This window comes from Spirosoma endophyticum (genome assembly GCF_900112365.1).
Taxonomy (GTDB): domain Bacteria; phylum Bacteroidota; class Bacteroidia; order Cytophagales; family Spirosomataceae; genus Spirosoma; species Spirosoma endophyticum.
In genome coordinates this window covers 979,938-1,037,608 of record NZ_FOLQ01000001.1, presented here as the reverse complement: position 1 = coordinate 1,037,608, position 57,671 = coordinate 979,938, and the positions used below count along the sequence as shown (strand labels likewise).

Sequence of the window (57,671 nt, the reverse complement as noted above, 5' to 3'; positions counted from 1 at the left end):
GAATGTTGCCATACTCACGTAGCAAGTCTTTAGTACGTAGCAGGTCGTCGTTGGTTGCATGAGGGTCCAGAATGATGGGGATTACCTCATCGGTGTTGTTCATTTTCACACCCGACGCCAGCAAAAAAGTCAGGGCTTTCAGCACCCGCGAGCCGGTTCCGCCAATGGCGAAGACAAATAATTTAGCCATGAATTTTAGTCAATAGTCAATAGTCGTTAGTCAACAGTCGGTAGTCGATAGTATGCGTCAGCCACTCTTGACTAACGACTATCGACTACTGACTTATTTTGATGGCCAAAGCATGGGCCGGTGTTTTGCGTTTTTACTGAAGTTCTTCATAATCATCGAGATGATAAAGAAAATTAAGGCCGTTAACAGCGCCATCTCGAAAGCATAACTCAAAAACACGCTGATGCCCTGATCGAAAAGTGTGCCTTGATTGGTGTCGGCTTCATCGCGCAGAATGTCCTGATTAGCTTTCTGGTAGCAGGTTACCAGCGTAATGATAAACAGCAATAGCGAACTGACGGCGGTCATCAACAGCCAATGGCTCATCCCGCTGAAACTCACTTTGTTGAATGGCCAGATGTAGAAAGCAACGGCTACCACAAAGGCAATGCCGATGGCCGTCCAAGTCATGGGTGACAGCAGTTCTTCCTGATACAGATCTTCGAGCAGGCTGCCGTTGACAAACAGATTGTAAAAATTATAAAGCGACTCTTCCATGTTTTAATGAGTGAAGGGGTGAAAGAGCGAAAGAGTGAAAGAGTGAAAGAAAACTTGCGTCGGCTTTTCGCTGGATCGCCAGCCGCACTTTCGCTCATTCATTCTTTCACTCTTTAAATCTCTTTCGCTCATTGTAGATTAATAATCAACGTGAAATATTCGGTTTGGTTATTAGGATTGTACGCTCGTTCGACGCCCTGCAACAAATTTTGCAACCCAAATGTCGAGTTGGTGTCAGGTGAGGCATCGTTGGTGGTGTTGGTATTGGCAATCCAGCGGGGCGGAAATTGACGACGTAACCGGATGGTGGCCGTCCGTTCGCCACGGGCCGGCTTGGGCGTGCTGAGCAGAAGTTTGTGTGTGGTGCCGTTCGCTCCAGAATAGGTCTGTACCGACGAAACTTTAAAATTGTCTTTTCCTTCCACTACGTATTGACTGGCGTCGGTCAGCAAACTTGCCGGTAAGCGAAGCGCCGACAAGTCGACCGCCACGGGAATGGTTAGGCTTTTGTCCGTAACATCGGCCTCTACGTTATCGAGCGTATGAATGGCTTTGGCATGACTGCGAACCTCTTCATTGGAGCGTTTGAACCGTCCTTTTTTTGCCGGGTCATTCACCAGTATCGAATAGAATGGAGTTGTCGTTTTGTCGTCGCGGCCAAAGAACCACGAATCAGCATAGCCCGGCAACTGGTCGAAACGACGGATGGTCTGGTAGGTCTGGTCCTGATACAGTTTCTGCATCGTTTCGTTCCGTCCGATCAGGCAGAGGTAGTACGGACGCTCGCCCGCGTATTTTTTCTTGGCGTTGTTCCAACTGTAATACGTGCCAGCGAAGTCAGATTTTAGCTTTACAACCAGCATCGAGTGCGTACTGGCGTACGGATTGAACACCGTCGTGAGTAGGGAACTGGCTGCGTCGAGCGTTTTCTGGGCACTCATACCGGCCAGACTGGGGTCGGAGTAAATCAGATCGGATACCAACACACTCACATCGTCACCGGATGTGTTACGTAGTATTTCGCTGAAAATTCCCTCGAAGTTCGTACTGGTCGTCTTTCCTTTGGTTTTGGCGACGGTAAAAATATCTTTCTCCTTAAAAAACTGAGACAGCGACAGACCCAGGTCATTGACTTCGGTATTCACCACAAATAATTTACCCTGACCGGGATTGATCCCGTCGAACTCCGTCAACACGTCGTTGAGCGTCCGTTTGAAGGCACCGTTGCCACTGGGCGCGTCGTAAGGAAACATACTGGCACTGGCCTCCAGATAGAGCTTTAGCCGAAGTGGTTTCGCCGAAGCCACCGTGCCCGATAAAGAGACGGTGGGCGTTTTGCCTTCCTTCGCTAGTTTTCGATACGTTCGGTTGCGCTTAATGTACGCCAGTAAGGCCGACTCATCAATTTTTCCGTCGGGCGTCAGAATGGCGGCTGTTTTTTTATCCTTACCGAGTTCTTTACTGTCCTGACCAACAAATACCCGAAGGGCGTCGGCTTCGGTGACATCGATAGCATTGTCGTTGCTTAATGCGTCGCTGATTTGATCGTCTAGTTTATCAACTGAGCTAGAGCAGCCAGCCAGCGCAACGAGGAGAAGCAGCGAACAGAAACGGGGGTGGATCATGAATGTGTATTTGGCGATTTCAGAAGCAACAGGAGGATAGCCAAATGGCTAAACCTTTAAAATTTCTTAAATTACTATAGAACGTAACGAAGCAGCCAGCCATTTTATGTCAATCGGTACGGTTTAACGATGAACGGACGTTTACCTTTGTAGTGTGATTACTTCAAACATGACGCTTCGCCACCTCGTATTAGGTTTCTTACTGGTTCTTCCCATTCTCCTTCAGAACTGTGCCCAGGTGGCTCAACCACCGGGTGGTAAAAAAGATACACTGGCTCCGAAATTGGTGAGTAGTATGCCTGCCGCCCGTGAGCGAAATTATACTGGCAAGTCGGTTGAACTGGAATTTGATGAGTATGTCAACAGCGAAAATCTCCAGCAAAAAATTACGATTACACCCCAGGACAGCAATACATACGTAGTGAAATCGCTGCCGTTGGGCGTCCGGCTGAATTTCAACAAACCGTTCCTGCCAAACACCACCTATACCATTGATTTCGCCGATGGAATCAAAGACATAACCGAACGAAATATTGCCAAAAATACCAAAGTAGTTTTTAGTACAGGGCCAACCATTGACTCGCTTTATCTGACCGGAAACATAGTTGATGATGAAAGTCGACTGCCAATTTTAGGGTTTGTGGTCGGCCTGTTTGCCTCCACCGATACGTTGCCAATCAATAGAAAGCGCCCCCAGTATTTCGCCCGTACGGACAGTAGTGGCAATTATCGTATCGAAAACGTGAAGGCTGGGCCGTATAAAGTTTATGGCTTCGATGATAAAGATTTGAATCTGGTGAACAACACACCGGGCGAACGAGTGGCCTTCCGGGACAGTGTGCTCAACCTGAACCGCAACTATACGGACGTAAATCTGGTCGCCTTCCGAGGGTATGGGAAACCACGTATCAGCCGACGCGAACGTACCGACGAAACGCTTGGGCTGGAACTCAGCAGTGGCATCGCCAGCTACACGGTTAAGTATGGTAAAGCCGCGTATACAGCAGCGGCCTCCACCACAGCCACCTCAACGACCACTACGTCTACATCAGCTGTGTCTACGACGGCCGTATCCACTTCAGCCGTCTCCACGACAACGGCACCGGCTACAACGCCTTCTACATCGGCCACATCGTCTGCATCCGCGAATGATACGTTGATTTCTTTTCTGGAAAATCCCAAAATGATACGTTTGTACCGACCGGCCAACCGGGCTGCAGGCGATACACTTTATACGGTCATAACGGCCATCGATTCGGTGGGTAACAGTACGGATCTGAGGGAGCGAATTTATTTCTCACCCCTGAAAACGAAAGCGAAAAACCGCACATCGCTAACATTCCAACTCTCCCCCCCGTCGAACGAACCGATTGATAATAACCTGGAATTTACACTGGTTTTCAACAAGCCCGTTTTCCGATGGTACACAGACCTTATTGTTATTGGCCCCGACAGTACGAAGCCGTTCAAGCTCACGCCAGAGAACCTGATATGGAGTAATAATTTTAGCCATCTGGTGATAAAGCAGAAAACAAATCCGAAGGATACGCTGCTCTTTCGGCTGCAAAAAGGAGCCTTCATCAGTGTTCAGGGCGATACCCTGGCGCGCTATTCTACCCGATACCTCATTGCGGAAGAAGATAGTTACGGCCTGATTGCGGGCCATGTTAATCCAACAACGGTTGGCCCGGCTGGTAAGAATTTTATCGTAGAACTGCTGGATGAAAAATATAAAGTTATCCGATCGTCATACGGTACGTTAAACTACAGCTTCGGGCGACTCAGGCCGGGACAATATCGCGTCCGGCTCATTATCGACGCCAATGCTAACCGAAAGCGAGACATCGGTAACGTGCAAAAAGGCATCCAGCCCGAACGGATGATTTACAGCCCCGGTATGGAGGAGGGCGGTATAATTCGGGTGAAGCAGAATTTCGAGCTGACCGATATTGATTTTTGAGAGGAACGAGTCCCTTTTACCATTTCCTGGTTGTCGTGTATCCTGACTGATTCCTGCGAGGGCTACTCTTTTTGATCGAGCGATTGTCGATATTGAATACAACCCTTCATAAACTCTGACCATGCTGGTACTAAAATGTTAGGGTCTGTTCGTTCGGGCAGCAGCGACCAGAGTTTGGGGTGATGCCAGCATAAATCATGACCCGTACTGTCACGGTGTTCGCGAATGCCCGCCCGCAGTTTTTTTATTTCTTCAATAAGCTGGTCTCTAGTGAAGTCCTTAATGTCCTCATCCATATTTCTCTCGTTGCTAACGTCCGTATCCCAATCCCGGGATTGCTGTTTCCATCCTAAGCGAATATCACTAAAATACTTGGCAAAATCCAGAGGATCTTTGGGCTCATCAGAATCGGTTAATAACCCTGTCGAGATGACGGTTTCCTAATAGATTCCCGCAAGGTCACCGAGATTATCAGGCTGATCCTAACTCAGGGTTTAAACAGGCGCTCATAATTTGCGGGATGCCCGTACCTTTGTGGCGGATCGCCGAAGCGACCAAAACCACCGGTATCATGTACGTAAAGCCTAAAAAAGAACTCGGTCAACATTTTCTGAAAGATCTCAGCATCGCCCAGCGTATTGCCGAACTCCTGACCGGACATGGATCGTATAAAGAAATACTCGAAATCGGACCGGGCACGGGTGTGCTAACGCAGTTTCTCCTGGAGGATAGCCGGTTTGCTACGTATGTGATTGAGATTGACCGCGAGTCGGTGGAGTATCTGAAACAGCATTTTCCGGCGCTGGAAGGTCGTATTCTCTCCGCCGATTTCCTGAATATTCGTCCCGACTATTTACCAGCCAAGAAGGCTGACAGCACGGAGTCGTTTGCCGTGATCGGGAACTTCCCCTACAATATTTCAACCCAGATACTCTTTAAAGTCCTGGACATGCGCGACCGGGTGCCCGAAATTGTGGGGATGTTTCAGCGCGAAGTGGCCCAGCGGGTAGCCTCGGGACCGGGTAATAAAGACTATGGCATTCTGAGTGTGTTGTTGCAGGCCTGGTACGATATAAAGTATGAGTTCACGGTTAATCCTGAGGTTTTCAATCCCCCACCAAAGGTTTATTCGGGTGTGCTTTCCCTTCGACGCAACAACGTAACGGACCTCGGCTGTGATTTTCGAAAATTCACACAGGTCGTCAAGCATGGTTTCAGCCAACGCCGAAAAACGCTACGTAATGCGCTTAAGCCACTCAATCCATCCGACGAAGCGCTCGCCAGTCCCTTCATGGACAAACGCGCCGAGCAGTTGAACGTAGCGGAGTTCGTTGCGCTAACGCGCTTAATGATAAATGATGAATAATGAATTATTGAGAACCAGGTCCGTAACTCATTATTTATCATTCATCATTCTTCATTGTTAGCGTCGTGACGTTCGAACTCACTAAAGACTATCTTGACCATATTCAGGCGACCATCGACGCGGGCGACGATACGTTGCTGCGTACTGAGATGGGTGAGTTATTTCCGGCTGATATTTCCGGGATTCTGGATGAGCTGGAGCCAGAAGCAGCCCATTACCTGCTGAGTTTGCTGGACAAATCGGTGGGTGCCGAAATCCTGGCGAACCTCGACCCGGTTGAACGAACGAATCTGCTAAAGCTATTTTCGTCAGCCGAGATTGCTCCGTTCATCAATCAGATGGATTCTGATGACGCTGTGGACGTACTGAATCAACAACCCATTCAGGTGCGCGAAGAAGTTATTGGTTTGCTCGAAGACCGCGAACAGGCTCGCTTCATTCTGGACTTACTACACTACGAAGATGGCGTGGCGGGTAGTCTGATGCAGAAAGAGCTGATTCGGATCAACGTCAATCTGACCGTCAATGCCTGTATCGAAGAAATCCGTCAGCAAGCCGAAGATGTCGAAAACGTGTATGCCGTTTACGTCGTAGACGATCTGGGCAAGTTGCTTGGGCTGGTATCATTGAAGAAGATTGTGCTGGCCCGCAAGAATGCCAAGATCGCTGACATCTACGATGACGACGTCGTATTCGTCGAAACGTATCGCCCTGTTGCTGAAGTCGCTGAGGTGATGCAGAAATATGATTTGGATGCCATTCCGGTCGTGAACGTTCAGCAGCGATTACTGGGGCGAATCACGATTGATGACGTAGTGGACGTTATTACCGAACAGGCGGAAGAAGACATTCAGGTTATTTCGGGTCTATCGGGCGAGGTGGAAGAAGATGATAGTGTCTGGCAACGCTCGAAAGTGCAATTGCCCTGGCTGGTAGCCGGAGCGGTTGGGAGTTTGCTGGCGGCCACGGTCATCAACGGATTTCAGAGTGAACTGGGCAAAATTGCCGCGCTGGCCGCTTTCATACCCATCATCGGTTCGACGGGCGGGAATGTCGGTATTCAGACATCATCGCTAATTTTGCAAAGTCTGGCCGATACGTCGGGTCTGAGTACTACGCTTGGCAGACGGTTGATACGTACTCTGATGGTCGCTCTCTTAAATGGGTTGGTTGTGGGTTTGATTGCCGGAACGTACACGTTTCTGATCGGCGAACCAAGGCTGTTTTTCGTCGTAGCCACATCGCTGCTGGCAGTGGTGTTGCTGGCTTCGTTTATGGGTACCGTAACGCCCTTGCTTCTGAATCGAATCGGCATTAATCCGGCTGTGGCCTCGGGGCCGTTTATCACAACGGCCAACGACCTGATTGGTATTGGTGTCTATTTCCTGATTGCCCAATGGTTATTGGCAGAGGTTTGATTATCTTGCCTTCATGACCATTCGCTTCGCTAAACTCGCCGATGCCCCGGCCATTCTGGCTATTTATGCCCCCTACGTCACGAACTCATCTATTACGTTCGAGTATACCGTGCCGACTGTAAGTGAATTTTCGGAACGTATCCAGATCATTCAGCAGCAGTTTCCTTTTTTGGTCGCCGAGGAAGACGGTCAGTTACTTGGGTATACCTACGCGTCGCGGCATCGGGACCGCATTGCCTACCAATGGGCTGTTGAAACGTCGGTGTATATCCATCCGAATGGGCAACGAAAAGGTTTGGGTAGAGCGCTTTATACAAAATTGTTTGAGTTGCTACGTCGGCAGGGCTACTATACGGCTTGTGCGGGCATCACGAAACCAAATCCCCAAAGTGAAGCTTTCCACCAGTTCATGGGCTTTGAATCCATTGGTCTTTATGCCAACGTTGGCTACAAAATGGGGGAGTGGCACAGTGTTGAGTGGTTTCAGGTAACCTTGCAACCGCACCAGCTAAATCCGGTCAAGCCCATTCCAATAACCCGGCTTACATAAGATCAATGTCTTCTGAATCAACCACTTCCTCTACAAACTGTATGACTTTCTCCTATCTGCAAAAACGCTACGTCCGGGCCATTTCTCCACTGCTCGTTGGCTTTTTATTGCTCTCCGGCTGGTCGTCGGCTCAATCCATCAATCAGGTTTCTGTCGACAGTATTGATGCCATTCTTGGCAAGCACATGAGCAGCAAGCATATTCCAGGGGTTTCTATTGCGGTGGTTCATCAGGGAAAAGTGGTGTTGACCAAAGGCTACGGGATGGCAAATTTAGAAGTGAGTGCCCCTGCTACCGACAAGAGTGTTTATGCGATTGGGTCCGTGAGTAAACAACTCATAGCCACGGGTATTTTGATCCTGGCACAGGAGGGAAAACTCAAACTCAGTGATGATATTCATATCTACTATCCGCAGGCGCCCCAAACCTGGCAGGGGATTACATTACGGCATTTATTGTCGCACACGTCCGGCATTATTCGGGAAGCCCCCGCTTTTGATCCTGCCAAAATTCAGCCCGATTCGGTTGTTGTTCAATCGGCGTTTCCTTTGCCGTTGCAATTTTCGATTGGTACCAAGTGGCAATATTGCAACGTCGGGTATTTTGCGTTGGCCGATATTATCCGCAAAGTATCGGGACAACCCTGGTCTGCCTTTCTAAAACAACGGGTTTTTACCCCGCTGAATATGACCACTACCCGAACCACCACGCTGACCGAGGTGATCCCGAATCGGGTGGATGGGTACGAATGGGAAGAAACCCACTATCACCGGGCGCAGGGGTATCGGGCACTACGTCCAAGCGGGGCTTTTCTGTCAACTATACTTGATCTGGTGAAATGGGACGCTTCCTTATATACCGATAAAATTCTGACGCAGGCAAGTCGCACCGAGATGTGGACACCCATTACCCTGAAAGACAGCACGAAGTATGCGTACGGTTTAGGCTGGACGGTTGATACGTTACAGGCCTATCGACGGGTACATCACGGGGGCTCACTGCCCGGCTTTCGGTCCGAATACGCCCGTTTCCCTGAATCCGGCCTTTCCGTCATTGTCTTAACGAATGCGGAAAGTGCACAACCGGCAACAATCGCTCAGGATATAGCGCTGCTTTATTTGCGTCCGGCAACGAGGAAGGCCGTTAGCAAGAAATAGAAGCAGGTATTTGGGTTTTAGTTATCTTGCCAGCCCTACTGCCGCCTTCGGCGTAGGGCTATTTTATTTTCAGTATGATTGCCGTTATTCAGCGCGTTTCTCAAGCTTCTATTACCATTGATAATCAAGTTAAGGGCCGGATTGACACGGGTTTTCTGATTCTGCTTGGTATTACCCATACTGACACCCGGGAGGATGTTGACTGGCTCAGCAAGAAAATTGTCGGGATGCGGATTTTCAGCGATGCTGATGGGAAAATGAACCTCGATTTAGCGGCTGTTGGTGGGAGTATCCTACTCATTAGCCAGTTCACACTTCACGCCAATACCAAAAAAGGGAACCGGCCCAGTTTTATTGAAGCCGCCCGGCCCGACGTAGCAATTCCACTTTACGAAGCCATGATTGCACAACTAGCAATGGATTTAGGAAAACCCATCCAGACCGGAGAATTTGGGGCCGATATGAAGGTTATGTTACTGAATGATGGTCCTGTAACCATATTAATTGACTCAAAAAACCGGATTTAGTACAATAGATTACTGATTTATTGTCGCTATCCGTTACTTTTACTGAAATCAGCAGTAATAGAATAGCGCACAGGTTACTAGCCGAATGGATTTTCTGCCCCAAAACATAACCACTTACGCTGAAGCCTATACCTCGCCCGAGAGTACGCTGTTGCATCAGCTCAATCGAAATACCCGTGCCAGGGTCATGGCCCCCCGGATGCTGTCAGGGCATATGCAGGGCCGATTACTGTCGATGATCTCCTGCATGATTCGGCCCCGGCGGATTTTAGAAATTGGCACTTATACGGGTTATTCGGCACTTTGCCTGGCCGAAGGGCTGACGGACGATGGCCAGCTTATTACCATTGACCACAATGAAGAACTCGAAGATTTTGCCCGGTCTTACTGGCGGCAATCCCCCTTCGAAAACAAGATCAATTTTCAGATCGGTCTGGCCGCCGATATACTGCCTGCCTTAAATGAAACGTTTGATTTGGTGTTCATCGACGCCGATAAACGCAATAATTCCCTGTATTTTGACCTGATTTTTGACAAACTGCGGCCAGGTGGTTTCATCTTGGCCGATAATGTTTTATGGAGCGGAAAAGTTGCTGAGCCGCTGAATCCATCGGATCAGGATACGGCGGCTGTGCTGGCGTTTAACCAGAAAATTCAGGATGATGTGCGTGTGGAAAATGTGCTGCTGCCCGTGCGTGACGGGATAATGGTGATACGAAAATTATAAGTACGAGTAATGAAATGAGCCGCCTGAGCGGGCCAATCTATGAAAAAACAAACCTATTCATTCCTTCTCCTATTTCTTCTCGCGGGGTTCGTAGCCTCGGCGCAAAATACGCCAGTCGTGCCGGAGCGAGTGACCTTTGCCGACATTTCAGTACAGCTCGACCCCGATGCCCGACGTCTGGTGCAGCAGGATGTTAACGCCCTGTTTTCTAACAAGCAGTACTGGATGGCTAAGCTCGATCGGGTGGTGCTGTATTTTCCGATGATTGAGTCAATTCTGATTAGCGAAAACGTACCAACGGATTTTAAATACCTCGCCGTTCAGGAAAGCTCACTGACGCCCGATGCCGTATCGACCTCTACAGCAGTAGGTTACTGGCAGTTTAAACGGGAGACCGCAACCGATTATGGTTTGCGCGTTGATGACGAAATTGACGAGCGGAAAAGCATCACCGCGTCGACACGCGGTGCCGCTAAGTACCTGAAAAAGAACAATGTTCAGTTCAATAACTGGGTTGCCTCGCTTTATTCCTATTACCTCGGGGCGGGGGGTATTTCCAAATTGATTCCGCCCGACTGGTCATATGCCCGTGAAATAGCCCTTGATGGACGTACTGACCGGTATATTCTACGCTTCTTTGCCCATAAAATTGCCATTGAAAATGCGCTGAAATTCCACCAGACGAGCAACCGTTTTGCGTTGATCGAATACCAGAAAGGAAGTGGCAAAAGTATGCGAGCCATTGCCGACGAGTTAGGCGTCGATGAATTTGAACTCCGTAAATACAATCGTTGGGTACTAGGTGACGCCGTTCCAACCGATAAGATCTACGTAATGGCCGTGCCAGTCGTGAGCAATCAGATCAACGATGTTCGGCAGAAAATTGGTGAAACCAGTGGTAAGAATGCGGCTGATGTAGCCCAGAGTGATGTTGGTTTTCCGGTGCTACGTCGGGTAACGACAGGATCGGGGAGTAAGAACGAGCCGATTTTGTACGAAATAAATGGGTTGCCGGGCATTCAGGCGCAGATTGGCGATAATGCGGGAACCCTGGCTCGCAAAGCAAAAATCAGTTTGTCGAGCTTTTTACGGTATAACGATCTGGACGAATCCGACCCGATCATCGTTAATGACATTTACTACCTGTCCAAGAAACGGAAAAAGGCGCTTGTTCCATTTCACACCGTTCGCGAATCGGAAACGTCCCGGAGTATTTCGCAGCGTTACGCCCTGCGGCTCAAGAAATTGCTACGTTATAACCGCATAGAACGAGGCCAGCAACTGGAAACCGGCCGCGTCATGTGGCTCCGTGAACGTCGGCCTGGCAACAAGCCCGTTGAGATTATTAACTCCCCAACGCCACCCGTTTATGATCAGACACCATTGCCACCAACCCGGCAGGAAGTTGCGGCAAATTCACCCACTGAACGTAGTGCCGGCACTACGTCCAAGCCTGTCAGTGGTAGTGATGCTATACCGCGCAGTGCATCGGAGCGGAAACGTTATCAGCCCAAACTGGTAGATGGTGGTATTTCGACCAATGATGGCACGTCGGCGCCAGCGCCTGCGCAACCGTCCGTACCACAGCCTACGTCCGTATCCACCAGCCGCCCGGCTCCTGTCACGACGAATACGTCGGGGAATAATGAGGGATCGCAGCGTGTTGTGATCGTCAGATCTGCTGACGCGGACGGAACAACGAAGACGGTTCCAGTGGCTACAACCCCCGAGCGCAACAAAGCCGCTGGGTCAGCAACCTCAGCTGAAGATGGATGGCGGCCCGCGGGTTCTTCGGCAACGAGGGAAGAAATAAACGCCTATAACCGGACTCCGACAGCGAAAAAAACAGCCCCTGCTCAAACGGGCAATTATACGGGGCCGCTTGAGCAACAGGCAGATGGTTCAATAACGGCTGTAGACACGAAGACAGTAGTTCGGCCATCGACACCCGCTGTTCCTAAAGCTGATGTTGTTAAGACTGAAACACGTTCGGCAGCGCCGGAAGTAACGGTGCCCGAAAAGAAATACGTAACAACGGTTACACCAATGCCAGAGAAGAAACCAGAAAAGAAACTGGAAACGCCTGCATCATCTCCGACAACGACCGCGGCTGATCGCTCGGTTACGACCCACGTAGTTGGAAAGGGCGAAACGTATTATGGCATTGCCCGGCAATATGACCTGACGCTTAGCGAATTACTGGAAATGAATAATCGTACGTTGGAAAACAAGCTGGAAGCTGGTCAGAAGCTGAAGGTTAAAGCTGGTGGTAGCAATGCTGTTAAAACGGAACAAACGGCAACTAAGGTGGAAAAAGTATCGCCTAAAATGGAGGAGCCAACTCCCGCAAAAACAGCGTCGACTCCAACTGGGCAATCAGGCGTTACGTCTCATACCGTTGCTAAAGGCGAAAACCTGTTCCGTATTTCTAAAATGTATGGTGTAAGCGTCGAGCAGCTTCAGGAGTGGAATAAATTAGGTACTGCCTACGTACGGGAAGGTCAAAAGATACGGGTTGTAGAGCCGTAGCCCCTGACTTTTATTCTGTGTCAACATGAGTCATTCCGAATTTTTGGTTTGACTGAAAAACGAAAATCTCCTGGTCTTTGTAGTTTGACAACTACAAAGACCAGGAGATTTTCTCATGAGTATTGCTACAAAACAGACTAGTTTAGGAGTAGCTCATTAAAAGGGCAGCACGGGGGGCTTTTGCCCGTCCAGAAATATTATGGACAAGAATGAAATGATGACTAGTGGTGATTGAGGGGCCGTTCGTGGGAGTAGAGTTCGGTAACGAATTTACTCTGGCTTCATCAAATTCATCGGGAGGGATATCTATTTGCGTCCCTAATTACAATAACGGAAGGGACCGATGCGATGACCAACCCATTACTTTGAGGCCTTGCTGAGCTATCTGAACAGCTTTTAAGTGTCAACTACACCACATTAGACGAAGCTTCTCAATCAGCTATCTTACATCTACGTTCGCCGTAAGTTATATAAAGCTTCTTCCCAGTGCAGGGCCATTGTTGTGCCTTCTTATCAAGACAATCGAAGGGAAATTGTAATGACATAGCGGCAAGAGGGATAAGTTATTAGTCTGTTTGTAATCATTGACCTCTTGTATTTGTGATACATATGAGGTTAGAGTGCTGTATATGAAATAGTTGCACTTTGGCTGGTCGATCAGGATTGTGCAATAAATTTCCATGCAGAATCACCAAGCCGCCGGAGCGGTCAGCTATGAAAGGGATGAGTTTGGAGGCATTTCTAAAATAAGCTGATAGTATATTTTGCAAGTCTTTATTCTATTTTTAATCAGATGCTTTGATTTACTATTGTATTTATTAAATGTATTATATATTGCATTTAATATAGCCTTTTAGGGAGATAATGTTAATATATCGTATATAAGTGTTTGGAAATTACAAATTAGTACTTTAAATTTAAATATATGAATATGTAGTAACAATAAAAAGAGATGAAATTTATATAACGTACTGGCAAAAAGTATTGCCTTAAATGTTTTGTTTAGATATATGAAAAAGCTTCATTTAGTAGCATTACTTTTTTATAGAGTCGTGTCCGGTTATATAGTACACAGCCAGAGTGTCTTCAATAATTCAGCTATTATACTAGGTATTTCAGGTGCCACAGGGGTATTTAGCGATCTGCCATAGAGGTTTTCAAATATACACCCAATATGAACATCGCTTTTGGTATTTATAGCAGTTTCGAACGCATAGCTCAATTCTATGTCGCCGAAAATGGGATCCGAAACTATAATAGTATTGATAGTATAGACTGTTTTGGCTATGGCGCCCAAGGATCAAATTCAAATCGTCTCTACTTGCGAACAGAGACAAAGGAACGCCTATTTAGAAATGGCGGTCATAGAGTGAGACAGCCTGCGTTTAATAATCTTAGACTGAGTAGTGCCAGCAAATTTTCATTAGCGGCAGGTATATTCATAGATAATTCATTAGGATTTAATAGAAATGGTCTAGTTAAAACAATATCATTACGACGCCTACTGCAAGTGATCCGCCCCGATAAGTGGGTAGAACCTACTATGCCAAGAGCTTGCGTAAAGCCAAATTGTGCAAGCGTTTTGTTCGACAGTAGGATAGTGTATAGATTATACACTACTTTATCTCTTTACCTGCTCAAAAAATCATGAAAACCAAGATCGCCCTACTGCTACAGGTAGTATGCTTCAGTCTATTCTGCTTTGGCCTAAGTTCACACGAGGTCCAGGCTCACACATGGGTAGGTCAATCTTCGGATTCTCCTGATCGGTCGGCATCCCTAAGTGTGAGCGATGGGCCTTTTTCGGCTGGCAGTCCTTACCGAGGCATTTTATCTGCCCAAGTGGCTCTGAATCAAACCTCATCAACTTCTCCTGTTATGTTTCCTGCTGCAGGGCTATTAATGAATAACACAGGGCAAACCCAGAACGTAGCAGTAGGGTATTATTATTGGGAGGATAGCAAATGGATACGCTTGAGTAAATTCTCAAACTCTACTTCCGCTCGCGAGGCAGCCGTTGGAGCCCCTATTCCTGCATATACATATAGTGAAGCAAAAGCGTTGACAACAGCACCTGGTGATGTTTTTATACTAAAAGAGCCAGGCCAGGAAGGTCTATTTCGAAATGCCAACACACCCTTAAATCCACAGGATACTTTATCGCCCAATGGTATTCGGGATACTAATGGAAATATTATTGCTTCTGGTACCATCATGAATGTCGGTGGACAACGCTATATGCGCGTCATCAACGATGGCATCGTAAATGTAAAATGGTTTGGAGCTGTTGGTCAAAGTGACGCTACCGATGATGCCCCAGCCATTCAGCGAGCCATTAACTATGCCAAATTTTTAGTAAATAGGTATGGCAATGTCTTTAATGTTGCGACAGTATTAATTCCACCAGGAAATTTCAGAATTCGGAAAACTCTTGATCTGACTAAATGCAAGGGTATAGTAATTAAGGGGAGTGGGGGAGGTTATATGAACTCCACTCTGATAGGCAATACGGGTGGTCTTATGCTTGATTTTACGGATTCATTTGCCTCAGGTTGTGAGAACTTGTTTATTCTATCTATAGCTAGTGAACCTAATTATAGCACAATTGGAGCACAATTTGCCCTTGGAACTACTGGTAATGGAGTGGGCTGTTTACTCAAGAACTGCTTCATTGTTATGGCCGATGTACCGTCTGCTAATAATGGACTTGGTACTATAGGTATAATGAATTGCCGGGCTGAGGAGTTTGCTGTTACGGATTGTAGGATTCAAGCTAATATTGGCTGTATTTTCTCCTATAAGAATGATTTAAGTGATGTAAGTTTAGCTTATACTGTCAGTTCGTCTTATGCTACTGTCGTTACAGGCCAGGGAAGTATGGGTGTAGTGAATTTTATCGGTCAGAATTCAATTGTTAACTATGGTAAAGTGCAACCGGCATTGATCTTGAATGGTACGAACTCGTTTAACTTTCATGGATATCTTAGTCGTATTTCAAGCACAGGCGGCACTAACGAATCTGCAATCCTAGTCACTGGACCAGTAACCTATAACTTAACTATTAATGGTACTGTTGAGTCGTTTGCTCAATTATTGCGCGTAAAAAGCCCATTAATTAATTCTACAATTAATGGCGTTGTTGCTAATCAAGAAAACGCCGGATCATCCTTTCCGGCAGGTACTACACGGCATCCTGTAATTGATTTAAGTCAAGGAGGCCAGTTGCAAGGATGTAAAGTCAATATTACTTTTGGAAATGGCCCAGCCGAAATAGGCAGTCGATATTTATTGTATGATAATGGGCAGCCCAATAATCCAAATTACCCAACAGCGATTGTATCTAATAGCGAGATTATTTCTCCCCAGTGGTCAGACAATAACTTTGTCATTAGTACAAATCTGTTTTCAAATACGGATAATAGTGTTTTCAGGACGGCTTATCCTTTCAAGGTTGAGAGTGGTATCTCCAAGCAGTTGTTTCTCAACCCCGTATCAGCGGGTACTGCAGGAACACCAATAACAGCTACAGTAGCTAGGTGGCGAACCACTAATAACCAGAATATAGGAGCTAGAGCAGGCGTCTATAGTGTTACCGTTGAAGGTATAATTAAGGCTGGCACTTACGGGTCTGGTGCTCAGGCTATGGCAAGATTCAGAGGTACAATCAGTATGGCACAGCAATATCTTGGTACAAAAAGTACCTCTCAAAGTACCATGACCATTCTTGATCAAACGACAACAGAACCAGCCTACATTAATATCAGGGGTGCCATTCTATCGCTAGATGTATCAGATCCCAACATTTACAAGATTAATATTACCCCAACTGTAGCAGGAAGTGGAACAGGGGAACCCATTACTATTACTGCTGTATGCGAAGTAAGCAGTGATTTTATTGTGAAGGGAGCCATTATGTTTCCCTAGCGCCTGTATGTTATATACAAATTCAGTTTACAAAAATTATATAACCTAAAAATATAAGGTAAGTATCTTTAATTTGCAGGAAATAAACGGCGGAATCTGACAGTGGGGTTAGCTGCTTCTAAGTTATGAAATGCTCTAATTGCTAAACGGTGGTTATCTCCCACAAATCAATAATTCGACCACTGGTATAAGAGCATTACATGTAGCGTTGTACCTTTGATAGGCGAATATTGATTCGCCTTACGACTATGATTCTGCTTGATAATACCTGTATCAGCGACGATGTTGCTGAAAAATTCTTCGTCTGCAACTTAGATAAATGCAAAGGGGCCTGTTGCGTGGAAGGCGATATGGGCGCCCCTCTGGAAGGGGATGAACCGGCTATTCTTGACCGGATTTATGAGGATGTAAAACCCTACCTTTCGCCCGAAGGAATTCGGGTAATTGAAAAGAAAGGAGGGTACGAATCGGATGGCGAGGGCGGCTTTGTGACCAATACCGTCGCTGGGCGGGAGTGTGTATATGCAACCTGGAACGACAAGGGTATTTTGAAGTGTGGCATTGAAGAGGCCTATAACGATGGCAAAGTTGACTGGAAAAAACCCATTTCCTGCCATCTCTATCCCATTCGGGTTACTAAATACGAATCGTTCCATGCCCTGAACTATGACCGCTGGCCCATTTGTAGCCCAGCCTGTAGTTTCGGCGAGCAGTTGAACGTGCCCATCTATAAGTTTGTCCGCGAAGCCCTTATCCGTGCCTACGGCGAAGAGTGGTATAGCCGACTGACAACGGCGATTGAAAACCCTGCCAGCGCTGAGTAATGCCCGAACAACGCGATTATTTTGAGGAGGTCTACGAAGTTGTACGCCTGATTCCAAAAGGGCGTGTTACGAACTATGGCGCCATTGCCCGCTACCTGAGTCTGCGGGCGGGTGCCCGAATGGTGGGGTGGGCCATGAACGGCTGCCATAATCGACCCGATATACCCGCACATCGGGTTGTTAACAGTGTTGGGCTGTTGACGGGCAAGCATTTTTTCGGTGAGCCGAATGTGATGCAACGGTTGCTCGAAGACGAAGGCGTTCGGGTTGACAGCGACCGTGTTGTTGACTTCAAAACATTACTATGGGACCCGTCAGTTGAGTTGGTGATGTAGAAAGAAATATCGGTCTCAGCCTGAATAGAACTCGGTGATTCCTGTCCAGGCTGCGACCCTTCTATTACGTCGTCAATTAATGGGCACAGTTATAATGCTTCTGCTTAATGTTTTTGTTGATAAACAACTTCGTCAAATGGGCCGAAATTGCCAGCTCAATCGCTACTCAATACCTTTTCCTATGAGATCCTTCCTGCTTCTGTTGTTAACTGTCCTAGCGATTCTTCCGGCTTTTCCCCAATCCATTCCCTCAAAAGTCTATTCGTGGAGTCAGGCACCGGTTATCAAACACACTGGTTATGAGAACAGAACCATTATGGAAGGACCTACGCGGGATTTCAGTAACTTAGCCGTTCACGCAGTAACTCTATTTGCCAATCAGCCCTCGCAGCATAGCCAAACGCTGGATGAGGAGCAACTGATTATTATAAAAGAGGGTGAATTAACCCTGACACTGAATGAAAAGAAGAAAACGCTGGGGCCGGGTAGCGTTGCGCTGGTCATGCCGGGCGATTTACACCGCTTTGAGAACAAAACTAACGTACCACTCACGTATTATGTAATGCAGTATACCTCAAACGAGATGCCAGATCTAGACCTTGACCGATTGGCGGGCGGTTCGTTCTGGATCGACTGGCAAGAGGTGCCTTATAAGACACACGACAAAGGGGGTATTCGGCGGATGTTCGACTGCGGAACGGTAATGACCAAACGATTTGAGATGCACGTCACGACGCTCAACGCCGGTTTATGGAGTCATCAGCCCCACACGCACCGGGCTGCCGAAATTCTGCTTCTGATTGATGGCACGGCTCAGGAAAGTATCGACGGAGTGTTGCAACCAGCGAGTGTTGGCGATGTGATTTTTCTGGAATCAAACGTACTGCACGGTATTCAAAATACTAGTAAAGGAAGCTGTACGTACTTTGCCTTTCAATTCGAGTAGCCGTGCCGATTTAGCTAGCTGGCTGTTGATGTTCTACGGCATTGACTAACGCCGTCAGTACTACCCGCAATTCCTGAATTAGAACCGGGTCTATTATCGTGCCGTCAGCATCCACTTTTTTGCGAACGAAGGGAATAATCAATGACGCGTCTTGGGGTAACTTCGCCGTTAAAACCCCCAACGTGTAAGTTAGTGCTGCATGCGCACGCGAACCACCCATATCAGAGGGGCTGGCGCTGATAACACCAACCGGTTTGTCCACGAACTCGCCCGATGACGCAATCCAGTCTAGCATATTTTTCAGTACGCCCGGCATTCCGTGAATGTATTCTGGCGTACAGAAGAGTACGGCATCGGCTTCCCGGAGCAGAGTACGTAACGTATTGACGGGTTTGGAAGCATTTTCTTTATCTCGCTCGGGACTAAAGTGGGGCAGATCGTCCAGGCCATCATAAAGTGTGACGGTCACCTCATTGGGCGCCAATTCAGCAATTGCCCGTAACAGGAATTTGTTGGTGGAAGCGGCCCGCAGGCTACCTGATATGGCAACGATATTCATACAAACGTAACTGCTATGAAGCTTATTGAACCAAGTCAATGATTGAAGAATATCGCTCGAACTTACTATCGTCCGAGATTATAGTAAGATTTTCGGCCAAGGCTATAGCAATTAATAATCGGTCAAAAGGGTCGCGATGATCCTCGTAAAGAGGTATTGACTGATAAGCGTCTAGATGACGAGGCAGTATTGGCAGTAACTGCATCGCCAATACGCGTACCATTTCCTGAGTAATTTCAGTTGGAGTGCGTTGAGTGTCGAGTTTGCCAACCTTTATTTTAATGGCAATCTCAACCAATGAACTCGTACTAACAAACACCTCATTAGCTGTACTACGTATCAATTCGCTAGCCTTAATAGATAATTTCGGATCAGCCTCCAGCACCCAGAGTAGAATATGTGTATCTAACAGGAAACGCATTACATATACTCCTTTAAATCGCCCAGTGGGTCATTAAAGTCAGGTGATAGCTTAAAACTGCCCTTCATTGTTCCAAATGGACGTTCAGCCATACTTGGTTGATTTACATCAACAAGAGCAATAGGAGGCTTTATCGACTTATTTGTTGCAGCCATCTGTTGGATGAATACCAAAACGGCCTTTGCTGTTTCATCACGGTCATCAATTTCTAATTGATAAATCATGGCATCTACTTGATTTATTATTTATGTGAACAAGTTAGCATTTTCTTTCAAACCTGTAAAAAGACCCGATTGCTACTTATCGCAACACTTTTGTAATCTCGTTTAGTTTCTCCATTTTTTGCACGAAATCGCCTTTGAGTTTGGTACGGATGGCCGTCAGGTTGTCGAGCGTTTCCTGCAAACTGTCGGGCAGGATTTCTTCAAGCACTTCCCGGAATCGTTTCGCGAAGGTGGGCGATTTGCCATTGGTAGAGATGGCAATTTTCAGATCGCCTTTCTTTACAACAGAACTCAGGTAGAAATCGCACAGATCGGGCGTATCTGCTACGTTCACCAGAATGCGCTGGCTCTTGCAGTCAGCCTGGATCTGGTGATTAACAGTCCGGTTATTCGTTCCAACGATCACCAGGTCTTTGTCCGACAAATAGATAGGATGGTATGGCTCCTGAATTAGTTGTAGTTTGGGATGCTGTTGAGCCAGCTTCTGAATCTCGTCCCGAATTTCAGGCGCTACGAGGGTAATACGTGCCTCGGGCGAATTGCCAAGCAGGGCCGTAAGTTTTTCCAGACCGACGTAACCTCCACCCACAATAAGCGTGTGCAGATTCTCAGCCTTGACGAAAATGGGGAAGAGGGTATTCATAAAAAAAGTCGATAGTCGTAAGTCAGCAGGGATAAGTGGTTAGAGACCAGCTTACTCTTATTGACAAACTTACGACTATCGACTGATGACTTGCGACTCTTTTTAAAATTTAAACCCAAGGTTTACACCCAGAATCCGGCGTTTGCTATTGCCACTGCTCAGTACGTCGGCAAATCCATAATGGTAGACAAAATCCAGCATAATCGGGCCTGCATCGAAACCAAGTCCGGCTAGTCCGTTGATGGTAGCGGCCTGGAAATCAGCGTTACCTAAGTTAAAATCATTTTTGTCGGTGCCGAGGGGCGTTGCATATTCAGCACCAACCTGAAGCCGAATGCCCGATACACCCCGATCTGACTGAGCCACTTTGAAACCAATCATGGCCGGAATGTGCAGATACCGCTGATCGATGTTTCCAATGATGTCTCCAACGCTGCCTGCCTGTCCATCACCAGCCTTGTAAAATTGTGAACTGGATGTTAGATATTCAGCCCCAATCTGACCGTAAATTCGACCACCGCCCCGCACGAAGAAGCCAAGTTGATAGCCTAAACGGCCAGTCAAATTTTTGCTGTCGATCGTTTCTCCTTCAAAGCTGGTTGAGTTAGCACCCGCATATACGCCGAAGGTAAAATGCTTATAATTCTGGCGATGCTCCTGACGTTCGGTCGCTTCCACATTTTGCTGACCATCTTCAAAACCCTGGTCATATGCTTTGCTCAAATCGCTTTCGTCATACGTCCGTTCCGACCGACGCCCGTTACCCATACGTTCCTCGTACCGATTGTTGTAGCGGGGTTCTTCTTCCCGTCGCTCATTAAATTGCCGTCGTTCATCCAGCCGATCCTCAAATTGTCGCTCGTATCGACGTTCGTCACGGCGTGATGACCGGTTATCATTGTTGTAACGGTCGTCATACCGGTCATTGTAGGAATTCTGCTGACCAAACACGATCCCTGTAGTGCAAACACCTGCCAGAAGCAGGGCAGTTTTAGTGAAAGTTTTCATAATTCTTGCGTTGAGTAAACCAATACCATCATTTATTCCTACAACCGTGCATCAATTAGGAATGTTTGCGTGAACGGTGGTTAATCGTTTTTTTAAGGGTAATTCGCAAAAAAAAAGCCGCTTTCGTTGGAAAGCGGCTTTTGTATTTTTCCAGGATTAGAACTTGAAGCCTACACTGGCGCTCAGTATCCGACGCTGTGAAGTAGCAAAACCAGTGTTCTGAGCGATAACATCGCTGAAACCATAATGGTACGTTAGGTCCAGGAAGAACGGACCCGCATCGAAACCTAATTGACCTAAGCCGTTGAACGTACCCTTCTTGAATTCCAGATTATTCAGATTGCCAAACGAGTTACTGCTTGAACCAATCTGGTTGGCATACTCCAGACCTAACTGCACCCGTACAGCCGAGATGCCCCGATCCGATTCAACAAGTTTGTAACCGATGTAAACCGGAACCTGGATGTATTTGATGTCAATCTGATCCTTAATATTCGAGGCCGATTGGCCAGAGCCTTGTACAAAGTAGTTTGAACTCGAAGCAAAATATTCAGCCCCAATCTGACCGAAAAGGCGACCACCACCCCGTACGAAGAAACCAGCTTGGTAGCCCAGCCGTCCCGTCAGCTTATCGCTACCTCCATTAGGATTAGTTACTTCGCCTTTGAACTTGGTCGTGTTCAGACCCGCATAAATACCGAATACAAAATTTTTGTAGTCGTTCGCTTTTGTGCCTTTAACGCGCGTTGTGTTATACGTATCATTCGTTGTGGTTACCGTTGTCGTACCATCGGTCGACGCAGGCATGCTGTTCGTTGAGTACGTAGTATTCGGCGTTACCGAGTTCGTACTGTTGGTCGTTCCATCCGAATTTGTCGAACTGTTGGTAGACAACGTACTCGACGGCGTTGTGCCATTACCTGAATTTGTACTATCCGTTGTTACCGACGTACTGTTTGAGGTAGTGGTTGGGGACGAATAAGTAGTAGTAGTTTGGGCATTTGCGATGCCGATGCCGCAAAGGCATAGTACCAAAAGTGAAAACTGACGTTTCATATCCTTGTTGGATGATCGTTGAGTTATATAAAATAAAAAAGGGTGTAACCGAAATTACACCCAATTAACAGGTCTGTCTGTAGCAATGTTTTGAACTATTTTAATTTTGTGCCAAATTTAATCTAACTCATAGAGTAGAAAAAAGCGGTTGTATGAAGCCAGCGTTATTCGGTTCGCATGGTTTTGAAGGCGTTCATTAATCCATTGGTTGAACTGTCATGCGTGGTCACAGGTGCATCATCCTGCAGCTCGGGCAGGATGCGGCTGGCCAGTTGTTTTCCGAGTTCTACGCCCCACTGATCGAAGCTGAAAATGTCCCAGATAACGCCCTGAGTGAAGATTTTATGCTCATAGAGTGCAATGAGGCTACCGAGGGTCCGTGGGGTCAATTTTCTGAAAAGGATCGAATTGGTTGGCCGATTTCCCGAAAACATTTTGAAGGGAGCCAGTGCTTTTATTTCCTCTTCGCTCTTACCCGATTTGCGTAATTCTTCAGCGGCTTCTTCCTCGGTTTTGCCGTTCATCAGGGCTTCCGTTTGGGCAAAATAATTAGCCATTAAAATTTTATGATGCTCACCGATGGGCCGCTGACTGACAGCCGGAGCCAGAAAATCGCAGGGGATGAGTTTCGTTCCCTGGTGAATAAGCTGGTAAAAAGCGTGCTGGCCATTAGTGCCGGGTTCACCCCAGATGATCGGACCCGTCTGGTAATCGACTGGCTTGCCGTCGCGATCCACCGATTTCCCATTGCTTTCCATATCGCCCTGCTGAAAATAAGCCGCGAACCGGTGCATGTATTGATCGTAAGGAAGAATGGCTTCGGTTTGTGCGCCAAAAAAGTTATTGTACCAGATGCCTACCAGACCCAGAATTACCGGCAGGTTTTGCTCGATCGGCGTGTCGCGGAAGTGATTATCCATCGCATGGGCACCGTCCAGCAATTCCTCAAACGTATCGAAGCCAATATATAAGGCAATCGACAGCCCAATCGCCGACCAGAGCGAATACCGGCCACCAACCCAGTCCCAGAATCCAAACATATTGTCGGGGTCAATGCCGAATTTCTCGACGTCCTTTTGATTGGTCGACAGCGCAGCAAAGTGCTTGGCAATGGCCGCTTCGTCTTTGGCAGTATCCAGAAACCACTGTCGGGCCGTCTGGGCATTGGTCATGGTTTCCTGCGTGGTGAAGGTCTTCGACGCAATCAGGAACAGTGTGGTTTCGGGCCGAACGGTTTGCAGGGTTTCGTAGATATGAACTCCATCTACGTTCGAGACAAAATGTACGCGCAACTTTTTGTCATCGGCATAGGGTTTCAGTGCCTCTGTTACCATAACCGGGCCAAGGTCTGAGCCGCCAATGCCGATGTTCACGACGTCGGTAATGACTTCGCCGGTGTAGCCTTTCCACTCACCCGACCGGATTCGCTCCGAGAACGACTTCATGTGCGCCAGAACCTCATTTACATCAGGCATTACGTCCTTGCCGTCCACCAGAATCGGACTGTTGGCGCGGTTACGTAACGCTACGTGCAAGACGGCCCGATCTTCTGTCCGGTTTATTTTATCGCCCGAAAACATCTTACCGATGGCATCCGTCAGCCCGGCCTGGGTGGCCAGTTGTGCGAGTAAGCTGAAGGTTTCGGCGGTAATTCGGTTTTTGGAGAAGTCGAGCAGAATATCCTCAAACTGGCGCGTGAAGGTATCGAACCGGGCTGGATCTTCGGCGAACAGATCGCGGAGGTGCCGGTCTTTCAGGCTGTTATAATGAGCTTGTAGCTGGCTGTAAGCGGGGAGGTCCGTGAAACGATGATTAGCAAGCATAAGTGATTTCTGGTTTGCAGTTATTGGTCTACGGTATTCAGTATACTGTAAACTGACATGTCGGCGCGAATATCGTCAATCCCGGCAATCTTTTTTCCTCTATTTTTACGCGCCCTTCCCATCTGGAAGTAGGGTTATTTTGCCATTAATACGTTGGTTAATGAATCAAAAACTTTTTTATTCGTTAGTACTTGCTGGTTTAGGAATCCTGTTTTTTATCCCGTTTCTAGGGGGCGTTCGCCTGTTCGACTGGGACGAAATTAACTTTGCCGAGTGCGCCCGCGAGATGATGGTACTGGGTGATTATCTGCACGTTCATATTGATTTTAAGCCGTTTTACGAAAAACCACCGCTGTTTTTCTGGTTTCAGTCAATAATGATGCACCTCTTTGGCATCAATGAGTTTTCGGCCCGGCTGCCTAATGCTGTCTGTGGCATCATTACGTTAGTTTACCTTTATAACCTGGGTCAGAAACTGCACGGTCACCGGTTTGGCTTGCTCTGGTCACTGGCGTATCTGGGGTCGGTAACACCCCACTTATATTTTCGATCCGGCATTATTGATCCGTTTTTTAACCTGTTTATTTTCATTGGTTTAGTCAATCTCATTTTTGCGTCCTGGAAACGGGAACGTTTGGGCGGGGCGCTGACCGTACCCAAAAGTGAGTGGACATACGTAGTAACGGGCGGCCTGGTGCTTGGGTTGGCCATCATGACAAAGGGCCCTGTCGCTTACCTGATTATATGCCTGGCGCTGGGTGTGTATGGATTGCTCAGCCGCTTCCGGTGGTTTATTACGCCCCTACAATTCATTGCGTTTTCCATTGCCGCTTCGGTTGTTTCCCTGGCTTGGTATGGGCTTGATATTTTCCTCCACGGCCCGGCCCTGATGCGCGAGTTTCTGGCCTACAACATTCGTCTGTTCAGTACGCCCGATGCCGGACACGCGGGCTTTCCGGGCTATCATATTATCATTCTGCTGGTTGGCTGTTTTCCGGCGTCTATTTTTGGTATTCGGGCATTAGGAACGCTGTTCATCGAGCGGAACTACCAGCGGGAATTTCGGCGGTGGATGCTGATCTTATTCTGGGTTGTGCTGGTCTTGTTCAGCATTGTTCAGTCCAAAATTGTGCATTATTCGTCACTCTGTTATTTTCCGCTCACTTACCTGGCAGCCCTGACACTCATGCAGTTGGAAGAGCGGAAAATTCAATTCAACAACTGGATGAGGGCTGGTTTGCTGCTTGTTGGTGGAATCTATGTAGCGGCTATAATCGGTTTGCCCATTCTGGCGCACCGCATGGATCTGGTGAAATCTGTTGCTGATCAGGACCCATTCACGCAGGGAAATCTGGATGCAACCATCAATTGGACGGGTTGGGAAGTACTGCCGGGCGTGTGGTTACTTATCATCCTGATTCTGGCGCTTGTCTGGTTTAGTCAGCGTGAACCGGACAAAGCTATTGTGGTCCTTTTCGGTGGTATGGCGGTATTCATTACGTTGACGCTCTGGTTTTTTATCGGCCGGATCGAAGGTATCTCGCAGGATGCCGCTATGCGGTTTTTTGAAAAGGCACAGGGGCAGAATGTGTACGTAAAAGCCTACGGATACCACAGTTACGGCCCCTATTTTTATACACAGAAGCAGGCCCCAACGAATCCTAACTACTACAATGACGAATGGCTGCTACGGGGTCGAATCGACAAAGACGTTTGGTTTATCCGTAAGGCCAGTGAGCAACCTACTCTCCTCGATTCCCTGCACGATGTGCGGAAAACGGGCGCGGAAAACGGGTTTGTCTTTTATACGCGATCAGCCAGATAATTAAATTGTCTGACAGGACCTACAACCGGGCCGACGTTCGGATTGGCAGGATTTGTAAGCGAAAATACAGCCTGCTAATCCTGTCGAAAAAATACCTGTTCGATCACAATCCAGAACCTTTTGGCAAACAAAAAGTAGTAGAATAAAAACTTGACTGCTTACGCCAGGATAGAGTATGGAAGGAGCATCGTTGAATCAGGTTCGTATTGGCGATCCACTGACCCGGGTGGATGGTCGTCTAAAAGTAACCGGGGGCGCTAAATATGCCGTCGAATACGATTTGCCTGACATGGCGTATGGTGTGTTGGTGACGAGCACGATTGCCAAGGGACGTATTAAAAACATCGACACATCTGCTGCCGAGAAAGCGCCCGGAGTACTGTCCATTATTACGTATGTAAATTCACCCAAGGTGCCGGGTTATGACGCAAAACCCGATCCGGAAAAGGCACGGGTGGTGGGTCAGGAATTTCGCCTTTTCTACGACGAAAAAATCCACTTCAATAACCAGCCGATTGCGCTGGCCGTGGCTGATACGTTCGAACGGGCAACTTATGCGGCCTCGCTGGTCAAAGTTGAATACGTTCAGGAGTCGCACCAAACTGACATTCGTAAAAATCTGTCTAAAGCTTATACGCCAAAACGCCCGGATAACTCCGCCCGTGGTATCGCGAATGCCTATAAAAGTGCGCCTGTACACATCGAAGAGGAATACCAAACGCCCATACATGTGCACAATCCCATGGAACCACACGCGACGACAGCTGTGTGGGAGGGCGACAGGGTAACAGTTTACAACAAGACGCAGGCGTCCAAACTGGCCCAGAGCGACATTATGAAGGCATTTAGTCTGCCTGAAGCGAATGTCCATGTGCACTCGCCGTTTGTGGGCGGGGCTTTTGGCAGCTCGTCGCGAATCTGGCCGCAGGAAATGGCTGCGATCCTGGGCGCGAAGAAAGTAGGGCGTCCCGTGAAAGTGGCGTTGCGACGCGATCAGGTATTCAACATGGTTGGCTATCGGCCTCGATCTGTTCAAAAAGTGGGACTGGGCGCGACCCCCGACGGAAAATTAGTGGGTATCACCCACGAGGCTTATGGCTCAACGTCGGCCTACGAACAGTTTACGGAACGAACAATTCATCCAACTAAATCGCTATATAATTGCCCAAATCTTAACGCTACGTATCGACTCATTTCACTTGATCTGAGTACGCCCTGCTGGACGCGCGGGCCCGGCGAAACCAGCGGCTCGTTTGCGCTGGAGTCGGCGATGGACGAGCTGGCGTATGCGCTAAAAATGGACCCGATGGCCCTGCGATTGGCCAATTATGCCGAAGTTGATCCGGAAAACGGGACGCCCTGGTCGAGTAACTACCTCAAAATGTGTTACGAACAGGGTGCCAAACGCTTTGGCTGGTCGAAGCGGAATCCGGTTCCCCGCTCAACCCGCGATGGGTCTTGGCTGATCGGGACGGGGATGGCTGCGGGGATATATCACGCCAATCGGTCGCCCGCAACGGCGCGGGCTGTGTTGCAGGCGGATGGTACGCTGATCGTCCAAAGCGCAACCGCCGACGTGGGCCCCGGTACGTATACGATTATGACGCAGATTGCCGCCGACGTGATGGGCATGGACCCCGCCAGGGTCCGTTTTGAACTGGGTGATTCGTCCTTACCTCCGGCACCGGGGCAGTTTGGTTCGCATACCACAGCGTCGGTAGGCTCGGCAGTTCACGACGTTTGTGTAGCGCTGAAAGAGAAGCTACAGGTGTTGGCGGCTGACCAAAAAAACCGTGATGGACAAGCCTACGCCGACCTGCTGAAGCAACGCAATCTGACCCAGATGGACGTAACGAAAGAGTCGAAGGAGGAACCGGATAAAGAGAAACGATCGGGACAATCCTTCTGCGCCAATTTTGTTGAAGTACGCGTGCATGCAGCAACGGGCGAAGTTCGGGTGAGTCGGGTGGTGTCGGCGCTGGATGTGGGCAAAGTAATCAACCAGCACACCGCGCGCAGTCAGGTGCTGGGATCGGTGGTTTGGGGAATTGGTATGGCGCTGATGGAAGATGGCGTTATTGACCACCGTTACGGTCGATACGTGACTAAAGATCTGGCTGACTATCACGTACCCGTCTGCGCCGATGTCCCTGCCATTGATGTCATTCTTATTGATCAACCCGACGCCTTTCTCGATCCCATTGGCGCCAAAGGCATCGGCGAAATTGGTCTGATTGGGTTTGCGGCTGCTATGGCCAACGCAGTATACCATGCCACCGGTAAACGCATCCGGGAATTACCTATCACGCCCGACAAATTGTTGTAATTGCGCTGATTCCAAACCGTTAGGGCGGAACGACAGTTACAAGTATATGACTAACATAACTACTTTTTCTAACCGATCTGTATCAGGCAATAGGATCTGGCCAATGGTTAAACGGGTTTGGCCTCTTGCGCTTATGATTGGCTTAATGGCCTGTGCCCAGACCAGCCAACCCAGCACCGGTTCCCAGAAAACGCTGCGTGTCTCTGTCGGAGAAATCAAAGATATTACGTTGTCCAAAGGGGGGAACGGCTCATGGGAATTAATTGGCGCGTCCGACAATCAGGAGGTTGTGGAAGTATCCCGGCGGAATCTTGCGCCAGCCGTAGATACGTTAAAACGCGATAATACCGGACCAATGATTTTCCAGATAAAAGGTGTTACGTCCGGCACGGCAAATGTTGTTTTCACGAGAAAGGCAATAGACGGAACCGGCAACGGCGAAGTTGTACGTACCTACGTAGTGCAGGTGACGGCTAAGTGATTTGATCAAAACTCTGTATCTGTCTTCAACACTAAGGCTTTTAGGGGAGGAGTAAGCCGTAAACCGTCCTGATTTTCCCCGCTAATAGTCGAATTCGGCTTTATGCTTTTCAATGAAATCAGCCCATCTTTCCGGTTGCCTTCCTGTAATTTCAGGAAAATTATCAAACGTATCATCGGCGCCAGGGATAGTGCCAGCCGCATACCGTTTCCAATGATCATATACACAGTTCATGTAAGCCATTTCGGCCCCTGCATGCTGCATAGCGCGCAGAAATACCTCAGGAGAAAGTGGCTCATATCGGAACGATTTACCAACGATAGAAGTCATTAAGGTGGCTATTTCATCAAAATTTTTGGCATCATACCCTAGTCTGTAGGTTTTTCCACTATGCAATTCTGGATGAGTCAAAGCTAGCGCAGCTACCTGCGCCACATCCTCAACATCTACCCAGCTCAGGCGGGCGTTATCAACATACGCATGGATTACCCCGGCTTCAATCGCTTTTTTACCGCCGTAGCTCAATAGATTTTGCATGAACGTTTCAGGACGCAAATGCGTATAGGAAAATCCAGACCACTCAATATACCGTTCAATCAGTTGATGCCATGCCCAATGGGCAACAGTCGTGTCGTCGCGGCCACATGCCCCCAGATGCACCACATGCTGTACCCCCGCTTTCCTGGCATTATCCAGTAAAGCTTTACTCTGACGCAACATATCAACGGTATAGCCAGTAATGATAAGGACACGGTCAATGCCCTTAAAAGCAGGCAGATGGGTACGTTCATCGTCAAAATCAAGGGTGACCGTTTCAATTCCCTCTGCCATATAAAGAGCGGCTTTCTCTGGTGAACGTACCGCAGCCACCAAGTCGATTTCTTTATTTGAGCGCAGGAAGTCGATCGTTTTACTACCAACCTGTCCGGTTGCGCCGGTAATGAGTATTTTGGGATGTGCCGTGTTTGACATAGAGATGATTGCCGTGTTTATGCTATAAATTGCCCAGGCACAAAAGTACCCGCTGCCAAATCATTGCCAGTTGATTTAAAACAAGAAATACACTTGATCTATGTCAATCTGAATTATTCATGGGACGTAATCGTCTTCTTAATGCGACTTAACGTCTCCGGAGCGAGACCCAGATAAGAGGCAATCAAATTTTGGGGAACTCGTCGAATAAGCTCAGAATTGTTTTGAGCCAGCTGGATATATTTTTCGGCTGCAGTGTGTGTGTTCGAACTTACCAGTCTCCGCTCTTTTGTGACTAAACTATTCTGAAAAAGAATCCGAAAATAACGGTCCATTACAGGGACTTTCAACGTCATTTCCTCGAAATCTGATCGCGTGATCATCAACAATTCGGCGTCTTCAATGGCATCTATATTTAAAACAGCTTTTTCGCCGGAAAAGAAACTATACATATCTGAAGTCCACCAGCCTTCCCAGGCAAACAAATTCATGTGCTCATCACCCTTTTCATCTACGTTGTACGATCTGAGCAAGCCTTTCTCCACAAAGGACATGTATTTGCAAACATCGCCTTCCTGAAGAAGATACTGTTTTTTTCTAAGCTTTTTGGAAACAAAGAACGTTTTTATAGTGTCTTTCTCCGCCTGAGTCAGCGATACCTTTGCCAGAATATGAGAGAAAAAAACGTCAAACATTTGCCATTTCTATGTTAGGAGCGCCCTCTTTCTGCGAGAGGGAATCAAATATAAAATTCTTTTTCCAGCTATTTAACACCTTAGTGTACGACTTCCGCCAAAAGCAATGATCGTTTCATTTACGTAACGTATCGGCTTGCATGGCGTCAATCTACTCCTTAAACGCAATAGCTGTTAGTTCGCTTGCCAACGCCAGCATCCCTAACATAATCGCCAGACGAGTTTGTCCGGTTCTGTAGAGCAGAAAGAAAGCAAGGCCAAACATAGTCAGAGCAAAAAGGGAGCGATAGGGGAAATCCAATCGGTACCCAGAACGGGGAGCGGCAAAGAGTCCCCATAACGTAGCAGCGACCAGAGGAAGGCCAATGGCGATTATATATTTCCCGTAGGGATGCTGGGTGCTGTGAAAACCAGCGTAGCCAAACGAGCCTAACATACCGAGTTCAAGCAGAAAATAAAGTATCTGATTAAGGCCTTTTAGTAGGTGCATGGGTTGACTTGTGTTGAAACTTCCCGAAAGTGATTAGCCTTCGGGAAGTTAGGTTCGCTCTCTAAATTTTACGACCAATAGTCAAATTTCTTCTTTGTGAAAATTGACTTCGGAATCATGGCATGAACCCCCAACGTCTGGTCTACAACCTGACTGACCTCAAAATCGACGGCGGTGCTGGCGATGGACAGAGCCTCGTTGAACGTAAAACCCAACTCATCTTTGATAAAGGCACAGGCTTCCGAAAGAGCCATTTTCATGGCTTTGTTCAGGTCTTTATCCAGTCCAACGGCAATGAAATGAGTCGATGTTTCGGCTCTTGGTTGTTTGAGCGCCTTGCCTTTGTGAACAATAAACTTGACGGTTAACGTAATGGCCGTTTCAATGGCGACGCCACTCACTTCGCCGTTTCCCTGCGCCCCGTGTCCGTCGCCTGTGGTAAATAGGCCGCCCGGCACCGATACGGGCAGGTGCAAGGTACTGCCCTTCGTTAAGTGTTTGATGTCCAGATTGCCCCCGAAAAAGTTTGGCGGAATCGAACTCTGCCGACCCAGATCGGCGGGTGGCGATAAGGCCATTACGCCCATAAAGGGTTTCAACGGAATCTCAACACCTTCTTTAAGCGACGCCATTTTGTGTTTCGAATCATACCGATAGACGAACGTTTCGCGGGTCTTCACTTCATCGGGAATACCACCGCCACCCGGCCACACGCTGTTGACGCCAAATGGGGCCGGAAACGTCATGTCGAGAATGCGAATCTCCATGCTATCACCGGGTTGCGCACCGTCGATATACACGGGTCCCGTTAGCATATGCCCGCGAATGCCCGATGGTTCGGGCTTCACATTTTTCATAATCGTGATGACTTCCTGCGCGTGCTGATCAAGGGGCAGGTTGTTTTTGGTGTAAAACTCCTCTGGATTTGTCCGACTCACACCCGACGGATTGACCGTCTGAATTTCAACGACATCGCCATCTTTTACTTTATACACCGGAGGGACGTCAGCGCCAAAATAACCCCAAACCATATTTTCCGGCAGGGATCGAACAACATGGTCGGCTTTAATTGGTAACGTATTGGCATACAGATCTTCGGCTTGGTCCGTATTAAGCTTTGCCTGATCAATAACGTTGGCGGTCAGACTGCCTGTCGAGAGAATCGCCAGCCCATTTCGGGTGGTCTTTTGCAAAAAGGATCGTCGGGATGTTTTCATCAGGTCGTATAATTGAGTGGCTCAGCCAATAAGCCTACTAATATAAAAAACGGACGATCAATTGGTAGCCTTCCGGGGGTTATATGGCTAATTATGTGTAAAATAGGCTAAACAACCGTCCTGCTACTACGTTTACGTTCCAGCATTAACCTGATTTACCCGTGTCGTTACCCACGTCTGCCGCTGAACAATCGGCGCCCAACAAATGGATTATTCTGGGCACTGTCGTATTCGGGACCTTCATGTCAACGCTCGACAGCAGTATCGTCAATATTGCGCTGCCAACGATCCGGCGCCAACTGAACGCGGGCGACAGTGTCGAGTGGATTGTGTTGTGTTACCTGCTCACAACGACCAGTACGTTGCTTATTATGGGCAAACTGTCGGATTGGGTGGGCCGTCGACAGCTTTACATTACCGGATTTTGCGTATTTGTGCTGGGGTCAATGCTTTGTGGCCTGGCATGGAACCTCTGGTCGCTGGTGGCATTTCGGGTACTTCAGGGTCTGGGTGCTTCCATGATCTATGCCATCGGACCAGCCATTATCAGCGATGCCTTTTCGCCCCAGGAGCGGGGTCAGGCGTTGGGGCTAATGGGGTCGGTCGTCGCTGCGGGTTCCAGCGCCGGACCCGTTATTGGTGGGTTATTATTGGGGAAATTTGGCTGGTCGAGTATCTTTTTTGTGAACGTACCAATTGGCTTAATCGCCATCTGGCGGGCGTGGACGATATTGCCTAATAGTCCGAAAGTGACTAACCAACGCTTCGATCTAGTGGGCGCAGGCCTATTTCTGATTGGTGTTACTACGTTGCTGACCGGCCTGGATTTCGGCCCGGAGCCACAATACGGCTGGAATGCCCCACTCGTAATTGGGTTACTATCCATTGGAACAATTCTGCTGGTGTTGTTTCTCCTTTGGGAAATGCGGGTCAGTGAGCCGATGCTACGACTCAGTCTATTCCGTGTCAGACCGTTTACCGCTGCTATTTTGGCCGCTTTTTGTGGATTCGTGGCTTCTGGCGGAAACCTGTTCATAATCCCTTTCTTCTTGCAGCAGCTACTGGGTCTAAACCCCGGACAGGCCGGGCTGGTGTTGCTGGCCGGTCCACTGACTCTCAGTATTGTCGCTCCACTTGGCGGCTACCTTTCCAGCCGGGTCAGTACCCGATGGTTGTCCAGTTTTGGCTTGTTGATGGCCGCCATTGGCTACTTTGCTTTTTCGTTTCTGGACGCCGGTTGGGATTGGAAAGATGTCGTCTGGCGGAGTTCACTGGTAAGTTTGGGCTTTGGCCTGTTTCAGTCGCCCAACAGCAGCAGCGCCCTGAATTCGGCGCCGTTAGCGCAACGCGGCATTGCCAGCAGCATGATTGCCTTTATGCGTAACTTAGGATTTGTCGTCGGTATTGCGCTGGCGGCTGCCGTCTGGTACAGCACGCGCAACCGTTATGGACTAGCTCATAACGTATCGCCCGAAGCGACGGCGGCCCAACTGCTCGGCATGCATTACGCGTATCTGATCATGACCGGTTTAGTACTGACGGGTGCCATCATTTCCTTTACGCGGGGTAGGGCCAGTCAGCCATCCCAACCGGTCGTTGTCCCTGAAGGTCCGATGGCGGGTGCCGCCGGATAGAAAAGACAAAAGCCACTACGTCAATGTAATGGCTTCTGTCAGATAGAATCTATTTTATCGCTTCGGTCCGATAGCGTCGTAGATGACTACTTTTTCCCACAAAGACGAATAATTATTGCGGAAATCATCGTGAATGGGGTGTTTTTGGTAGGCTTCCTCATCGGCGGGACTATCGAAAAAACATAACCACGAGTAGGTATAGCTTCGCTCGATCACATCCCGGTTTGTGGCGGCAGGCGTGCCAATATGGACCATTTTGATGGTAGGGCACTTCGCCAGCTTATTCAGGCCTTCCAGCAACTTTGCTTTATCGGCCGCGTTCCCTGCGTTTTTGAGGTAGAATAAAACGTGGTGAACGAACAGCTCTTTGGGGGCACTTTCCAGGGATGGCAAGCCCGCGCCTAACCCGGCGGCAACGCTACTTTTAACAAATGTTCTCCGTGATGGTTGGTTCATGAGGTATTCCGACGTTTGGCGAATAAAAACTAACAGCGGCAAAAATGCCGACTCATTATTGTTCCGACAAATCTACCTGATAATTTAGCCGCCTTACCGCACGATCTGTACTTTTTTAGCTTTCCTTTCAGTAGAGAATAGCAAAGGAATTAGGATGCTATGCGGTTCTTTAGCCCCTAAGTACGTCTGTTTAAAAGAGTAGCATTTATTGATCGGGTGAATTCAGGCAGGCAAGTACGGTAAAAATGACGGCTAGTATGGAGGCAATCGTGCGGATGGTATTCAGGCGGTTCCAGGGCATTTCAAACGCAACCCGTTGAGCCGCAATCTCCGAGGCAGAAGCTGAGGATAGATTAAACGCATCCAACGCTTCATTGAGGGGGACATTGCCAGCCATCGTAACACCCATTACCCCAACGAGATACACCACTGTTGCTGCTAGTAAAAACCAGAACCGCATGGATAACGGCTGTGCATAGTTCGAGTAGGTACACAAGGGCAATAACAGGGCCGTTCCCATAAACCCGGCAAAGAAAACCGGATTCAAAATAGCCCGGTTGATGGACTGCATGGCCGCTACGTAGGCAGTGTCCGATAACCGATTCAGCCCTGGGTTCACCGAGAAGGAATAGGCGTAGAAAAGCCCGGCCATCAGGGCTGTTGTCGTTGCGGTGGTGACGAGCAGTATATTCTGGGTTGTAGGCATATCGTTTTCGCTTACCTGATCTGACAGCTAAAATGGCCATTTCGGCTACCTGATTCCGCATGACTTCATAGAATAGCGCGCCAAGTCTATACCGAAGCAAATACGACAATTTCAGCCATCAGGGCAATCAAATGACAGGCGTACGTCTTCTTTCGTAATGATTGTTAGTTAATGGTTAAGCCGTTCAGCTTCCTGCAACGGCAAGCAAGCTGGATCGAATGCCTATCTTTGGACATGACCACTTCCTCACGAATCAATAATCAATTGCTGGTTATTGTATTTGCTCAATTTGCCGGTACGTCCCTTTGGTTTGCCGGTAACGCCATTCTACCTGAACTGCAACCTTTTCTGAAGAATACGGAGCTTACCAGTTGGATTACTTCGTCCGTCCAGATTGGCTTCATTACGGGTACATTACTTTACGCATTACTGTCCATACCCGATCGGTTTCGCTCCACCTACGTCTTTCTGGTATCCGTTACGTTGGCCGCCCTGGTCAATCTGATCTGGCTATTAATGCCCGTAAAAGCAGAAACGTTGCTGATCAGCCGATTCATGATCGGTTTCTTTCTGGCCGGTGTCTATCCGGTTGGGATGAAGATTGCGGCTGATTTATTTAAAGCCGGACTAGGGAAAGCGATGGGCTTTCTGGTGGGTGCGCTGGTGCTGGGCACGGCCTTCCCCTACCTGATTCGGGGCGTAGGAGGGAGTTTTCCTTATCGGACACTGATGTTGTCAGTCAGTCTTTTAGCAATAAGTGGGGGCGTTTTGCTGACCGCCGTTGTACCCGCCAAACCGGTACTGAACCGGGGTAATTTCTTTCGCTTTCAGGCGCTGCTCTCGTTGTTCAGACCATCCGCTTTTAGGCCCGCCATGCTGGGTTACTTTGGCCATATGTGGGAGCTGTACACGCTTTGGGCTTTTTTGCCAACGTTGATCGCCTATTACAAACAGCAACATCCCACCGCTGAGTTACCGATTCCTTTATGGACGTTTGGCGCAATTGCGGCTGGCGTGATCGGGTGCGTGGGTGGGGGATACGCTGCTTTGCAGGTTGGGAGTACGCGTGTTGCCCGGTTGTTATTGATGGCCTCCGGCCTATGTATTGCGTTGACACCGTTGATGTTAAGTGGGCCACCTTTCCTGTTTGGGCTTTTTCTGCTCGTATGGGGAGCTACGGCGGCTGGCGACTCCCCACAGTTTTCTACCCTGGTCGCCAGTCGCGCTACCATTGACAACCGGGGGAGTATTCTAACGCTCGTTACCTGTTTTGGCTTTCTCCTGACGGTACTATCCATCCAATTGATGGCCTGGCTGGTCGCTCAGGTCGGGATCTCAGGCTGGTTATTTTATCTGCTGCTTCCCGGTCCTCTGTTGGGGCTTTGGTCAATGCGCTAAATGGCTTAGGATAACAAAACGCAATCCCTCTTCCCCTAAGTGCTACGTTGTTATTTGTTTGCGGGTTTTTCTTTATAGACAAGCACAAAGTCCAGATAGGCCAGATTAGACCCCTTATTGTAGTGTAAGGTAAGCAGATTGGGACCGGCCGTCGGGAAAGTAATCTCGCCAACTGTAGCTTGTGTCCAGCGATGAAAGTCGCCCGTATTCTCCGGCATGACCAGATTGACCACCTTTTTGTTATTCAGCCAAAGTTCTGATTTGTTGTCCTGATAGCCGTAGACTGTAATCATTCTGTACACACCCGGCACTTTTACATCAATTGTATAATTCGTCCATTCGCTATCTTCCTGCCAGCCGATGTATAGCTGATTCACTTTAGGGTCGACTTTGTTGGGATGGTTGAAGTCGGCAAAGTCTTTGGTAAACGAAATATCGACGCCTTCCTTTTCCCTGAAATGCACTAAATAATCGGAGACGCCCGGCCGCTGATGATCGGGTTTCCGGTTGAGTTCGCCACTGCCCTTGTTGATCGGGTCGGTATCGTGATAGGCAATGCCTTCGCCCCCCAGATCGTAATACGCCAGTTCCACACGTCCCGGAATGAGTTGGGCTCCTTTTGTGTATTCGGCGTCTTTGAAGGGTTTTCCTTTATACTCTATAGGCACCTGGCCAAAGGTTATCAATGTGCGGCTCATCATCAAAAGCAGGACGATACTTAGCCGTTCTATAAAGCAATTTGTGTGGTATTGCATAGGATTAAGGAACTCGACCGTCCGATACGTTTAAGAGGGTGATGAACGTAAAAGCATTTTTAGATCACATCTACCACAGAAAGTTTTGTCCACAGAGCGGTCCGCCGTTGCGGCACAGAGGACACAGAGAAAAGTCTGATTCATTGGTTTATGTCTCTGTGTCCTCTGTGCCGCAACGGCGGACCGCTCTGTGGTCAATAAATTGAGGGATCTCTTAAGCATAAAAAAAGCTCCCTGGTAATCCGGGGAGCTTGTATCGTATAAGCGACAAGTTGACTACTGGGCCTGAACTTCGGCCAGCGCAGGATAATCGATGAAGCCCTGCTCGAAACCGTTTGCGCCGGGCGCATAGAGCGTAGCAGGATCGAATTGAGCCAATTCAGCACCGGTTTCAAGACGAGTGACTAAATCGGGGTTAGCAATGAACGGGCGACCGAATGCAATCAGGTCGGCTTTGCCGCTTTCTAGATCAGCTTCAGCCCGGTCCGCATTATAACTGCCGCACAAAATAATCGTGCTTTTAAATGTCTCGCGAATGGCTTCCACAACCGTTGCTGGCACTGGTGGTGCGCCCATGCTCGAGTGATCAACCAGGTGCAGGTAGACAAGACCAAGATCGTTTAGTTTGCCCGTCAGATAAACGTATAAATCATGTGTATCGTCGGCGTGTGGCAGCAGATCGCCCGCAGCCCCAAACGGCGACAGGCGCAAGCCTACTTTGTCGGCACCGATGGCAGCAATTGACTCTTCGGCGATTTCAAGCAGGAACCGGGACCGGTTTTCAACAGAGCCGCCGTATTCATCCGTGCGTTGATTACTGCGATCACTCAGAAATTGCTCAACCAGGTAGCCATTGGCACCGTGCAGTTCAATACCGTCAAAACCGGCTTCGATCGCATTCTTTGCCGCCTGAACGTATTCCTGAATCGTTGCTTTTATCTCGGCTTTGGTCATTTCGCGGGGCGTACCATTGGTTTGCATACCATCCGAATCAGTCCACATATCACCAGCTGCAGCTACCGAGGATGGGGCCAGAATTTCTCCTCCTTCGGGCAAATTGGCATCGTGAGAAATACGGCCCGTATGCATCAACTGAATGAAAATCTTACTCCCTTTTTCGTGCACGGCGGAGGTTGTTTTCTTCCAGCCTTCAATTTGTTCGGCACTATAAATACCGGGTATCCGGGCATAGCCCAGGCCATTGGGGGAAGGTGACGTACCCTCTGTGATAATCAAACCTGCCGAAGCCCGTTGAGCGTAATACTCAGCGATCATGTCATTAGGAATGTTGCCCAACGCGCGGCTCCGCGTCATTGGGGCCATTACTATGTGATTGGAGAGGGTTAATTTGCCGAGCGTGGCTTCTGAGAATAGCTTATGTGCCATTTTATCTGGTAGCTTACGTGATGAGCAAAGTGAAAGCTTTGCCCTGAATTCTCTGGACTAACAGATTCATATATTTAAAAGTTTGGATGAATTAGAAAAACTAATTAAACAAGGCCATCCAGAAAAGATGACAATTGTTGAACGGCTTCTTTATTCAGTTGCAGGTGAACGTTACGGCCTTCCTTCGATGAATTGACCAATCCGCTATCGATCAATAGCTTAATATGGTGTGAAACACAGGGCTGCGACAGACCAACCAGGTCCATCACCTCGGCATTGGTTAGGGTTTCTTTCTTCCGTAACTCGATTAAAATTGACAACCGTGATTTATCGGCGATAGCTCCAGCCGCTTTTTCGATGAACTTACAATCCATAATAGCTTTATAGAGCATACGTAGCATGTACCGGCCCACTCGTAAAATTAACACAAATTTACCGGCTAAGGTGCCACCGTTAAATCAACAGGCAGTAGCTATCTTTCAGGATAGATGATTCTGAAAGACAGCTACTGCCTGTTAAGGTGCTTCTGGAGAATTAGTTGGCAAATCAATTGGCTTCATCCGGGGGGCGAACAGATGAATACATAACCAGGCCAGTAAATACGCACTGCCACAAATCACAAACAGATAATTATACCCAATCGAAATGTTTCCCGCAGCTTTGTACGTATCCAGCAACGCGCCTACGACAATTGGGAAGAGAAGCCCGCCAACAGATCCTGCCATGCCGCCAAGCCCAACAACCGAGCTAACGGCATTTTTAGGAAACATGTCCGATACCAGCGTAAAGAGATTGGCGCTCCAGGCCTGGTGAGCCGCAACCGCCAGACTAAGCAGCCCAACGACTTCCCATATATTGGTCGCGTAGCGGGTCAGGGCAATCGGTACAATGCAGAGCGCATACAGAAACATCGCGGTTTTGCGGGAACGGTTGACTGTCCAGCCCCGGCGAATGAAATACCCCGATAGATAGCCACCCCCAACGCTGCCGAGCGTAGCCGCGGTGTATACAAAAATGAGCGGTAAACTTGGCTTCTTAAGGTCCAGATTGAACGAGGAAGCAAAGTAGGAGGGCAGCCAGAACAGGAAAAACCACCAGACGGGATCGGTCAGCAACTTACCCAGCACAAACGCCCACGTCTGCCGATAACGTAGTAAATCAAGCCACGGCACCGATCCACCTGCGTTGCTTTCTGCGTCGCTGGTGATGTATACTAGCTCTTCTTTGGATAACTTTTTATGACGCTGGGGATTTTCGTAGCTCCACCACCAGAAGATCACCCAGATAAAGCCAACCAGTCCCGTCAGTAAAAAAGCCATCTGCCAGCCGTAAACACCCAGTACCCAGGGCACCAGAATGGGCGCCACCACCGCGCCAATGTTAGTGCCGGAATTGAAAATGCCCGTTGCCAGCGCCCGCTCCTTTCTGGGAAACCATTCGGCTACGGTTTTTATAGCGGCCGGGAAATTTCCCCCTTCGCCCAGCCCTAACAACGCTCGATAAGCCCCAAATCCGAACGTACTGGTCGCCAGGGCGTGCATCATGGCCGCTACGCTCCATAAACAAACGGCAATGGTGTAGCCTAACTTCGTGCCGATCACGTCAATGAGTCGGCCAAAAACAACGTAGCTGAGGGCATAAGCGCCCTGAAACGCCATCACAACATGGCTGTAATCGGTTTCTGTCCAGTTGAAAACGACTTCTAAGGTGGGTTTGAGCAGACTAATAACCTGCCGGTCAAGGTAATTTATGGTCGTAGCCACAAACAGCAGCACAACAATTCGCCAGCGGTAATTGGTCATAATTAAAAGGAAATGGTACGTAGTGTCTGGCTGCTCTCCATGGCTAAATCGATCACACGGGCGAGTTGTTGAATATCGGTGGGTGTAATGGCCGGTTCGGCTCCGTTTACGATAGCGTCGTAGAGATTATCATAAAACGGCGTATAATTTCCCCGTTCACTCTCTATGAGTATAGACTGGCCATCCCGATAAAGTGTGCCCCAGCGATCCGGCGGCTCAACCCCCCAGTCGGGCAGATTGGGGAGCTGGTTCAGCCGCTGGCGTTCTTCCTGGACATCCAGACCACCTTTGATAAAGGAACCTTCGGTGCCATTCAGCCTGTAGCGGGGCTGATTGTGGTAAACCATGTAGTTGGATTCCACCCTGACGACCTTATCGGCATAGCCTAATTTTATGTCAAAATAATCGGTAACCCGACTATTCGGGCGAATTATGCGAATGGTAGCCTCAACCGTATCGGGTCTGCCAAACAGGTTCAGCGCCTGGTCGAGCATATGCGGTCCTAAATTGTAAAGATTACCCCGGCCGATACCCGGCAACTCTTTCCAGCTCTGGGAATCGGGCGGGACGGGCGCGTACCGGTCATAACGGCCTTCATACTCCACCAGCGTCCCTAACGAACCATCGGCCAGCAGCCGCTTGATCGTCAAAAAATCAGAATCCCATCGGCGATTCTGATAGGCTGTAGCGATGCAGCCCTGCTTTTGCGCCAATTCCAGTAACTCAACAGCGCCCGTTTCGGAGAGCGCAAAGGGTTTTTCAACCACTACGTGTTTCCCCTGCTCCAGCGCCTGACGGGCATAGTCGACATGGGTTTCGTTGGGCGAGCAGATGAAAACGAGGTCGATGGTCGGGTCCTCGAACAACTCAGCAGGCGTAGCAACCCACTCAATCGACGGATCGAACGCACGAACCGCATCGGGGCGACTGCTGGCGATTTTCTTTAAACGAAACTTTGGATTGACGGATAAAAACGGCGTGTGGAAATACCGCCCTGACAGGCCGAAGCCTACTAAACCAACGTTGAGAACTTTAGACATAGAGAATGTGGGTTAAGTTGTATCCATGAACCACGTTCGGCTTTAGCCTGTGAGTCCATTCAAATCTAAACACGGACTGAAGCCGAACGCGGCCCGTGGATACATTTATGGTAAAGCAAACGCTACGTACTTATCTCCTGATTTGGTGTTCAATTTTCCACCACCGCAGGCAATCACTACGTATTGTTTCCCTCCAACCGAATAGGTACTGGGCGACGCATAACCTGCGGCTGGTAGTTGAACCTGCCACAGAATTTTGCCCGTTTTTTTGTCCATCGCCCGGAATTGTTCGTCTTTGCTGGCCGCGATGAACAGCAAACCACTGCCCGTTACGAGTGGGCCGCCGTAGTTATCAGTGCCGGTGGGTGGAATACCTTTGGCGGTCAACTCCTTGTATTCGCCCAGCGGGACCTGCCAGCGATGCTCTCCTGTGTTGAGATCAATGGCGGTCAGGGTTCCCCAGGGTGGTGCGCTGACAGGATAGCCTTTGCTGTCGTACCAGCGGTTATAGCCTGTATGCTGGTAAGGCAACCCACCGTTCTGGGCACTGCTGACCGGTTGCGACGTCGTCCCTTTGTTGAAAAGAAAATCGACGATGGCTTTGCGTTCGGCTTCGGGAAGATGCGAAAACGAAGGCATCATGCCGCGTCCTTTCAACAAAACCTGTTGAACCGCATCCGTCGAGAGCCGGGCTGCCAGACCCAATAGCGATGGATAGGAGCCGTCATGATTGCCCTTACGGTCGGTCCCGTGGCAGGATGAGCAACGCAGACTGTACAATTGAGCGCCCGTCACAGACGCATTTTTGGCGGGCTGTTCTTTTCTGACCAGCGTGGAAAAACAGGGGTTTTGTTTGGCCGGTATGTAGATGATTCCCTCGGGATCAACGGCCGAGCCGCCCCATTGCGCCCCACCATCCGTACCCGGAAAGAAAATCGTCATGTCTGACGTCAGCGGAATATAGGGACTTCCGGTACGGGCTTTTCGTAATGTAGCCACAATCTCATCCCGGTTGGAAGCCCAGGAATTGATGTCTTTTTCGGTGAATGTCTGCTTCGTAAAAGGGGCGGGTTTCTGCGGAATGGGTTGCGTGCGGCTGGTCTGTTCACCCATAACGGCATCACCCGAGAAAGCTGTCTCGGCTACGGAGAACAACGGTTTTCCCGATACCCGGTCAAAAACGAAAACGTGTCCCTGCTTCGTTGTTTGCGCGACCGCATCGATACGTCGGGGCCGACCGTCGGGACCCTTCTGCGTAACGGTTAACAGGCTCGGCGGAGCGGGCGGGTCGCGGTCCCAGATGTCGTGATGGACAAACTGAAAATGCCAGAGCCGCTTGCCCGTTGTGGCATCCAGCGCCAGCAGGCAGTTCGCGAAGAGGTTGTTGCCTTTGCGGTTTCCGCCGTAAAAATCATACGCAGCCGATCCTGTGGGGATGTACACAATGCCGCGCTGCCGATCAATAGCCATGCCCGCCCAAGCATTCGCCCCGCCCAGTCGTTGACGCGGATTCGCGGGAGCCCAGGTGTCGTACCCAAATTCGCTGGGTTGCGGAATCGTGTGAAACGTCCAGATTTTCCGGCCCGTTCGAACGTCATACGCCCGTACATCACCAAGCAACGCGGTTTCTCCTTCCGACAGGCGGGCACCAACAATAATCAGGTTCTTATAAATGGTATTGGGCGTGTTCGGTTGCACATAGTTGTCGCCCCCCGGTCGCTCGATGCCTTCTTTCAAATCAATACGTCCGGCCTTTCCGAAGCTATCGATAGGCTTGCCAGTTTCTGCATTAACCGCATAGAGCCATTTGCCCGCGCCGAACAGAATGCGTTTATCCTGACCATCAGCCCAGTACGTTACGCCCCGGCTCGTCGTGCCGCCATTGTCGGTCAGACTCGTTTGCCAGATTTCCTGACCCGTAGCGGCATCCAGCGCAAAGACCTGGGTATTTGCCGATACGCCGTACAAAATACCGTCAATGACAATGGGATTACACTGCATCTGCGTTCGATTACCCACCGTATCGGCCCCGCCCGATGCATAGGTCCAGGCCACCTTCAACTGGTGTACGGTTGACGCGTCGATTTGCGTCAACGACGAATAATGGCTTCGGGCGCCGTCGCCGTTATATTCTACCCAGTTGGTATCGGATGGATTGGTCGTAAAACGAGTTGTGATGAACAGCAGGGATGCCGCGATAAATAGGTATCTCATGATCGAGGAAAGCACGAAAGGGCAGCTATTTTACTGTTGAAACCAGATACGTGAACACGCTCTGATCTACCAATGACTGCCAGTTTAACAGGTAGTCTAGGCGAGTTACCGATCTCATTTCCCTATCTAGGCTTCTCGAGACCGAATTGCTGCAAATAAAGTGACAGATTGGCGGACTGTCTGACCTGTATTCAGGATGAGATTATTCTGGAACAGTTGCTGATCGGGTTGTGATTTGCACAGTAAACAACAATCTAATGGATACCCAATTTGTGACATTTGCTGATTCGGCTTCACAACCGGCCGGGAGGGGAGAGCAGGACGCCGTTCTGCTGGATGCCTATTCGAATACGGTTGTTGCAGTCGCCAAAAAAGTCAGCCCATCGGTAGTACAGATCAAAGTGAGTGGCCAGGCCAACGGTCAGTCCGGCGTCGATCTCCAGCGACGACGTCAGGGCCGGGGTAATGATTCCGGGGGCACAGGATCGGGTTTTATTATCTCGACCGACGGGTATATCATTACCAATAATCACGTAGTCGCCGGGGCTAGTAAGATTGAGGTAGCCCTGCCAGCCCGCAACGATGAACCAAGCCGGGATTACGAAGCGACCCTTATCGGGCGCGACCCTGCTACCGACATTGCCGTGATCAAGATTTATGCCGATGGGTTGAAAGCCATCCGGTTCGCTGATTCAAAACAGGTTCAGGTGGGACAGATTGCGATCGCGATAGGCAATCCGTATGGGTTTCAGTACTCGCTGACGGCGGGTGTGGTGAGTGCGCTTGGCAGGACGTTACGTTCTGAATCGGGGCGGCTCATCGACGATGTTATCCAAACCGATGCCGCGCTGAATCCGGGTAATTCAGGTGGGCCGTTGGTGAATGGCAATGGCGATGTGATCGGCGTCAACACGGCGGTCATTCTGCCCGCTCAGGGTCTTTGTTTCGCCGTTTCATCGAACCTGGCCGCGTTTGTGGCGGGTAAACTCATTATGCATGGCCGGGTTCGTCGGGGCTATCTGGGCATTGCCGGTCAACTCATAAACCTGACCGAACGCATCAAACAATACAACCAGCTAACGACCAAAACGGGCGTCATTGTCTCCAGTATTGAAGCCGATGGTGTCGCGGGAAATAGTCAGCTAAAGCAGGGGGATATTATTGTAGGGTTCAACGAGCAGCCCATTTCCACCATGGATGATCTTCATCGCCTGCTGACCGACGATACGATTGGGCAACGTACTAAACTGGCGGTACTGCGGGAGAACCGTCAGCTAACGATCCTGGTGACTCCCGGCGAACTGAATTAGCTAATTAGCCAGCACCCATAAACTAAACGCTTTCAGGGTGGTCACTACGTCGCCGGATGCTGCTTCCGGCACGTAGTGTCCGCTGCCGGGAACACGTATGCCTTCAGGTAGGGCCGGAATTATTTATGGTCTTCGTTGAGCATGTTTTTATGAATCAAGTCAAAATCGTGCTTGCCGATCTCGAAAAAGCCGAAGCGAAACGGGTAGCCCCAGGATTTCTTGTTCGGGATGAACTCAAGGTTATCAATCAACGGTAAAATTGAGGCCTCTCTGGATGGGTAAAACGTTACGTTGCGCCGGAAGGGCATAAAGTTTTCCGTCAGAGCAACCTGATAAATCGCGTCGTCGCTCACCTGCCCGATGGCCGTAAAGGCCTGGCATTTTTCGTCACGTTCCAGCACTTGTTTGGGCGAATAGAGGATCACCCAATCATTGGGCTTTATGCGCTTTAGCGGGGCCAGTTTCCCATGATTGGCCTGCATAAATCCGCCGGTAACCCCCCGCTGCACATGGTCTTTTGAGGCTACCACGACCCAGTATTTTTGCGCTTCGTCCATATCTAAAAACTGCTTACTATCAATAAGTTGACTTTATGCGTCGCTACGTGCCTTTTTAACATCAAGCTGGATGATATTCCTGATAAACCTCTGACACGATGGTTAATTCAGTATTTGGCAATTATCCGCCAAAGAATTGAAAAGAATACCGTTTGAGAAAATATATTTACCTGTCCAAGTATAAACGGTAGTCAATCATGAGAAAATTAAAGCTACAGGTACAGTTTACGGTCGATGGATTTATTGCCGGTCCAACTAACGAAATGGATTGGTTGGTATGGAACTGGGATGAGGAACTCAATAAATATGTTACTGACCTGACTGAGCCTGTCAGTACGATTTTACTGGGCCGAAAATTGGCCGAAGGCTTCATTGGCGCCTGGGAGTCGAGAGCGGCAGATCCCGCCACCGCCGACGCGGGTACGCACAAAATGAACAGCACGCCCAAAGTTGTGTTTTCAAGACAACTGGAGCGTATCGACGGCAAAAATGTTACGTTGAACCGGGGCGATATTGTCGAGGAAATCAATGCGCTGAAACATGGAGAAGGGGGCGACCTGATTGCCTATGGGGGTGGCGACTTTGTGTCTTCTCTGATCAAGAATAACCTGATCGATGATTATTATCTTTTTGTCAATCCGGTAGCCTTGGGAAAAGGCATGTCCATATTTGGTGAACTGGATAAGAAGCTGAATCTTAGGCTGGCAGAGGCCAAATCGTTCACGTGTGGTATTGTGGTACTCCATTACCAACCCGCCTAGCTCAACGAAACTGCTGAGAAAATTCACCTTTTTTATCATGCTGACCGGCGGACCGGTCAGCATGATAAAAAGATTCTATTAATAGGACAAATTTGAAAAGTTAGACCGCTCTTTTAGTTACGCTTCCTCCAGCGATTTGATGTCGAGCTTCGACATTTTCATCATGGCCTGCATAACCCGTTTTGCTTTCTCGGGGTCTTTGTCGCCCAATAGTCGGCCTAATGAAGACGGAACAACTTGCCACGACACACCGAATTTGTCTTTCAACCAGCCACACGGTCCTTGTTCTCCACCTTCAGAAAGTTTCTCCCAAAACTCGTCCACTTCAGCCTGCGTTTCACAGCTTACGAAGAGCGAAATTCCTTCGGCGAATTTAAAATGCGAACCACCGTTCAGGGCGTAAAAATCCTGTCCATCGAGTTGAAAGGTAACCGACATGGCACTTCCTGCGGGTGCCGGGGCTCCTTCGCCGTAGTAGTTGATGCTGCTGATTTTTGAATTTTTGAAAAGGGTGGTGTACAGCTTTGCCGCTTCTTCGGCCTGGTTGTTGAAAGTCAGGAATGTTGTGATCTTTTGCATGTTGTTTACTGGTTTGTTATCGAAACAAATGTACGCCAGATCGACACCGCAGAAGGAGGGCGAAGACGACAAAAAGCGGGGTCTTTGCGGCAAGAAATACTACCGTTTCGTCTGGCTTATCTTGCCCCGTTCTGATACTCCTGAATTACGTTAAACACGGGGTAAACGGTGTCGCCACTCACCAAACCCGAAGGCCCGTGAGACTGGTAATACGTAATCGACTCAACACCTATGGTCGTTAAGGCGCTCAGACTCTGGCGGGTCCAGTCGGCACCAAACTCTGTTGTTTGACGTGGATCAGCCAGAGCGTTTAGACGTTCAACAACCGTTCCGGCCCGTGTCGTAAACCGGGGACGTAGTGTTATTGGAGAAATGTGGATGGGCTTGCCATTACTGAACCGTCGGGCCGACAGAACCGTCTCCGGCTGCCCGGCAATATTCTCCTGTATCGTAAGATTATCGGACGCATGAGCCGCTGGGGTAATGGAATAAGACACGAAATCAACCAGCTCGAAATCAACGAGATTACGGTTCAGTTCGGCAAAATTATCGTCGGTGCCTCCACCGATAAGCAGGCCCGGCCACTCACTACGTAGTAGTGGCACCAGCGTTTGTAGGAGTTCATTCGACGTCGTTAGCGTTTCTGTATGGTAGAGCATCATCGAGCGAACCGTTACGTCATGATTCTGAAGAAAGCCCTGTAAGGCGCCCAGTTCATTCGCGGGCTCATTGCCGAAAAACACAGCGAGTTCAAGCGGAACTCCCAGCCGTTGTGCATCCTTTATGGCATTGGTCAGGAGCGTTTGCCAGAATCGGAAGCGAAAAAATACATCAGCCCGCAGGTGCGACAGGCTTAATTTTTTCAATAAAGCCAGTTCAGTATTGGTTAACGGTGGCCCGTCGGTCCGTTGCCCAACACCAATACGCGGTCGGGTCGGATTAAACTCTATTACTTTTTCCGGCGTTTCGACAACTGCCACGCCGTTTGGTATTGCCTGTTTCGACAGACCGAAAACCACGTTTTGACGGAACTCCTCGCTAGCAGAAACAGCCACCGGAAATGGCAGACTATTCGGCGTCGAATACGTTTTGAAAGAAGCATCCGTCCAGTTACGCTGGTCCTCCATTTCGAACACATCGCCCGAAAAATCAAGCTGCCAGACCGTACCAGAAGCCGGTTTCCAACGTAGCGTCTGGATGTTCAGGAAGGGCTGGTGCGGGTTGATAAATACCGGGAAATTGTCGTTAGCAATACGTCCATCGGGCGAAATCACCTCCGCGGGCTGACCCAGAACGCCATCGAGCGGATGCAATACACACAGACCAATTCGGTTTTTCTGGAAGTCATTCAGTGCTTTGCCATAAAAATCGACAGTAATGGTACCATCGGCTTCCCCCCGAATATCGACCCATCCCGTCATTTGGATACTGAGATCGTCTATGTGCCAGCCGTAGTGAATTCGGAACGAATCGGCATGTTGCTCGATCACTTCGTCTGTAATGGTGAACGCGGCTGTGGTCCAATTACGGTTTCGAATCGCGAAGTAAATCATTCGGAGAATTTCCGTATCACCGAGTGAAACGTACCGTAGAAAACCGTTTTCATAGCGAACCCGAAACGGGCCAGCCTGCAGGAAATGGGGCATATTGTATGTTGTGGCTAAGGTCATAAAAGGTACCTGAAGAAAGCCAATCAACACCCTTTGCTACTGAAATGACCTGTCAGGTATTGCTGCAAATGATTTTTTGAACGCGATATAGTTCATTTTCGCTCGGCGAAGCCAAGCGAAAATGGGTGGACAAAAGGCAACTCGCAACTTGAATTAACCGATTAGCCAGCTTGCTCCGCGCAGGTACTCCGCAATCAGTAGGCCGCAGTACGTACCAACGGCATTGCCCAGAGCGCCCGCCAGAATACCCGGCAAATGCAAATCGGGCCGGTTCAGGCTTTTGGTCAGTGCCAGACACGAAGCCGACCCACCCAGACATGCCTGAGACGCTACGCTGAGGATGGCCCAATCCTGACGGAGTAAGGCCCCAACCCCAAATTGAACCAGGGAATGGACGGCCACAAGAATGCTGACAAACAAGAGCATCATCAGGGCCAGATGCCCGTCTTTCAACAGGGCTGCGATGTCGCAATAGGCACCGATCACGGCCAGAAATAGATAAATACAGAAGATACTGATCACCCGGACACCCCGCAGTTTCTGAACAGGAGGCCATTGAGCCAGCACCAGGGCTAAGGTGGTTAGCGTCAGAATTTTGGGGATGGCGGGGACATAAACGGCGAGCTGTCCCGCCAGAAATAAACCCAGCACACCAAGGCCGATCAGCAATGCCAGATCGGTTGGAGACATGGTTTCAATATCGCTGATCTGGGCATTGGCTTCGACCTCAAACTGCTCTTTTTCGGCGGGTGTCCAGTCATACACTAATTGTCGGGGGAAGTATTTGTTGAGCAGGGGCGGCAACAGCAGCGTGACGCCCATCCAGATTGCCGTGACGATATTGTCGGTCGCAATGGCCGCAGCATATAAGTTGCCTGCTTTATTGACTCCATAGTGGAGGGCAATCGCGTTGAGATTACTGCTGCCGCCGGTATACGTTCCGGCAAACATGCCGCCCAGTGCATAATACAATTCCCCAAACCCTTTGGGGCCGGCTACCGCCCACATACCCGCCACCACGCCAAGCAACGTACCGGCGGCACCAATGAAAAAGTTCATCACCATCGGCGTACCCGCGCGTCGCAGGCTGCTCAGATTAACGGTCAGGAGCAGGTAGAAAATCGAAATAGGAGCCAGATACGTAAAAATGCCATCGTATAGGGGAGGGGCATTGGTCGATGTCGGAATCAACCCGATGTTGGCCGTTACAGCGGTTAGCAGAATGACGGTGAGCGATGTGCCGAGTTGACGAAAAACGGGCAGTTTGGTCAATTGGTCAGCCACGAGAATATTGCCCATCAGTAACGCTAAAATAGCTAATGGGTCCTGGATCAGGGACATAGAGAGGAGGTTGAAAAGCGGAATATACAAAAAAAATGACGAGCTTACCCGACAAACAATCGTTTCTGGATCACTCCGCGCTTGTTGTTTCAACCTGAAAAAGAAAAATCATGCCTTTCCTCAAAAAAGTACTCCCCAGGGGCGTAAACCGCTTATTTACCTTGAGCGTCATTGTTTCGGCCTTCGCAACCCTCAGTGCCAACGTAGCGTTGGGGCAATCACCACCCGACGCCGATATTTTCCTGGTGGATCTTACATTGACCAGCCAGCCTGCTCAGGTCGGTAAACCCGTAAACATTACTCAGCGAAAAGGCTACGACAACCAGCCTTCGTTTACGACGGATGGCAAGAGTATTTTATACACCGCGATGCAGGACGACGGCCAGACAGACATCTACCGCTATGATCTGCAGCAAAGAACGAGTTCGCCCCTGACCCGAACCGCCGAAAGTGAATATTCGGCCACGGTGACCCAGGATCGGGCGTATTTCTCCGTCATTCGGGTGGAGAAGGATAAAACCCAGCGCCTGTGGAAATTCCCCATTTCAGGTACGGGTGAACCCATGCTGGTACTGGAAAAGGTTAAACCAGTAGGGTATCATTGCTGGCTTACGGGCGACTGGCTGGCCCTGTTCATCCTGGGGTCGCCGAATTCACTTCAGTTGGCCCATGTCGGCGCTGGCGATACGACCCGAATCGAAAGCAGTATTGGGCGATCGCTGCACAAAATTCCGGGTAAAAATGCGCTGAGTTTTGTACATAAACGTACGGCTACTGAGTGGGACATAAAGCAGCTTGACCTGAAAACGAACCAGATGACGACGATTGCGCCCACGCTTGCCGGGAGTGAAGATTTCGTCTGGACACCCGATGGTACGTTGCTCATGTGTCAGGGAACGGCCTTGTATCAGCTTAAACCGGGCGCTACACCGACCTGGACGAAACTGGCTGACTTCAGTTCGCTGGGCATCAAACAGTTGAACCGGCTTGCCATCGACGGGGAGGGTAAAAAACTAGCCTTGGTCGGGCAGTAAGGGAAAATGAAAATGCGCCATTCTGAGGTAATATAAACGGCTCTGCCATTGATAAAATAATATTTAAAGTACACCCAAATGCATAGAATCGTATAATGAAGACTTTATCAGGCTTGATAGCAACAGCTTTTTTGGTCTTTCCAACGATAACTGAGGCTCAAAACATAAACGTAATCGATATTCTGAATAAGATAAATCAAGCCGTCTTGAAGTTGGATGAAGGACAATTCACGATGCATGATAAGCTTACTAAGCTCGTTACTGATGATGATTCATCTCTTACAGAACATACAACCTTATGCTTTTTTAAAAAGAATCCTGATGATTCATTAATGGGTTATCAGCTAGCTGCCTTTCGAGAAGATGGCTATCAGCAAATCTATAATGGCAGCTATCTTTTTACCGTCTATGACCGAACTCTTGAAGTGATGAGCAAACAGGAACACGCAAGTAAGATAAAAGAACAGCTTACGGGATTCACGGGACCTGTTTATTTAACTAATACCAATAGACTTCTTCAGTATTTTAACCAGCCGTCTACTGCTCAAAATATACATCTTCTTGGTTTTGATTATTTCGCAGGTGAAAAATGCTACAAACTAACTATTGACAATTCACGAGATCCAAAGAGGACTTCTAAAGTTTATTATTATGTGTCTACCAATTCGTCTCTTCCCTTGCGAACGGTCTCGATACTAACGTCAACAGCCGGCGAAACGAAAGAAACGTTGATTTTTGATTACTCGATCACTGGCATAAAAAAGAAGTTACTGGAAGTCAATCAATTCAGCCGAGAAAAATTATCCGACTACCGAATAGAAAAGAGGTACAACTCTTCTGAAGAAGATACTAAAGATGAGTTGCTACCAGTTGGTTCGCCTGCACCCAATTGGAAATTGCCATTGATCAGTGGTAATACAATGGAATTAACTGATTTAAAGGGTAAAATTGTCATAATGGACTTTTGGTTCAAAGCGTGTGCTCCATGCCAAAAGCAGATGATTGCGTTACAGGCACTTCATGAAAAGTTTCCCTCCAATGAGGTCGTTGTTGTAGGCATCAATACGATAGATGATCCTAAAAGGGATAGATTAGATCTATTTTTAAGGAATAGGCTTATTACCATGCCCAGCGTTTATAAGGGCAATTTGATAGAATCTCTTTACAAAGTTTACGGATCACCGGCTTTATTTATTATTAATAAGCAAGGTATAATAGTCTACACAGCTAGTGGCTATTCGTCCACCTTAATAAATGAAGTTGATCAGGTTATTACTAACCAATTGAAATAAAAGATTAGGATAATTTCAATTCTAACGGACGATCATTATCTAATAATGGAAAATCAATCCTTGCTTCAATCTCTTCATATAAAATTAGAGGCTGTTGCAAAAGTCTGGAAAGCACTTATTAAGCTCCATTAATGAGACCCGTTCTCTAAATTTTGCCTTGAAACTAATCGCTTGAAAAGGCAAATTCAGATATGGATCAACTTTTGCAACAGTCACCGGTATTATCTTACCAGAATTTAGATACCAGGGTTGGCCTTCATAAAGACCGATGCTGGTATTTTGCATTTTATAAATAAAAAATAAAATCCGATTGGGGGATTTATTACGCCAACTTGTCTTCTGTATACTAGACCCTTAGACTGGATGGCTTCAAATGCATTTCCCTTTCGGCAATCTGCCGATCCGATACCTGCCGGAACAACGCCATTATTACGGAACGATGCAGAAGTGACAAGTGATACGTCGGTTCGACCCGCGCCCGTCGATAGCGAACTATTCATACGCAACGCCTTTGCGGTCGATCCACGAGTAGGCTGCGAGCTGCTTTTCAGGCAGTATTTCGCGCCCTTGTGCAGCCATGCCATTCGCTTTGTCTACGACCGTCAGGTAGCGGAGGACGTAGTGGCTGACCTGTTTTATACGCTGTACACCAAAGAGTTGTACAAACAGATTCAGGGGTCTTACCGCGCCTATCTGTTTCAGGCCGTGCGTAACCGTGCCTACAATAGTTTGCGTTGGGAATTGAATCGGCAGGAACCGCTGCCCGACGACCTCGACCGGCCCGATCTTGACGCTACCCAACCCGACCGGCTGTTGCAGCAGGACGAACTCTACCGGGCGCTGGAGCAGGCTGTTCAGCAACTGTCGCCCCAGCGACAGCGGGTATTTCTGCTGAGTCGGTTCGAAGGGAAATCGTACAAAGAGATCGCTGCCGAGATGAACCTATCTCCCAAGACGGTTGAAAATCATCTGCTACGGGCCATTTCGACCGTTCGGCAAATCCTTCGTCAACAAAAATTGATTAGCTGGGGACTGCTGCTATTGACGGCTTTATCGTAACGCTCAACGACTTACTACCTCATCATGGAACCTACCCGAGACTTGTTATTTACCTATTTCGCCGGACAGGCAACGTCTGTTCAGCAGAAAGTGATCGGTGAGTGGCTGGCCCGGCCAAACAGCCGGGAAACGTATTTTCAATGGCTTGACGAATGGGAGCGGAGTGTCCCTCAATACGCCCCCGACGTTGATCGCCACCTGGATCGGTTTCGCCAACGTCTCGACGGACCAGTGGACGAATATCCCCGATTCGTACGCCAATTCCCGGACGAGCCGCGACCGTTCTGGCATCCGGGCCGCTGGCTGGTGGCGGCTACAATTTCCGTTACGTTGCTTGCTTGTGGCTGGTTAGCCAAAGACCCCCTGGTCTATAAAACGATTACGACGGGTCCACATCAGCTTCGTTCGCTACGTCTGCCCGATGGCTCGACCGTAGCGCTGAATAGCAATTCGTCCCTTAAAATGCCGCGCATCGGGTATGGCTGGTTGTCGCGACGAGTGGCGCTAACGGGCGATGCGGTTTTCGACGTAACCCATCTGTCGACCAATCAGCCGTTTGTTGTGCAGGCCACCGATGGGCTGGCGGTTGAAGTGTTAGGCACTGAATTTTCGGTACGTAGCCGGGCGACTCAGGCAGAAGTTGTGCTGAAGCGAGGCAAAGTAAATCTCCACTACAAGACTGGCAATCAAACAGCTCAGGATCTGCTCATGAAGCCTGGCGATAAGGTCATGGTTGACGGAAAGGGTTCCCTGCGCCTACAGGACCGGCTCGACACCACCCGATTTGCTACGTGGCGCTACCGACTGTTTCGCTTCAACAATACCTCGTTGCGTGAAGTGGCTCACCAAATCCAGAGCGTATTCGGAGTATCCGTCCAGCTCACCGATCCGGCCTTAGCCCGCCGAACGCTAACGGGAACCATACGGGCCGGTTCGTCTGACGAACTGGCCGAAGCGCTGGCCGAATTGCTCAATCTGCGGGTCAGTCATCGTGATCAAAATCTAATTTTTTCAACTGCTACCGAAACCCAACTTACTCAATGAGAAAATCGCTACCCCTTGCGCTGGCAACCAGTTGGTTGTTAAGTGTGGGTTATGGCCACACCGTGGCCCAAACGCTGGCCTTTGCCCGATCTGCCCAACAGGTCGACAATACGCACCCCACCAAAACCAATAATCTTGTCGTTACGAATCAGACACTTAAGCAGACCTTGTTGCAGCTTAAGGAGCATTATGGTGTCGATGTGCTGTTCGAAGAATCGGTTGTGGCGTATCAGCTTGGGCCGCTCGAACCCCTCAATCTGAACGCCCGGTTAGAAACGAATCTCAATACTATATTAAGACCGCATGGACTTCGGTTTAAGAAACTGCGGTCTGGCGCTTACCTGATTCTACCACCTAAAAACAGCGATCGGGCCACGATCAGCCTGCCCGAACAACCGGCGACAACCGCAGCTACCGGACCTGTCCCGTTAGCTGGCCTGACGAATCTGGCAACCGTTCAACTAACCGAATCAGTACCAACCGACGTACGGATAAGCGGCCGTGTCACCGGGGAAACGGGAGAAGGGCTGCCGGGCGTGAGCGTCGTGGTGAAAGGCTCTCCCCGTGGCACCACCTCCGACGCACAGGGGCGCTATCAGCTCAACATTCCCAATGGGAGTGCTACGTTGGTATTTAGCTTTGTTGGCTACGTTACTCAGGAACAGGCGGTTAATAATAAGTCGGTTGTTGACGTCCAGTTAGTGCCCGACAACAAATCCCTGAATGAGGTCGTGGTCGTCGGCTATGGGCAGGTCAAAAAAAGCGATCTGACAGGCGCCGTGGCAACGGTTCCCGTCGAAGAAATCCGTAAAGTGGCCGTCACATCCCTCGATCAGGCCTTACAGGGTCGGGCGGCAGGGGTGCAGATTACCCAGAACTCAGGCGCACCGGGTGGTACAACGAGCATACGTATCCGGGGTGGCAACTCGATTCAGGGCGATAATGAGCCGCTATACGTTATTGACGGCATTCCCTTCAAAAACGACGGGGCTAGTTCAGGGGGTAATTTCAACGTATTGAGTACGCTGAATCCCAGCGACATCGAGTCAATATCCGTCCTCAAAGACGCGTCTTCTACGGCCATCTACGGATCGCGTGGATCGAACGGGGTCGTCATTATCACGACTAAACGGGGCAAAGCGGGTAAATCAACGATTACCCTCGATGCGTACTACGGCGTTCAGAACGTTCGCCGGAAATACCCATTACTCAATGGCCGGGAATATGCTCAGTTTGTGAACGATGCCAATACGAACGAAGGCCGACCGGCGGTCTATACGCAGGCGCAGGTCGATGCCTTTGGGGTAGGCACCGACTGGCAGGATGAAATTTTCCAGCAGGCACCCATTCAGAATTACCAGCTCTCGTTTAGCGGTGGGGACGAAAAAACGCAATACGCCATTGGGGGCGGCTACTTCAAACAGGGTGGTCTTATTGTCAACTCCGATTTCGATCGGTATTCGTTTCGAATCAACCTGGATCGAAAACTGACCAGCAAAATAAAAATTGGCAACAGCCTGACCGTCAACCGAACCGTTACCAACCAGGCGCGTTCGGATGGTGATCTGGGTAGTGCCGGTCTGGTGACCATCGCAGCTCTCCAATTCCCGCCGATTCTGCCTGTTCGTAACGCCGACGGTACGTATCTGCTGACGGACCCGGCACTTCCCTTCACTGCTGACAATCCGGTGGCGCTGGCCCGGGACAATAAGAACCGGAATACGGCGTACCGAATCTTTGGGAGTGTCTTCGGTGATTATCAGATTATCGACGGGCTGAACCTGCGCGTATCGCTGGGCATGGATGGCATATTACAAAAGCAGGATTCCTATTTGCCAAGATCGGTTTCCAGCGGTCTGGCACAGGGAGGAAGCGCTTCAATTTTTAATAGTCAATCCATGACGTGGCTGAATGAAAATCTGCTGACGTACACGCGCACGTTCAACAGCATTCATAACATAACGGCCTTGCTGGGCTACACACAGCAGGCTAACCGCACAGAAAGCAACCGGTCGCAGGCGCGGAATTTTGTAAATGACAATTTAGGGTCAGGCAACCTGGCGTCGGGTTCGGTGCCCTTAACGCCTGAATCCGGTATCGGCACCTGGGGGCTGCAATCCTACCTGGCCCGCATTAACTACGGTTACAAAGACAAATACCTGCTAACAGCTTCGTTCCGTAGCGACGGTTCCTCGCGTTTCGGGGCCAACAAGCAGTATGGCTATTTCCCGTCGGCAGCTTTGGCCTGGCGCGTCTCCGAAGAAGCGTTTCTAAAGAATAATCGCGTCCTAAATGACCTGAAATTACGGGCTACCTATGGCTCCACCGGGAATCAGGATGGCGTTGGTAACTACCCGGCTTATTCGCTGCTGGCTACTCAGAATTACGTTTTCGGGAATACCGTATCAACAGGTCTTGGTCCGAATCAGATTGCGAATCCTGACCTGTCGTGGGAAACGACAACCCAGGCCGACCTGGGTGTGGATGTTGGTTTCCTGAACAACCGCATTACCCTGACCGCTGATGTGTACCTGAAACGTACGAAAGACCTGCTGCTGAACGTAACGGTTCCAAGTACGTCGGGATTTTCGAGCGCGATTAAAAACCTCGGTAAAGTCGAAAATAAAGGTGTCGAACTGAGTATTTCGTCGCGCAACATCGACGGCGCCTTCAAATGGAGTACTGATCTGAATTTCGCGTTGAACCGAAACAAAGTGCTCGACATTGGGGGGACACCGCAGATATTCGCCGGGAACGTAGCGAACATTGGTCAGGGCCTGAACTCAGGCATTATCCGGGTGGGCGAGCCGCTGGGGTCGTTCTTCGGCTACGTGACCAATGGTTTGTATCAAACCGCCGACGAACTAACGGCACTAACCGATCCACAAGCCCGCAAACCCGGCGACCGCAAATACCTCGATCTGAACGGCGACAAGAAGATTGACGATAATGACCGTACGATCATTGGTCGGGCGCAACCCAAATTCCTGGGTGGTATCAGCAATACGTTCTCGTATAAAGGGGTGGAACTGACGGCTTTCTTTCAGGGCGTTTATGGAAATAATATCCTGAATGCCAATCGGTACGAGTTGGAATACCTGAACGCCACCACCAATCAGGATCGGGACGTACTGAATCGCTGGACGCCCACGAATACCAACACCGACATGCCGCGGGCATCGACTACCCGCCCGGCCAACCGCGTATCGACCCGGCAGATTGAAGACGGTTCGTACCTGCGGCTGAAGAACATTCAGCTTGCCTACAACTTACCGGCA

51 protein-coding genes (2 of these 51 cut by a window edge) are annotated in these 57,671 nt (G+C 49.1%); 24 read left to right on the top strand and 27 right to left on the bottom strand.

Annotated features, from left to right (window positions below; all coding sequences use genetic code 11):
• From BM202_RS04075 to BM202_RS04065, 3 genes are all read right to left on the bottom strand, one after another.
• Positions 1-190, bottom strand: the beginning of a protein-coding gene (locus tag BM202_RS04075; protein WP_093823181.1) for a hypothetical protein. It extends 1,301 nt beyond the left edge of the window; only the first 190 of its 1,491 coding nucleotides appear in the window; the start codon lies at positions 188-190; its stop codon lies beyond the left edge, outside the window.
• Positions 191-283: 93 nt separating this feature from the next.
• A complete protein-coding gene (locus BM202_RS04070; protein ID WP_093823179.1) occupies positions 284-727 on the bottom strand; it encodes a hypothetical protein in 444 nt (147 codons plus the stop codon).
• 128 nt (positions 728-855) lie between these two features.
• Complete coding sequence (locus BM202_RS04065) at positions 856-2,352, bottom strand: hypothetical protein (protein ID WP_093823177.1); 1,497 nt, start codon at positions 2,350-2,352, stop codon at positions 856-858.
• A gap of 169 nt (positions 2,353-2,521) precedes the next feature.
• Here BM202_RS04065 and BM202_RS04060 point away from each other — a divergent pair, with 169 nt between their 5' ends.
• On the top strand, positions 2,522-4,312 hold the full coding sequence (locus tag BM202_RS04060; RefSeq protein WP_093823175.1) for an Ig-like domain-containing domain: 1,791 nt from the start codon (positions 2,522-2,524) through the stop codon (positions 4,310-4,312).
• A 62-nt stretch (positions 4,313-4,374) separates the two neighbouring features.
• Here the strand turns inward: BM202_RS04060 and BM202_RS04055 are convergent, their stop codons facing one another.
• Positions 4,375-4,608: a hypothetical protein gene (locus BM202_RS04055; RefSeq protein ID WP_093823173.1), complete on the bottom strand. Its 234-nt coding sequence runs from the start codon at positions 4,606-4,608 to the stop codon at positions 4,375-4,377.
• Positions 4,609-4,883: 275 nt separating this feature from the next.
• On the opposite strand from BM202_RS04055, the gene rsmA reads away from it, so the two are divergent.
• The 11 genes from rsmA to BM202_RS04000 all read left to right on the top strand — a co-directional run bounded on the left by rsmA (position 4,884) and on the right by BM202_RS04000 (position 18,615).
• Positions 4,884-5,678, top strand: coding sequence for a 16S rRNA (adenine(1518)-N(6)/adenine(1519)-N(6))-dimethyltransferase RsmA (gene rsmA / locus BM202_RS04050; RefSeq protein WP_093823648.1), 795 nt, complete (start codon positions 4,884-4,886; stop codon positions 5,676-5,678).
• 65 nt (positions 5,679-5,743) lie between these two features.
• Positions 5,744-7,096 carry a magnesium transporter gene (gene mgtE / locus BM202_RS04045; RefSeq protein ID WP_093823171.1) on the top strand — a complete coding sequence of 451 codons (1,353 nt, stop codon included), beginning with the start codon at positions 5,744-5,746 and terminating at the stop codon, positions 7,094-7,096.
• Positions 7,097-7,109: 13 nt separating this feature from the next.
• Positions 7,110-7,646, top strand: a complete 537-nt coding sequence (locus tag BM202_RS04040; protein ID WP_093823169.1) for a GNAT family N-acetyltransferase — start codon at positions 7,110-7,112, stop codon at positions 7,644-7,646.
• A 41-nt stretch (positions 7,647-7,687) separates the two neighbouring features.
• The gene (locus BM202_RS04035) at positions 7,688-8,803 is read left to right on the top strand and encodes a serine hydrolase domain-containing protein (RefSeq protein ID WP_177236498.1); all 1,116 of its coding nucleotides are present in this window, start codon (positions 7,688-7,690) and stop codon (positions 8,801-8,803) included.
• Between the two features lie 74 nt (positions 8,804-8,877).
• A complete protein-coding gene (dtd, locus tag BM202_RS04030; RefSeq protein WP_093823166.1) occupies positions 8,878-9,330 on the top strand; it encodes a D-aminoacyl-tRNA deacylase in 453 nt (150 codons plus the stop codon).
• 85 nt (positions 9,331-9,415) lie between these two features.
• Positions 9,416-10,057 carry an O-methyltransferase gene (locus tag BM202_RS04025; RefSeq protein ID WP_093823164.1) on the top strand — a complete coding sequence of 214 codons (642 nt, stop codon included), beginning with the start codon at positions 9,416-9,418 and terminating at the stop codon, positions 10,055-10,057.
• Positions 10,058-10,096: 39 nt separating this feature from the next.
• Complete coding sequence (locus tag BM202_RS04020; RefSeq protein ID WP_093823162.1) at positions 10,097-12,586, top strand: LysM peptidoglycan-binding domain-containing protein; 2,490 nt, start codon at positions 10,097-10,099, stop codon at positions 12,584-12,586.
• 1,878 nt (positions 12,587-14,464) lie between these two features.
• Positions 14,465-16,510 (top strand): hypothetical protein, encoded by a 2,046-nt coding sequence (locus BM202_RS04015; RefSeq protein WP_093823160.1) that lies wholly within the window; start codon positions 14,465-14,467, stop codon positions 16,508-16,510.
• Positions 16,511-16,758: 248 nt separating this feature from the next.
• Positions 16,759-17,334 carry a DUF3109 family protein gene (locus BM202_RS04010; RefSeq protein ID WP_093823158.1) on the top strand — a complete coding sequence of 192 codons (576 nt, stop codon included), beginning with the start codon at positions 16,759-16,761 and terminating at the stop codon, positions 17,332-17,334.
• Positions 17,334-17,669 carry an MGMT family protein gene (locus BM202_RS04005; protein ID WP_093823157.1) on the top strand — a complete coding sequence of 112 codons (336 nt, stop codon included), beginning with the start codon at positions 17,334-17,336 and terminating at the stop codon, positions 17,667-17,669. Before BM202_RS04010 ends, BM202_RS04005 begins: the two co-directional genes overlap by 1 nt.
• A gap of 181 nt (positions 17,670-17,850) precedes the next feature.
• Positions 17,851-18,615, top strand: coding sequence for a cupin domain-containing protein (locus BM202_RS04000; protein WP_093823155.1), 765 nt, complete (start codon positions 17,851-17,853; stop codon positions 18,613-18,615).
• A gap of 10 nt (positions 18,616-18,625) precedes the next feature.
• Here BM202_RS04000 and BM202_RS03995 read toward each other — a convergent pair whose 3' ends face one another.
• The 7 genes from BM202_RS03995 to pgi all read right to left on the bottom strand — a co-directional run bounded on the left by BM202_RS03995 (position 18,626) and on the right by pgi (position 24,349).
• Complete coding sequence (locus BM202_RS03995; RefSeq protein ID WP_093823153.1) at positions 18,626-19,174, bottom strand: NADPH-dependent FMN reductase; 549 nt, start codon at positions 19,172-19,174, stop codon at positions 18,626-18,628.
• A 22-nt stretch (positions 19,175-19,196) separates the two neighbouring features.
• On the bottom strand, positions 19,197-19,595 hold the full coding sequence (locus tag BM202_RS03990; protein ID WP_093823152.1) for a type II toxin-antitoxin system VapC family toxin: 399 nt from the start codon (positions 19,593-19,595) through the stop codon (positions 19,197-19,199).
• Positions 19,595-19,819 (bottom strand): hypothetical protein, encoded by a 225-nt coding sequence (locus tag BM202_RS03985; protein ID WP_093823148.1) that lies wholly within the window; start codon positions 19,817-19,819, stop codon positions 19,595-19,597. Before BM202_RS03985 ends, BM202_RS03990 begins: the two co-directional genes overlap by 1 nt.
• A gap of 76 nt (positions 19,820-19,895) precedes the next feature.
• The gene (locus BM202_RS03980) at positions 19,896-20,462 is read right to left on the bottom strand and encodes a precorrin-2 dehydrogenase/sirohydrochlorin ferrochelatase family protein (RefSeq protein ID WP_093823144.1); all 567 of its coding nucleotides are present in this window, start codon (positions 20,460-20,462) and stop codon (positions 19,896-19,898) included.
• A 102-nt stretch (positions 20,463-20,564) separates the two neighbouring features.
• Complete coding sequence (locus tag BM202_RS03975; protein ID WP_093823142.1) at positions 20,565-21,470, bottom strand: hypothetical protein; 906 nt, start codon at positions 21,468-21,470, stop codon at positions 20,565-20,567.
• A 156-nt stretch (positions 21,471-21,626) separates the two neighbouring features.
• Positions 21,627-22,526, bottom strand: a complete 900-nt coding sequence (locus BM202_RS03970) for a hypothetical protein (RefSeq protein ID WP_093823140.1) — start codon at positions 22,524-22,526, stop codon at positions 21,627-21,629.
• A gap of 164 nt (positions 22,527-22,690) precedes the next feature.
• On the bottom strand, positions 22,691-24,349 hold the full coding sequence (gene pgi / locus BM202_RS03965; protein WP_093823139.1) for a glucose-6-phosphate isomerase: 1,659 nt from the start codon (positions 24,347-24,349) through the stop codon (positions 22,691-22,693).
• 160 nt (positions 24,350-24,509) lie between these two features.
• On the opposite strand from pgi, the gene BM202_RS03960 reads away from it, so the two are divergent.
• The 3 genes from BM202_RS03960 (at position 24,510) to BM202_RS03950 (ending at position 28,981) form a co-directional block, all read left to right on the top strand.
• Complete coding sequence (locus tag BM202_RS03960; RefSeq protein WP_093823137.1) at positions 24,510-26,174, top strand: ArnT family glycosyltransferase; 1,665 nt, start codon at positions 24,510-24,512, stop codon at positions 26,172-26,174.
• A 175-nt stretch (positions 26,175-26,349) separates the two neighbouring features.
• Positions 26,350-28,500 carry a xanthine dehydrogenase family protein molybdopterin-binding subunit gene (locus BM202_RS03955; protein WP_093823136.1) on the top strand — a complete coding sequence of 717 codons (2,151 nt, stop codon included), beginning with the start codon at positions 26,350-26,352 and terminating at the stop codon, positions 28,498-28,500.
• Between the two features lie 133 nt (positions 28,501-28,633).
• Complete coding sequence (locus tag BM202_RS03950; RefSeq protein WP_245776511.1) at positions 28,634-28,981, top strand: hypothetical protein; 348 nt, start codon at positions 28,634-28,636, stop codon at positions 28,979-28,981.
• 81 nt (positions 28,982-29,062) lie between these two features.
• Here the strand turns inward: BM202_RS03950 and BM202_RS03945 are convergent, their stop codons facing one another.
• The 4 genes from BM202_RS03945 to BM202_RS03930 form a co-directional block, all read right to left on the bottom strand.
• Positions 29,063-29,953: an SDR family oxidoreductase gene (locus BM202_RS03945; RefSeq protein WP_093823135.1), complete on the bottom strand. Its 891-nt coding sequence runs from the start codon at positions 29,951-29,953 to the stop codon at positions 29,063-29,065.
• A gap of 113 nt (positions 29,954-30,066) precedes the next feature.
• A complete protein-coding gene (locus BM202_RS03940; RefSeq protein WP_093823134.1) occupies positions 30,067-30,648 on the bottom strand; it encodes a Crp/Fnr family transcriptional regulator in 582 nt (193 codons plus the stop codon).
• A gap of 151 nt (positions 30,649-30,799) precedes the next feature.
• Entirely contained in the window at positions 30,800-31,138 is a 339-nt protein-coding gene (locus tag BM202_RS03935) for a YrdB family protein (RefSeq protein ID WP_093823133.1), read from the bottom strand.
• A 68-nt stretch (positions 31,139-31,206) separates the two neighbouring features.
• Positions 31,207-32,355 (bottom strand): acetamidase/formamidase family protein, encoded by a 1,149-nt coding sequence (locus BM202_RS03930; protein WP_093823132.1) that lies wholly within the window; start codon positions 32,353-32,355, stop codon positions 31,207-31,209.
• 161 nt (positions 32,356-32,516) lie between these two features.
• Here BM202_RS03930 and BM202_RS03925 point away from each other — a divergent pair, with 161 nt between their 5' ends.
• Positions 32,517-33,989, top strand: coding sequence for an MFS transporter (locus BM202_RS03925; protein ID WP_245776510.1), 1,473 nt, complete (start codon positions 32,517-32,519; stop codon positions 33,987-33,989).
• Between the two features lie 54 nt (positions 33,990-34,043).
• Here the strand turns inward: BM202_RS03925 and BM202_RS03920 are convergent, their stop codons facing one another.
• Together BM202_RS03920 and BM202_RS03915 are read right to left on the bottom strand one after the other, a co-directional pair.
• Positions 34,044-34,445: a Dabb family protein gene (locus tag BM202_RS03920; protein ID WP_093823131.1), complete on the bottom strand. Its 402-nt coding sequence runs from the start codon at positions 34,443-34,445 to the stop codon at positions 34,044-34,046.
• A 205-nt stretch (positions 34,446-34,650) separates the two neighbouring features.
• Complete coding sequence (locus BM202_RS03915; protein ID WP_093823130.1) at positions 34,651-35,151, bottom strand: anthrone oxygenase family protein; 501 nt, start codon at positions 35,149-35,151, stop codon at positions 34,651-34,653.
• 234 nt (positions 35,152-35,385) lie between these two features.
• Between BM202_RS03915 and BM202_RS03910 the strand changes: the two genes are divergently transcribed.
• Positions 35,386-36,549, top strand: a complete 1,164-nt coding sequence (locus BM202_RS03910; RefSeq protein WP_093823129.1) for an MFS transporter — start codon at positions 35,386-35,388, stop codon at positions 36,547-36,549.
• A gap of 50 nt (positions 36,550-36,599) precedes the next feature.
• Here the strand turns inward: BM202_RS03910 and BM202_RS03905 are convergent, their stop codons facing one another.
• The 6 genes from BM202_RS03905 to BM202_RS03880 all read right to left on the bottom strand — a co-directional run bounded on the left by BM202_RS03905 (position 36,600) and on the right by BM202_RS03880 (position 43,746).
• Complete coding sequence (locus BM202_RS03905) at positions 36,600-37,304, bottom strand: carbohydrate-binding protein (RefSeq protein ID WP_093823128.1); 705 nt, start codon at positions 37,302-37,304, stop codon at positions 36,600-36,602.
• Positions 37,305-37,580: 276 nt separating this feature from the next.
• Complete coding sequence (locus BM202_RS03900; protein ID WP_093823127.1) at positions 37,581-38,690, bottom strand: alkene reductase; 1,110 nt, start codon at positions 38,688-38,690, stop codon at positions 37,581-37,583.
• A gap of 104 nt (positions 38,691-38,794) precedes the next feature.
• Positions 38,795-39,118, bottom strand: coding sequence for an ArsR/SmtB family transcription factor (locus tag BM202_RS03895; protein ID WP_317039671.1), 324 nt, complete (start codon positions 39,116-39,118; stop codon positions 38,795-38,797).
• A gap of 87 nt (positions 39,119-39,205) precedes the next feature.
• Positions 39,206-40,492: an MFS transporter gene (locus BM202_RS03890; RefSeq protein WP_093823126.1), complete on the bottom strand. Its 1,287-nt coding sequence runs from the start codon at positions 40,490-40,492 to the stop codon at positions 39,206-39,208.
• Between the two features lie 2 nt (positions 40,493-40,494).
• A complete protein-coding gene (locus tag BM202_RS03885) occupies positions 40,495-41,532 on the bottom strand; it encodes a Gfo/Idh/MocA family oxidoreductase (protein WP_093823125.1) in 1,038 nt (345 codons plus the stop codon).
• A 105-nt stretch (positions 41,533-41,637) separates the two neighbouring features.
• Entirely contained in the window at positions 41,638-43,746 is a 2,109-nt protein-coding gene (locus BM202_RS03880) for an outer membrane protein assembly factor BamB family protein (protein ID WP_093823124.1), read from the bottom strand.
• Positions 43,747-44,003: 257 nt separating this feature from the next.
• Here BM202_RS03880 and BM202_RS03875 point away from each other — a divergent pair, with 257 nt between their 5' ends.
• Positions 44,004-45,056 carry a S1C family serine protease gene (locus tag BM202_RS03875; RefSeq protein WP_093823123.1) on the top strand — a complete coding sequence of 351 codons (1,053 nt, stop codon included), beginning with the start codon at positions 44,004-44,006 and terminating at the stop codon, positions 45,054-45,056.
• Between the two features lie 119 nt (positions 45,057-45,175).
• Here the strand turns inward: BM202_RS03875 and BM202_RS03870 are convergent, their stop codons facing one another.
• Positions 45,176-45,613 carry an EVE domain-containing protein gene (locus tag BM202_RS03870; protein ID WP_093823122.1) on the bottom strand — a complete coding sequence of 146 codons (438 nt, stop codon included), beginning with the start codon at positions 45,611-45,613 and terminating at the stop codon, positions 45,176-45,178.
• Positions 45,614-45,810: 197 nt separating this feature from the next.
• Here BM202_RS03870 and BM202_RS03865 point away from each other — a divergent pair, with 197 nt between their 5' ends.
• Positions 45,811-46,374, top strand: coding sequence for a dihydrofolate reductase family protein (locus BM202_RS03865; RefSeq protein WP_093823121.1), 564 nt, complete (start codon positions 45,811-45,813; stop codon positions 46,372-46,374).
• Positions 46,375-46,491: 117 nt separating this feature from the next.
• Here the strand turns inward: BM202_RS03865 and BM202_RS03860 are convergent, their stop codons facing one another.
• The 3 genes from BM202_RS03860 to BM202_RS03850 all read right to left on the bottom strand — a co-directional run bounded on the left by BM202_RS03860 (position 46,492) and on the right by BM202_RS03850 (position 49,964).
• A complete protein-coding gene (locus BM202_RS03860; RefSeq protein ID WP_093823120.1) occupies positions 46,492-46,953 on the bottom strand; it encodes a VOC family protein in 462 nt (153 codons plus the stop codon).
• Positions 46,954-47,069: 116 nt separating this feature from the next.
• Complete coding sequence (locus tag BM202_RS03855) at positions 47,070-48,599, bottom strand: D-apionate lactonase family protein (RefSeq protein ID WP_093823119.1); 1,530 nt, start codon at positions 48,597-48,599, stop codon at positions 47,070-47,072.
• 177 nt (positions 48,600-48,776) lie between these two features.
• Positions 48,777-49,964, bottom strand: coding sequence for a DUF819 family protein (locus BM202_RS03850; RefSeq protein WP_177236497.1), 1,188 nt, complete (start codon positions 49,962-49,964; stop codon positions 48,777-48,779).
• 110 nt (positions 49,965-50,074) lie between these two features.
• Between BM202_RS03850 and BM202_RS03845 the strand changes: the two genes are divergently transcribed.
• The 5 genes from BM202_RS03845 to BM202_RS03825 all read left to right on the top strand — a co-directional run.
• Positions 50,075-50,998 (top strand): TolB family protein, encoded by a 924-nt coding sequence (locus BM202_RS03845; protein WP_093823118.1) that lies wholly within the window; start codon positions 50,075-50,077, stop codon positions 50,996-50,998.
• Positions 50,999-51,093: 95 nt separating this feature from the next.
• Entirely contained in the window at positions 51,094-52,290 is a 1,197-nt protein-coding gene (locus tag BM202_RS03840) for a TlpA family protein disulfide reductase (RefSeq protein WP_093823117.1), read from the top strand.
• A 363-nt stretch (positions 52,291-52,653) separates the two neighbouring features.
• A complete protein-coding gene (locus BM202_RS03835; protein WP_093823116.1) occupies positions 52,654-53,349 on the top strand; it encodes an RNA polymerase sigma-70 factor in 696 nt (231 codons plus the stop codon).
• 24 nt (positions 53,350-53,373) lie between these two features.
• A complete protein-coding gene (locus BM202_RS03830; RefSeq protein WP_093823115.1) occupies positions 53,374-54,393 on the top strand; it encodes a FecR family protein in 1,020 nt (339 codons plus the stop codon).
• Positions 54,390-57,671 carry the 5' portion of a SusC/RagA family TonB-linked outer membrane protein gene (locus BM202_RS03825; protein ID WP_093823114.1) on the top strand. It continues 195 nt past the right edge of the window, so only the first 3,282 of its 3,477 coding nucleotides appear in the window; the start codon lies at positions 54,390-54,392; its stop codon lies off the right edge, out of view. Before BM202_RS03830 ends, BM202_RS03825 begins: the two co-directional genes overlap by 4 nt.

What these genes read in the sequence shown, in the direction of transcription:
- BM202_RS03870 (WP_093823122.1), bottom strand. Translation starts at nt 45,613, where the DNA reads ATGGACGAAGCGCAAAAATACTGGGTCGTGGTAGCCTCAAAAGACCAT.
- BM202_RS03880 (WP_093823124.1), bottom strand. Translation starts at nt 43,746, where the DNA reads ATGAGATACCTATTTATCGCGGCATCCCTGCTGTTCATCACAACTCGT.
- BM202_RS03840 (WP_093823117.1), top strand. Translation starts at nt 51,094, where the DNA reads ATGAAGACTTTATCAGGCTTGATAGCAACAGCTTTTTTGGTCTTTCCA.
- BM202_RS04005 (WP_093823157.1), top strand. Translation starts at nt 17,334, where the DNA reads ATGCCCGAACAACGCGATTATTTTGAGGAGGTCTACGAAGTTGTACGC.
- BM202_RS03860 (WP_093823120.1), bottom strand. Translation starts at nt 46,953, where the DNA reads ATGCAAAAGATCACAACATTCCTGACTTTCAACAACCAGGCCGAAGAA.
- BM202_RS03845 (WP_093823118.1), top strand. Translation starts at nt 50,075, where the DNA reads ATGCCTTTCCTCAAAAAAGTACTCCCCAGGGGCGTAAACCGCTTATTT.
- BM202_RS03990 (WP_093823152.1), bottom strand. Translation starts at nt 19,595, where the DNA reads ATGCGTTTCCTGTTAGATACACATATTCTACTCTGGGTGCTGGAGGCT.
- BM202_RS03910 (WP_093823129.1), top strand. Translation starts at nt 35,386, where the DNA reads ATGACCACTTCCTCACGAATCAATAATCAATTGCTGGTTATTGTATTT.
- BM202_RS03890 (WP_093823126.1), bottom strand. Translation starts at nt 40,492, where the DNA reads ATGACCAATTACCGCTGGCGAATTGTTGTGCTGCTGTTTGTGGCTACG.
- BM202_RS04025 (WP_093823164.1), top strand. Translation starts at nt 9,416, where the DNA reads ATGGATTTTCTGCCCCAAAACATAACCACTTACGCTGAAGCCTATACC.
- BM202_RS03975 (WP_093823142.1), bottom strand. Translation starts at nt 21,470, where the DNA reads ATGAAAACTTTCACTAAAACTGCCCTGCTTCTGGCAGGTGTTTGCACT.
- BM202_RS03865 (WP_093823121.1), top strand. Translation starts at nt 45,811, where the DNA reads ATGAGAAAATTAAAGCTACAGGTACAGTTTACGGTCGATGGATTTATT.
- BM202_RS03980 (WP_093823144.1), bottom strand. Translation starts at nt 20,462, where the DNA reads ATGAATACCCTCTTCCCCATTTTCGTCAAGGCTGAGAATCTGCACACG.
- BM202_RS03950 (WP_245776511.1), top strand. Translation starts at nt 28,634, where the DNA reads ATGATTGGCTTAATGGCCTGTGCCCAGACCAGCCAACCCAGCACCGGT.
- BM202_RS04035 (WP_177236498.1), top strand. Translation starts at nt 7,688, where the DNA reads ATGACTTTCTCCTATCTGCAAAAACGCTACGTCCGGGCCATTTCTCCA.
- BM202_RS04070 (WP_093823179.1), bottom strand. Translation starts at nt 727, where the DNA reads ATGGAAGAGTCGCTTTATAATTTTTACAATCTGTTTGTCAACGGCAGC.
- BM202_RS03830 (WP_093823115.1), top strand. Translation starts at nt 53,374, where the DNA reads ATGGAACCTACCCGAGACTTGTTATTTACCTATTTCGCCGGACAGGCA.
- BM202_RS04060 (WP_093823175.1), top strand. Translation starts at nt 2,522, where the DNA reads ATGACGCTTCGCCACCTCGTATTAGGTTTCTTACTGGTTCTTCCCATT.
- BM202_RS03850 (WP_177236497.1), bottom strand. Translation starts at nt 49,964, where the DNA reads ATGTCCCTGATCCAGGACCCATTAGCTATTTTAGCGTTACTGATGGGC.
- rsmA (WP_093823648.1), top strand. Translation starts at nt 4,884, where the DNA reads ATGTACGTAAAGCCTAAAAAAGAACTCGGTCAACATTTTCTGAAAGAT.
- BM202_RS03970 (WP_093823140.1), bottom strand. Translation starts at nt 22,526, where the DNA reads ATGAAACGTCAGTTTTCACTTTTGGTACTATGCCTTTGCGGCATCGGC.
- BM202_RS04065 (WP_093823177.1), bottom strand. Translation starts at nt 2,352, where the DNA reads ATGATCCACCCCCGTTTCTGTTCGCTGCTTCTCCTCGTTGCGCTGGCT.
- BM202_RS03885 (WP_093823125.1), bottom strand. Translation starts at nt 41,532, where the DNA reads ATGTCTAAAGTTCTCAACGTTGGTTTAGTAGGCTTCGGCCTGTCAGGG.
- BM202_RS03960 (WP_093823137.1), top strand. Translation starts at nt 24,510, where the DNA reads ATGAATCAAAAACTTTTTTATTCGTTAGTACTTGCTGGTTTAGGAATC.
- BM202_RS03930 (WP_093823132.1), bottom strand. Translation starts at nt 32,355, where the DNA reads ATGAAAACATCCCGACGATCCTTTTTGCAAAAGACCACCCGAAATGGG.
- BM202_RS03835 (WP_093823116.1), top strand. Translation starts at nt 52,654, where the DNA reads ATGGCTTCAAATGCATTTCCCTTTCGGCAATCTGCCGATCCGATACCT.
- BM202_RS03915 (WP_093823130.1), bottom strand. Translation starts at nt 35,151, where the DNA reads ATGCCTACAACCCAGAATATACTGCTCGTCACCACCGCAACGACAACA.
- BM202_RS03935 (WP_093823133.1), bottom strand. Translation starts at nt 31,138, where the DNA reads ATGCACCTACTAAAAGGCCTTAATCAGATACTTTATTTTCTGCTTGAA.
- BM202_RS03945 (WP_093823135.1), bottom strand. Translation starts at nt 29,953, where the DNA reads ATGTCAAACACGGCACATCCCAAAATACTCATTACCGGCGCAACCGGA.
- BM202_RS04000 (WP_093823155.1), top strand. Translation starts at nt 17,851, where the DNA reads ATGAGATCCTTCCTGCTTCTGTTGTTAACTGTCCTAGCGATTCTTCCG.
- BM202_RS03995 (WP_093823153.1), bottom strand. Translation starts at nt 19,174, where the DNA reads ATGAATATCGTTGCCATATCAGGTAGCCTGCGGGCCGCTTCCACCAAC.
- dtd (WP_093823166.1), top strand. Translation starts at nt 8,878, where the DNA reads ATGATTGCCGTTATTCAGCGCGTTTCTCAAGCTTCTATTACCATTGAT.
- pgi (WP_093823139.1), bottom strand. Translation starts at nt 24,349, where the DNA reads ATGCTTGCTAATCATCGTTTCACGGACCTCCCCGCTTACAGCCAGCTA.
- BM202_RS03920 (WP_093823131.1), bottom strand. Translation starts at nt 34,445, where the DNA reads ATGAACCAACCATCACGGAGAACATTTGTTAAAAGTAGCGTTGCCGCC.
- BM202_RS04055 (WP_093823173.1), bottom strand. Translation starts at nt 4,608, where the DNA reads ATGGATGAGGACATTAAGGACTTCACTAGAGACCAGCTTATTGAAGAA.
- BM202_RS03900 (WP_093823127.1), bottom strand. Translation starts at nt 38,690, where the DNA reads ATGGCACATAAGCTATTCTCAGAAGCCACGCTCGGCAAATTAACCCTC.
- BM202_RS04015 (WP_093823160.1), top strand. Translation starts at nt 14,465, where the DNA reads ATGTTTCCTGCTGCAGGGCTATTAATGAATAACACAGGGCAAACCCAG.
- BM202_RS04020 (WP_093823162.1), top strand. Translation starts at nt 10,097, where the DNA reads ATGAAAAAACAAACCTATTCATTCCTTCTCCTATTTCTTCTCGCGGGG.
- BM202_RS03855 (WP_093823119.1), bottom strand. Translation starts at nt 48,599, where the DNA reads ATGCCCCATTTCCTGCAGGCTGGCCCGTTTCGGGTTCGCTATGAAAAC.
- BM202_RS03875 (WP_093823123.1), top strand. Translation starts at nt 44,004, where the DNA reads ATGGATACCCAATTTGTGACATTTGCTGATTCGGCTTCACAACCGGCC.
- BM202_RS04010 (WP_093823158.1), top strand. Translation starts at nt 16,759, where the DNA reads ATGATTCTGCTTGATAATACCTGTATCAGCGACGATGTTGCTGAAAAA.
- BM202_RS03985 (WP_093823148.1), bottom strand. Translation starts at nt 19,819, where the DNA reads ATGATTTATCAATTAGAAATTGATGACCGTGATGAAACAGCAAAGGCC.
- BM202_RS03955 (WP_093823136.1), top strand. Translation starts at nt 26,350, where the DNA reads ATGGAAGGAGCATCGTTGAATCAGGTTCGTATTGGCGATCCACTGACC.
- BM202_RS03940 (WP_093823134.1), bottom strand. Translation starts at nt 30,648, where the DNA reads ATGTTTGACGTTTTTTTCTCTCATATTCTGGCAAAGGTATCGCTGACT.
- BM202_RS04040 (WP_093823169.1), top strand. Translation starts at nt 7,110, where the DNA reads ATGACCATTCGCTTCGCTAAACTCGCCGATGCCCCGGCCATTCTGGCT.
- BM202_RS03905 (WP_093823128.1), bottom strand. Translation starts at nt 37,304, where the DNA reads ATGCAATACCACACAAATTGCTTTATAGAACGGCTAAGTATCGTCCTG.